Origin of the sequence: Paenisporosarcina sp. FSL H8-0542 (genome assembly GCF_038632915.1) — a bacterium.
Classification (GTDB): Bacteria; Bacillota; Bacilli; order Bacillales_A; family Planococcaceae; genus Paenisporosarcina.
Map to the genome: position 1 here is coordinate 660,172 of NZ_CP152050.1, position 57,671 is coordinate 717,842.

Sequence of the window (57,671 nt, forward strand, 5' to 3'; positions counted from 1 at the left end):
GGAGCAGCATAATCTTGAACTACCTAAGAGTTATTCTGCTCGCAAAAAGTAATGGAAATGAAAAATTTTTTATAGTTGAAAAAGGAACCTGGACTATAGACAGAGAATACTTACATTATAGAAACCCCTTTTATCAAGGTGGAAGAATGTCCATTTGCCTTTGGTGAAAGACAATGTATGTAATCAATTAATAGGAGGTAATTATGGGGAGATTAGTTCATTTCGAAATTCATGTGAATGACATGGAACAGGCAAAGAAATTTTATGGAGAGGTATTTGGATGGTCATTTCAAGATTATAGTGAATATGCAGGAATGCCTTACTTTGGAGCAGTGACTGGTGATGAAAAGGAACCTGGAATCAATGGTGCTTTAATGCAACGTCAAAGTGCTCCGCCGGAAACGAACCAAGCTTTAAATGGATTTGCTTGTACAATGGGAGTGGAAAATTACGATTTAACGGAAGCAAAAATTATTGAGAATGGCGGCAAGGTCGCAATGCCCAAATATGCCCTGCCTGGAATGGCATGGCAAGGATACTATATCGATACCGAAGGCAATATATTCGGAATTCATCAGCCCGATGTGAATGCAAAATAAAATCTTTAACCCTTATGATTTACATGAAAAGACAGCTTCTCCGGATTAAAGGAGAAGCTGTCTTTTTTGTACTAATGATAGGGATGATGATGATCGTATTCTAATACAGAAGAGATGCCGCAGAATGTGATAACTTCTTGTTCCACTTCACACTTCGAAAACTAGGATCGTCACGAAACCTTTAAATATTAGAATGAATACTAGAAGATAAACTCGACTCTAGCAGTTCGTTCTAATCCGATGCTACTAAAGAGACTCCTTGATTACCTTCTTGGAATACAGAATTGACAATAGTCCAAAGATCGAATATAAAGCTGTGTAAATCCCCATGACGATAAACATCGGAGCCCATAGCTCGGTCCCGAACAGGAACCAGCCCGATTGGACCGCAAAGTAGCTGTGTGCGAGTCCGACGATTAAAGGAATGCCGAAATTGAACAGCTGTTTATAGCGGATTCCTTTCAGCAAATCGCTTTGTGTAAAACCAAGCTTTCGCAGAATGGTGTAATTCGGTTTTTCTTCATCACTCTCGCCCATCTGCTTGAAGTACAGGATACAGCCGGAAGTGATTAGGAAAGTGAGCCCGAGGAATCCAACAATGAACATGGCTAGGCCCATCGTATTTTTCTGCTTCTTGCTTATATCCAGGCGGGAATCGTTGGCATAGTTGCCATTCAATCCGTTTTCTGCAAACAGTTCATTCGCACGAACGATTTCCTTTTCATCGGCTATGTCGATGCCGATATAAACCATGGATTCTTTTTGAATAGCGGGATCCACATCATTTTTCAATCGCTTGAACACAGTTTTGTCGACGACAGCGATTGGAAGTCCGCCATCCGTGAAGTACCAGGAGACGACGAAGTCCTTCTCCATCCCTATGAACTTCTGTGGGATACGTTCTGTTTTGCCAATCAGCTCAATGTTTCCTGAGTCTTTAATTTTGATGATTTTCTGGAGCAAATTGCTGGTCCCAGTGAAGACCGTTTCATCCGCCTTGACATCAATGCTTTTGACACTGCTGTCGCTGACGACAGGAAGCGACATGGCAGCTGCATCCTTCGCAAGCTCCGGCATTTCTGTTTCCATAATGTCAGAGGCATTGATTTTCACAGTGAGGACGTCGATCAAAGTTTCACGGTACTTGATGCCCTCCGTCTCCAGTGAATGCTTGAATTTATCAGCGGCAGCTGTATCCGTTAGTGAAAAGTGAGCAGGGGAATAATCCGTTGCCGTCTTTTCTGCTGAATAATAAGAGATATAGCTTAAGCACAGCAAGCCAATTGCCAGTGCCGATACTGCCGTGATAATCGTCAGCAGCAGTGCGTTTGATTTCAGCCTAAACTGGATGGAGGACAGTGACAGCACTTCATGGACGGTTAAATGACCATCTTTTTTCTTTCGGATCAAATTGGCAAGGAAACTGACCGACCCTTTATAGAACAAGTATGTCCCGATAATGACTGAAGCTAGTGTGTACGCCATGGCAATGAAAAGCCCAGTCATCCCCGAGAAATCGCCTTCGAACAATCTGGATGATACGAAGTATCCTGAACCGATTAAAAACAATCCTGCAATGCCAATGGCGATTTCCCATTTGGATGTTTTCTTCACATGGCTTTCCGTGGAGGACGTCAAAGTGAATAAGGATAATATGCTTTGCTTTCGGATGAACAAATAATTCATCACCAAAATCAATAAAAAGATCCCGATGAAAACAGCCAATGTCTGGATGAACGCCTGTGTTGAAAACTGGAGGGTGGCCGCAGTATCCACTGCCGTCAGTTTAAATAGAATCATCAAAGCCAATTTAGAAAATGAAAACCCGATAAAAATCCCCAATACGATTGAGCTGAAATAAAGGATGAGATTCTCGATGCTCAGGATACGGAATATTTTCGCTTTGGTCATGCCGATTAGTTGGAACAAGCCGATTTCTCGGCTGCGCCGTTTAATGAAAATCGTGTTGGCATACAGCACGAATATCGTGACAATCGCCACAAGCAGGATGGAGGCTGCACGAATGGAAGCCCCGCCTTTGATTGTGCCTTTCGTTGCATCCATCGCCGGATCGTATTGCAGGGTGACGAATGAGAAATACAGTGCGACACTGAATACGAGTGCAAATACATATAGATAATAATTTTTGAGATTCTTTTTCAGGTTGCGGAAGATGATGATGTTAATGTTCATTCTGAACTCCTCCAAGCACACCTTGCGTTTTGATGATATCTTCGAAGAACGTCTTTCTGGATTGATTCCCTTTATGCAGTTGCGTATACACTTGGCCGTCCTTGATGAAAATCACCCGGCTGCAGAAGCTGGCAGCGGTAGGGTCATGTGTCACCATTGCGATAGTTGACTGTCTCTGCCTGTTCAATTCGCTCAGTTTGTTCAGCAAGTCTGAAGCGGATTTTGAGTCAAGAGCGCCGGTCGGCTCATCCGCGAAAATAATGCTTGGTTCATGGATGAATGCCCGTGCTGCAGAAGTCCGCTGCTTTTGGCCGCCTGATATTTCGTTCGGATATTTATGCGCAATCTCCAGAATGCCGAGCCCACTAGCCAATGCCGTAAACTTGTCTTCGGCTTCCTTTTTCGGCAATTTGGTGATTGATAACGGCAGCAGGATATTTTCCTTTACCGTCAGGGTGTCAAGCAGGTTGTATTCCTGGAAGATGAAACCGAGATGGTTTTTGCGGAATTCGGCCAGCTGTTTCTCCTTCATTCGGTTCATTTCACTGCCATTGATCTGGATGGTACCTTCGCTTATATGGTCGATAGTGGAAAGAACATTCAGCAAAGTCGTCTTACCGGATCCGGATGCGCCCATGATGCTGACGAATTCACCTTTCTGGATACTGATGTCTATGCCTTTTAGTACTTCCTGTCTATTTAACTTGCTACCGTAGCTCTTACGGATTTTTCTTGCTTCCAATATGTTCATATGTCCATACTCCTTTTGTTTTGTTGGGATGAGTTAATTATAAAAAGGAATGACATGTTAATCCTGCGATTGGCCGAACAAAAAACAAAAGCATGTGACACTTTTGTCACATGCCCTGTAAGTTCAGAAATTCATTTCGTTTAGGAAATGATAAAGTGACAGTCGTCCCTTGACCAATCTGAGACTCCACATCAATTTTGATGAGAAGGGGGGCTGCCGCTTTTTTCGCCAAATAGAGGCCGATTCCGGTCGAGGCCTGCTCCCGGTGATTGGTCGTTGAAGTGAACCCTTTGTCAAAGATTCTTGGAAGGTCTTTCGGATCGATTCCTCTTCCTTGGTCCACTATATCCAGGAAGGTCTGGCCGTCTTGACTGTAGCTTCGAATCTGGATGTCGCTTGCGTCACTATATTTGATAGCATTGGTCAACAGCTGACGGATGATGAAGGACAGCCACTTAGCATCACTCAGTACATCCGTTATGTCGAGCTGTATGTCAAAGCCAATGCCTTTTTGTATGCACCATGATTGCACGGTTTTGATTTCAGTGAAAACAATCGATTCAAGATTGATTTGTTCGATATAAAGGTCGTTCTCGATGACCGTCAGACGTTTTTGGTGGAGTTGCTGGTCCAAAAGTAAGTGAATCCGAAGCCATTCTTGGTTCAGATGGGCTTTCAGCGATTCATTTTCGACGCGTCCAATCATCAATTGCATGGCGGTCAAAGGAGTTTTGACTTCATGAATCCAGGATAGAAGATCGTCTTTCTCCTGCTCCAAATGGATGCGGTTTTCTGACAGCTCTGCTTTCAGCAGCGCAGTTTGCTCCGTGATGCTGCGCTCGACAATTGTTTCAAAAGGGCTAACGGGTTCTGCAACTTCCGAAAGGTCGAGGCTGCTTTCCCAATCTTCCAGGCTTCGGTAAAATCTCGTTTCTTTAAAATAACGGAAGCATAAAAAGACGATAAAAAGTAAGAAGGACAAGAAAGAAATATAGAGTATGGGGCCGAATGGGATCGCCGCGTCAATATATGCAATGAACAGGCCGAAAACTTGCAATGCAGCGAACAGGAGAATCCAGCTGACTCGTTCAGTCAGGAAGTTACGAATCATAATTCTTTGCCTCTTCAAGCGCCATATATCCCTGTCCGACTTTCGTTAGTATGTATTGTCCGAGTCCTAGCTCATCAAGGCGCTTGCGCAGCCGGTTGACATTGACCGTCAGCGTATTGTCGCTGATGAAGCGCTTGTCGTCCCAAAGGCTGTTCATCAACTGGTCTCTGGTGACGATTTTATTCTTCTGCTCTATGAGGAGCTGAAGGATGAAGCTTTCATTCTTGGTCAGTTCAATTGAACCCAAATCATTCGAAACCGTACTCTTTTCAAAATCAACCGCGGCACCGCACCACGTCCGCAGGCTTACCGGATCGGAACTATAGTTGTAAGCTCGGCGAAGAATCGCCTGGATCTTCGCAATAAGAACCTCAAAATGGAAAGGCTTCTGGATAAAGTCATCAGCTCCAAGCTGCATCGACATGACCATGTCTGTGGGATGGTCACGGGAGGACAGGAAGATGATCGGCACATTCGAATGCGACCGAATCATCCGGCACCAATGAAAGCCATCAAATTTGGGCAGCTGGATATCAATAATGACCAGATCAGGCTTAACGGAAATAAACTCATCCATGACATTGTTGAAATCATTGATTCCGTAAACTTCGTAAGACCACTGCGAGAGCCTGTCCTGTATTTCATCAAACAAGGAAGCATCATCTTCAATTAACAACAATTTGAACAAAAAAATCACCACACAGCCGTTTAGTATTACTTAAATTGTATAGCAATTTCTGTCAGTTTGCTAATTGAAATTAACAGCAAGTAAACGAAAAACACTGCCCGGGGGCAGTGCTAATATACGTTCATTAATTTATTGATCTTGTTTTTGAAGCCCTCCGTCATCAAGGAATCTAATACGCCCGATTTTGCCTTCTTCAGGACAAATGGCATCTCCAGTAATTTTAAATTCCATGGATTTCTCACCTTTTTTGGTGTACTCAACCAGCACGGTAAAATCGTAAGTTAGAGGTGTATTCGGGTTATTGCTTTTTACCACCTGAATGTCGAGGACCTTTATTTCATAAGAATAATCTTCCCCCATGTGGTGAGGATGCAACGCAAGGGATCTAATGTAGAAATCATACTCGCTATCCGTGAAATATGGTCCATACGCCTTTTTAAAGAAATCCATATAAGCCTCCCGTTCAGGAGTGCCTTCCGTTGGGTCCGAAGTATAGACCGTTCCTTCTGCATCATTTTCGTAAATCTCATCGTATTTTTTGGTAAGGTTTTCCCATAATTTTATATATTCCTCATTCGGAACCGTATAATCATGTTCAAGCACAGCCGTGATCGCAGCTATGTTTTTTTCATCGTCCAACACAACGTCATCCTTGCCTTGATTTTCAACTTTTTCATCGGTCGACACAACTGTAGTTTCACCTTGAACTTCCGTTTTTTCCTTCGTACAGCCAGTCATCAGCAAGCAAGCAATTAGCATGAAGCCACTTATGCACCTTATCTTATGCAACGTTCCATCCTCCTCCATTTAATACACCTTTCTTTGGTATACGATTCAGCAGTTGAAAAGTTCCAATATTCTTATAAATATCCTGTTAATGGAAAGGGTGGACTTAGCCACTTTAGCACGCAACAAAAGAAGGAGTGGTAAACAAAAGCTAATGGAATTCGTGCTTTACAAATTTCTGACTATCTAGTTTACACGGAACATTCACAGACTTGAACGTTGAGCAAAATAATATTATGAACACAAAAAACTGGAGCACCAAAAGGCTCCAGTTTTTTCGATTCAAATATTCTTAAACGAAGATGGCATCGTTTTCCTTACCACTGTTCTATGACTTTTATTTATTGGCTGTACTATCAACTCACTTTGCAGTCCTTTCAGCAAGGAGTAGCACATGAAGATCATAATGATCGCAAATGGAAATGCCGCTGCAATAGATGCAGTTTGCAATACTTCTAATCCACCCGATATGAGCAGGACCGCTGCCACTGCGGATTGAATGATGCCCCATGTCATTTTGATTTTATTGGAAGGATTTAATGTTCCACCTTCACTCAGCATACCTAATACAAATGTAGATGTATCTGCAACGGTTACGTAATAAATGGCAACTAGAGCAAATCCCATGATGCTTAATACGGAACTTAACGGAAGATGATCAAAGAATGTGAAAATTGCCAGAGACACATTGTCCTTTATATAAGTGGCCAGTTCATGGTTTCCTGAGTCGACTACCATATCAAGAGCGGAACCGCCAAAGATGGACATCCAAATACATGTACCTAGAGTCGGAACGATTAACACGCCAATGACAAATTCTTTAACTGTTCTCCCCCTAGAAATACGGGCGATGAACATCCCGACAAATGGTGCCCATGCAATCCACCAAGCCCAATAAAATAATGTCCAGGATGCAATCCATTCGCCTTCACCAAATGGTCTCATCCTTAAACTCATTTGGACAAAATCATTGATATAGAGCCCAGAAGTATTAAAGAATACTTTAATGATGGTCAGGGTTGGACCGACAATGAGAATTAATAATAAAATGGCAAACGAGATAATCATTGCCGCGTTGGATAAGTATTGAATGCCCTTCTCCAAGCCAGTGTTGATTGAAATAAGGAAAATAACTGTAGCTACTACAATGACAATCAGCTGAACAGGTAACGTATTCGGAGCACCGAATATGGAATGCATCCCTGCAGTAACTTGCAAGGCTCCAAGGCCAAGAGATGTTGCAATGCCAAAGACAGTTGCAAATACCGAGAGAATATCAATTGTTTTCCCAATGGGTCCATAGATTTTATCTTTCAGAATCGGATAGAAAACAGAACTAATGGCTGCAGGCAGTTTTTTGTTGTATTGGCAAAGAGCAAGAGCCAGTCCAATAACCGTGTAAATCGCCCATGGATGCAGACCCCAATGGAAAAAGGTATATTTCATGGCAGTATTGGCTGCATCAATAGTATAGCCTTCTCCGTATGGAGGGGTCGTATAATGGGTGACCGGCTCGGCTACACTCCAGTAAACAATCCCTATTCCCATCCCAGCTCCAAACAACATAGCTAGCCAGGATGCGGTATTGAAATCAGGCCGGTCTGTCGACTTCCCTAACCGAATATGGCCATATTTAGAAAACAACAAATAGATGGAAAAAATCACAAAGAAAAGGGTAGCGCCGATATAAACCCATCCAAGATAATCAATCGATGCATTATAAATGGTATCGGTCACTTTGGTAAGAAGATCTGTGAAAAAGATCCCCCAGACAATAAAGATTAGTGTCAGTAACAGTGAGATGATAAATACACTGTTTTCTTTTAGCTTGTTAACGTTCATGGAAACCTCCAACAGAAATAAAGTGTGAAACTAATAAGGAAGATAAGTCCGAATGTGAAAATGAAATAAGGAAATCATTGATCAAGAAGGTTATATAGAAATTCCCATTTTTCAATGTTCATCAACTCTTCAAGTGCTAACTCTAAATTGCCACCGAGAAATACAGAATTGCCTTGGATGGCAATAACCATCGCTTCGATTGATTCATCTTTATCATTGCTTCTATACACATCGCCAATAGACGGCAGCATATCAGCATTAAAGTTTGACAGGTCATTCAGGCTGCTGTCATCAATATTTTGAATGTCTCGGTATTCAATCGGGTTGCTGTGTTCATGGCGGCCCGGAACCATCAAAAGATACTCATTATGCTTAACCCCGTTAGACTTGCTTGTAACAACCCCTTTAGATTCAGCGGATGCCACTACCTCAATTTCATTTAAAGAATAATGATCCAAGTAATCAGGATTGGGATGTGTAATTAAGATGTAATCTCCTTCTTCAGCTTTTCGATCCTTGCTGAGGGTATAGATGTTTTTATTGAAAATAAAGCTATCCAGCTCCTTTGGCTGGTACTTATCGATTTCCGCCGCACTGCTTAAATGCTGTGATAAATCCCTCAATTTCATAAGATGGACAGATTTTCTATACATAGGTTTTACCGAATAAACCTTGTGCAATTCATTTTGAAAATATACAATTTGTCCTTTTCTAACCTGATACAGTTTCACAGAAACCTCACCCTCCAAATAATTACGCATTTTATTTCTAGTTTTTTTTATAGACCCTATGATTATTTAAGGATACTAAATGTCCATATTAAGTATCCCCTAACCAATTCAAATTAAACAAAATCATCTTTTTACAGAAAAATTTGACTTTTAACCCGACAGGCTTGCTATAACGTTTTGCTTGGACAATAATGCATTTTCCGGATTTTTTCAGTATTAAATCTGCCCGGAAATCTCCTAATGTTTTCGTTGGCAATACTCTATATCCCCTTAATTGAAATCTGGAGTAGCGAAATAGATATCGATTTTCATCATCTACAACATGTGGATAATGGCGCTCTATTTTATAGTCAGCTAGCGTTCGAACGTCTTCAATTGACCAAAAGTTTGCAGCGTATAAAAAAGTACTTACGCGCAGATGGAGATTCATAAAAAAGAAAATATTGGAAGGTTATTCAGTTTAATTGTCGAAATTAAGAAGGTACTGACTAGATTAATGAAGACATGAATCGTGTGCAATCATTTAGCAATAAGGGGAATGATTTTCTTGGAGAACAACAATGTGGTGGAAGTGAGTGTGACGATATTAGCGTGGTGTGTCATCGTATGGATTGCCTATCGTCTATATAACAGGCAATCAGATAAACCGAAAATATGGAAAGTGCTAGTGGTCATGCTAGTCGGGTTGTTTTCGTTCGCATTCAATACTGAGATTTTCGGTACGGTGATGAGAGTATCGATTTTGCCTCTGGGTGTATGGGTTTTATATGCATATTTCAGAAAAAATACCGAGGAGTGGCAGACGTACCGGCCTTTTGCCTGGTTTGGTTTTGCTGCCAACTTTATCTTTCTCATCTTCTCGCTACTTGCGGTTCCTATTTTTCAGGTCATTTATCCAGGAAGTGAACCGTCAACTTATATTTCGAACATTGACGACGCTTCCATTATTCCCATTCACCCTGGGGTAAAGCATCAGGAGCTGGATAAAGAAAACGCTTTGGTAACCATCCTTGATTTCAGTGAAGAACCGATACATAGCTCAGACTGGTATTACGGAGCGAATTTGGGAGAGGATTCGACAAACACACAAGAAAAGTTTCCTTACCAACTTATCGGTGCTATCCCAAAACGGGGAAGTGGACTGATTTCCGTAGTTTATATCGAAGAGGATGGAAAAGGACTTTTGATATCCACTCCAAAAGAACAGCGTTATTTTCGCTTTAAACACTCTCTGATTGAGGGGGTAAATTAAGATGTCAAAGAAAAAACTACTGGTCATAATAAGTGTACTAGCCATATTACTGGTCATCAGTTTGATTTATTGGATTACTTCTACCAATCCGGGTTCCTTTCCACATAAGCAAGAATTGATTAAGGAAATCAATCACATTTTTCCGCAAGCAAATGTAAAAGAGATTCAGGACACCATCGCCCTTGATGAAAAACATGTATTTGTCCCGTTTATATCGGAAGAGAACAAATATGGAGTCAGTCATTGGGTATGGAAAAAAAGAGAATGGGAGCTAGCGTCAGTTAATACAGGTGGTGAACCACATTCATGGCGTATTGAAGATGGAGATTACTCCACTACCCACTTGGTGTGGAACATTGCTCCTGAAACACCGATTGAAAAGCTGAAGTTCTATCTGATAAAAGATCGGTCATTCCACATTACGGAAGGCATCGATTACTATGATCCAGGTGTTCAGCTCGAGGAAATAGTTGAACTCTCGGAAACATCATACGGTGTTATTCCATTGCCAGATAGATGGTCATCTATTTTAGCTTCATATACAAAGTTGGAGACAGCAAGACAGCCAGATGTGTTCAGCAATTCCTTTAATATAGAATACTATATGTATTTTGGCTGGATGGCCTATGATCATTTCGGCAAAGTGCTACCCCCAGTTAATTCGCTGTATGGAAGTGGCTTTGGTGGGGATGAACACATTGAGCATATTAGGTTACTGGATGAGTTAGAGATTGAAACAGTCGAGTAGCGATTCGAGTAATTATTAATGCCTGTCATCGAATGACGTATTCGATGACAGGCATTTTATTTTGTATTTATTACTAATTGATTTTTAATCAAGTACCACAAAAAGTCCGATAAGACCCTGATGAATCCCCAGGCACCATACAATAATCAGCTTTTTCGCTAGCGTGTTCAAAAGGACTAGAAAGTACTTCAAGTAATTTCTCCATCACGCCATAATCTCCACGTTCAACTGCAGCTTCAAGTGCTTCTTCAACCAGGTGGTTACGAGGAATAATCGCAGGATTTGAATCCCTCATCAACTGTTGAGAAGATTCTTTAGATTCTTCTTGTCTTCCCAATCTCGTATGCCAACGCTTATTCCACTCCACAAATTCATCACTGTTGAACAGGTCCGTATCTTCAAGCTTATCGAAAGTCAGTGCACGGAATGTATTGGTATAGTCCGCACGATACTTCTGCATCATATTAAGAAGGTCTTCAATCAAGGTTTCATCTTCTTTCTCTTCATTGAAAATTCCCAGTTTTGCTCTCATTCCTGCATACCAGTTCTCGTGATACAACTTATTAAATTCTGCAATCGCGTCTTGGGCGATTTTGATTGCTTGCTCCTGATCATCATGGAACAACGGCAATAAAGTTTCTGCAAGGCGCGCTAGATTCCAACCTGCCATGTATGGCTGATTGCCGTATGCATAACGACCTTGGTGGTCAATGGAACTGAATACCGTTGCTGGATCATATTCATCCATAAATGCGCAAGGACCATAGTCGATGGTTTCTCCGCTGATGGTCATGTTGTCGGTGTTCATGACCCCGTGGATAAAGACAACGAGTTGCCATTTTGCGATCAAGTCAGCCTGACGTTTGATGACTTCTAGGAGTAACGATAGATATCGATTTTCATTACCTGCAACATATGGATAATGACGCTCTATTGTATAGTCAGCAAGCGTCCGGACGTCTTCAATTGTGCCGAAATTTGCAGCGTATTGAAACGTACCAACGCGTAGATGACTGGCTGCGATACGGGTTAGAATGGCACCAGGCAGTTCGGTTTCGCGGATGATTGACTCACCAGTTGCCACTACTGCGAGGCTTCTGGTTGTAGGTATACCAAGAGCATGCATGGCTTCACTGATGATGTATTCACGTAGCATCGGACCAAGTGCCGCTCGACCATCACCCCGGCGGGAATAAGGTGTTGGTCCTGAACCCTTGAGTTGAATATCAAATCGTTCACCTGAAGGCGTGATTTGTTCGCCAATCAGCAGTGCACGGCCGTCTCCTAACATGTTAAAATTCCCGAATTGATGCCCGGCATAAGCTTGCGCTAGCGGAATTGATCCATCAGGAATGCTATTGCCTGCAAGCTCCGCTACGCCGTCTTTACTTTTTAACTCATCAATATTCAATCCAAGTGATGTTGCCAAGGAATCATTAAATTTTATCAACTCAGGCGAATGCACAGCATTTGGGGTGATCTTGGTAAAAAATGATTTAGGGAGTCGGGTATAACTGTTATCTAAGTTCCATCCGTTTTCAATTGCAGCTTTTTCTTTAGTCATTGTATCGCCTCCATATTTCTTATGATAAATAATCATTTAGTTATTTCTATGATATTGAGTACTATGCTTTATTCACTGAACAAGGACATTCTATTTTAGTGTTTTCTACTGTACTTTTATTATACCCATGGTACTTCTAGATATCGCTCTTGAAACACTTTTACGTATGTACCGAACTTTGAGTGGTTGAAATGTTCTATTTAAATGAAGAACCGGTTGTACTGAATGGTGAAAAGCTGATAGGAAAAGTCCCAACTACTTCATATGAAGAAGGCTTGAAACAAACCATTGCATATATGAAACAGAACCAATAGAAAACCATTTCACGTTCGTTGTCAGCTTGGCGCTTCATTTCTTTTATCACAAGGTTTTCATGATACGATAGGGGTAGATAAAACAATGAAGTGGGGGGAGAATCAATGTTCCTGGAAAAGATAAAAAATGGATTAAATCAAAATCAACCTCTGTTTATTGGCGAGGAGACCGCGATGCGTTCGGCAGTTCTGATTCCGCTTGTTCAAGTGGAAGGAGAATGGCATGTTCTGTTTGAAGTGCGTTCACTGACGATGAGAAAGCAACCGGGAGATATTAGTTTTCCAGGTGGACGAATCGATCCGACAGATGCATCCCCAATGGGCGCAGCTATTCGAGAAACACATGAAGAGTTGGGAATTGATCCATCAGCCATTCACGTCCTGGGGCAGATGAGCGTATTTATTCCAACATCGTCATTGGTGGTCTATCCATTCATTGCAACCATTGACCACCATCAAACCTATTCGTTCAATCCAGATGAAGTGAAAGAGACATTTACAATCCCTGTCAAGTGGTTGTTGGACCATAAACCGTACGTGCACATGGTACCCGTTCAACCGATGCCGATGGAGGATTTTCCTTATGATAAGATCGTGAACGGCAGTGAGTACAAATGGAGAGCACGGATGATGGAAGAATGGTTTTATGACTACGAGCAGTATACGATTTGGGGTTTGACTGCGCGGATTTTAAAGCATTTTATTGAAACGATTAAATAGAAAAGACTTTTGTTAGGAGAATTTTATCATGGGGAAACAAGATATTTTCCAATTGGATTTTGCCTATTTAGAAACTTTTTCAAAACGTACTGAGACCACTTGGGGATCGTTATTTTGTAATGAAAATCAACCATCTTATTATGATGCCAACCATGCACATGTTAGCGATGCTTACGATAATCCACAAGCGATCATTGATGAAGTCGTTGCCTTTTATGAGTCACGTCAACTGATTCCTAGATTCTATCTGTATAATCTGGACTCGCTTCAGAATCTAATTGCTTCATTAAAAGAAAATCAATTCGGCTACGAAGAATTAATTAGTCCAGTACAGCTATGGGACAAAAAGACAATAGAAAAAGATCAAAATGAAAATGTCACGATCGAAATTGTCACCGAAGAGAATTATGAGGATACCTTGCTTATTGAATGCAGCATTAAAGAATTTGGTGGCAAAGAAGTGAGGGAGAAAGCATTTGAAGAAGAATTTAATCACCCAAGCTTTGTTCACTATTTACTCCGCTACAAGGGGGTAGCTTGTGCCACTGCCTGTCTATTTATTAATGAGATGCAAGCACGGTTGGAAAGTGTCGCGACATTAGAAGAATACAGAGGAAAAGGATTGATTGGAGAACTTATTCGATACATCCAAAAAGAAGCAGTCAAACAAGAAGTCGACAACCTTTGGGTGTTCCCAATCGACGAAAAAATAGAAAACGTCTATCGTAAATATGGATTTCAGTCAGTTGAAAAACGGACAACAGGACACGCATTTTTAGGTGGGAAAAGTATTACGGAAATTCGAGGGTAGATTAAAACGATTATAAAAGAACGAAAGTGTAAAGAGCGTCGCTTCTAGCGGGGCTTTTTTTGTTTTTCTTTGTTTATTAGGGGAAGGGGGTTAATAAAGTATTCCTTATTCAACTAACCTGTCCCGTTAGTCAAAAAGGGTTCAATAAAAGTAGGCAGCGTAAACAGCCCGGTGATTTCTATCTAAAGCACCCAGTAGAAAAAGTGCACTACGAATCCCTTTATTATTCTCCTTCACTTTTGCTCAATGTAATGCGAGGATGGTCAAATTTAAATTCATTAGCATTAAATAAAAGTGTGACTTTAAAAACGATTACCTAAGGAGGCCAAATCAGTGAAAGAAGTCATTCCTGACCAAGGAAAACAGAATTCTATATCGCCAGAAATTTATGCAGCAAAACTCTGATTGCAGGAGTAATTTCAATACTTGGAGATGCATGTGTGCTTCAAAGGGAAATTTTGATACGAGAACGTTCTCTTTTGTTACTTCACAAAAAATTCATTGCAAGCATTAAATATACCTAGGTCAAGAAGTCTGTTCATTACAAATCTTTTTAGGAGGAAAAGAATTGAATCGTAGTGTGAATGGGAAAATGGTTCAAGATCCCTTTTCTGTTGGAATTCTCCCTGAGAAGCTTGATCTAATAGGCTCAGTGCTTTCTACACTTGGTGATGCATTTTCAACTGTAGCAGCAGCACTTGCCTTAGAAGAAGCTATAAAGAGTGATATTCAAGACCAACAAAGTCAAAGTGATCTAGAAAAACAAGTGGCAGAATTGCAGAAACAAGTTGAATATTTAACCACTCAGATGAAGAAAAATAATTCTTGAATTACAGAAAACGATTTGAGGAATTGTTTGTAATTACTTTACTATTCAATTTACCACCTAATACAATTCACTAAGTTACTGGCACAAGCATAAACTGAATAAAATATTAAGGACGTGCCTAATGGATAATTTCAACACTATATGTCAACAGTTTGGCCAAATTCTTAACGGAAAACCAGATATCGAAAATGGTATTTGCTCCGTAGAACTCAATCGTGATATTCCAGTCACAATTCAAGGACGTCCAGTTCGAGGAAACATTGAGACTGAAATCATGTTTGAAAATTTAGATCAAAACGGGTACGCTCTAAATCGCGGAGTAACAGTTATTCTTGAAAAAGAAGTTCCTTATTTTGTTCACACACTTGTGAAAAATGGAATAATTATCAGCGCATTGCATAGCAATTGGCTATATACGAAACCGAACATCCTTTATATTAATTTTCAATCTGTAGAACCACCATTAACTTTTGCTCATAAAGTTGCAGAAGCACTAAGTACTCTAAGGGTAAGTAGATAAAATACTTTTTTTAACGCACCACGGTTTCCTGTGTTTTTACTTCGTATAATAGGTCTTATATGACATAACAACCCTGTTTTTCTTATTAAACTAACCTGCCCTCGTTAGTTCAATAAGAAAAAGAGCTACATAATCAGCCAGCTGATCTTCAACTAAAGCACCCGTTAGTTAAATAAGAAAATCCACTTGCTTCTGTAACCGAGCCTGGCGGATGTATTCGTCCGACAAATTGCCAATCCCTCGTGCCAGTGATTGTATACCACATGGCACATGCACAACAGATTTACATAATCCCCGGATTAGGAAGTATTCGAATTCATCACTCAATAAGAAAAGCTGCCATGTAAAAAGGCAGCTTTTTAAAAAAAATTAACGATTTTAACTAAAATTTTGATTATAGTTTGCAAACCAATCTTACATCCAAGGGGGATAAGGTAACCTGGAAATGATGGGTGTTGTTGTTGTTGTTGTTAATGGAACGTCAAAAATCTCAAAGGGACGCATCATTTCGTGATCTTCATGCTCCAGCATATGACAATGCCACACATATCGCCCGGTGAATGGTCCAAATCGAGCTATTATGGATGTGACGTAACCAAAGGGGGTCTGAACTGTATCTTTTAACCCCATTTCATAGGGATTAGGAGGAGTGGGAGGTCCCGTAAAAATAAGGGTTCCGTTTTTTTGAAATTGAGAAACATCAAAAGGCTGGCGATTAAGAATTTGAAAATCAACCAAATGGAGATGGATGGGATGAGGATCATCATCGATTATATTAATGATGCGCCAAATTTCAACGGTATTTACTTCAATTCTTTCGGATATCCGATCTATCCACATTTTCCCATCTAATAAGTTCAAGGATCGACCATATTGATCCTTGGTTCTGACGAGTGTTAAATCTCTTGTTCTCTTTGCCATACTTATTGAAAGTCGTTCGATTTTCCCTAAATAAAAAGGAAGGGAACTGGTATCTATACTTCTTAACGGAACAGTTACCCTAAATTGCATGACATCTGTTGTCTCGACGGATGCACTCTTGGTGACATTTTTGAGAATAATGGTTTGACCGTAGTATTGAGAAAAATCAATGATCACATCTACACGCTCGGCACTCATAATAATAAATTCATTTAATACTACTGTTGTCTCAAGAAAGCCACCATCCGTGCCAATTTGATAAAAAGGCTGATTGGATTCCATTTTTAATGTAAGGATTCGACTATTGGATGCGTTTAAAATTCGAAATCGGTATTTTCTTGGTTCAACGTCCAGATATGGATAAACCGTCCCGTTTACAAGAATCGTATCTGCATCAAAAGGAGGGACAAGAGAAGGATAAGGAAGACCTTTATCGTTTTGATCCGGTGTGCTGGGGTAGTAAAGTGATCCGTCTGGGTTGAAAGAGCGGTCAACAATTAAAAGAGGGATTTCATATTTTCCTTTCGGAAGATTAAGGAATTGTTCATGATTGTCGCGAATGAGATAGAATCCCGCGAGTCCCGCGTAGATGTTCAATCTTGTAATACCTACCGTGTGGTCGTGATACCACAACGTTGTCGCTCGCTCAATGTTTGGATACGAATAAACCTCTCGTTCAAATAAAGGTCCCGTTTCTTGAAAATTTCTCGTAAACCACGCTTCGGGGTAACCATCGCTATGGGCAGGCGTTCTTCCTCCGTGTAAATGGACAACACTTCTACCCTCTGGAAGAGTTATTTCAGAACCATGAATCGTTGTATCAACAGGAAGAAAATGCTTATTAGGCAGATCATTAATCCATTTAACAAACACTGTTTCATTCTTCCTTACTTCGAACGTAGGACCCGGAAAAGTTCCATCATAACCCCATAAACGAGTTGGTCCAAGGTCTCTGTGTAGCTTCTGAGAAAACTCCTTCATGGTCACTTCGTAATATGAACTGTAATTACTTCGCATCTTAGGAGATAAGGTGTTTGGAATAGGCAGTTTATCAACGAATTTTTGTAGCTTTATCTTTTCACGCATAATTATGGAAAACTTCCTCCCTGTTAATATCTACTGAGTAAGTTTATGAACGTGAACTTGTCCATTATGTCTATACGTATCCCTTCTTCAAATAAAGGTTGCGTTGAGTATCCAGACATCTTGTCTCCCTCCATTGCGGAAGCTTAACCATACAATAGCTCACTATATAGAAAAATCCTTAGAATCTAATTAATTCTAAGGAGTTAGTTGAATAAGAAAAAAGCTGCCTAAGTAAATCGATTAGGACCATTACAAATAGTATCCTTTCTTGATACCTTGTCTGCTTTTTCATTAGCCTAGAACTAAACAAATTTTACTACCTATCTTGTTATTCCCCTTTACCTCCACTGTCAGTTCTTCCAATCCAAAGTACTGATAGGACAGACAATTTCTATGTGATGAATTAGATTTTTGTTACATAGAAATATATAGAAGTATCTAAAGGAATAAGGAGGAGATTTTGTGCACGAGCATGAAATTTTAGGCATAAGATGGAACGACAACAATTTACATGTTCACCAATATTCCACGGAAACGACGATAAATGATGGTCATTCACATTTAGTTCAGGGAACGACTGCCCCAGCAAATTTCACGATGGACCATGTTCATTATTATGAGGGAACTACCACTTTTGTAGGGCATGTTCATCAATTTTCAGGTAATACGGGACGTCCTATCTACTTGAACGATGGAACACATTACCATGAATTTTCAGGAACCACAACATTTAATGACGGACATGTCCATTATTACTCAGGTTTTACAGGAAGAAATATGTCCTAGCATCCTTACTGAAAAAACAAAGACATACTGATTTATCAATATAGCTGCAAAACTTCATATTAACTTTCCACTATATTTTTCTACACAAACTCCTAAAATGTCTGGAAGACTTTCACCCTTTGTTCCACTGTCAGCTCTTGCAATTCAAAGTAATTTTCAGCCAGGGCTGATGATTTCCATTCTCGCAAAGATGTTTATAAGAACGAGGTTTCACGATAATAATGATGGAACTTGGAAAAATATCATCAATAAGAAATGAGCGGTGACTTAGTCACTGCTCATTTTTAATTCTAGAATAGGCAAACAGGTGATTAACAATAATAACAGGACAATTCATGTACTTTGTAGAATCTACTAATAACACTAAAAGATAGGGAGTGTGGGAGTATGTTTCATGCAAAAGATGTTTTAGCAGATCAGTTGTTAGCAAATGCGAATGACCCTAGCTGGTACGTTCCATTTTCAGAATCAGTGAAAAACTTGTCTGAGGAAGAAGCATTTTGGAAGCCAAACGAAAATAGTAACAGTATAGCTGAAATAGTTCAGCATCTCTTATATTGGAATCAAACATGGCAAACAAGGTACCAAAAATCTCACGTCAATGCTGTGCCTTCTATAGGAAATAATGATAAAAGCTTTATCATTCCTGAACATCAAACATTTACTGACTTAAAAAAACAACTGTTAGAAGTGCTATTACAATGGAAAGGTTTATTAACTGAAGAAAAAGTTGAAAGTGAAGTGAATGGTTTCCCTGAACATGTTGAGTGGTGGGAAGTACTCGGTAATGTCTCAACTCATAACGCCTATCACATTGGCCAAATCATTTATATTAGGAAGTTACAAAATAGCTGGAAAATAGAAGAGGAATAATAAAGTTTTTTGGTTTTAAGATTATCTTCTTTTCTTAAAGGGGTGTATGAAATGAATCAAACTGAATATGAATGGGTTAAACAGACTCGAGAAATCGTTTTCGATTTTTGTAGTGAACTAGAACCAGATGATTTTACTCGCCAAGTGGATGGATTCGGTTTTCAAAGTATAAGAGACTCACTAGTACATATATCTGACTGTTATTATGCTTGGTTAGGTTCCTATATTTTATTAAAAACGAAGAAGCCACTTACGGTAAAGGAAGATTTATCCGAAAAAGGTTTGGATGAAATAAAAGTTCGTTTTAATCAAGTAGATGCGTTTGTAAATGAGGTATTTGAAGTATTCTCGAATCAAATGGATGTGCCAATTGAAAGAGAGATTCCCTGGAGAGTAGGAGGAGAGATCATATCTATGACGCCTGCTAAACTGCTTATGCATGTTATCACTCATGAATTTCATCACAAGGGTCAGATCGTAGCTATGGCGCGTCAAATGGGGTATGAACCCCCAAACACAGATGTGCTAGGAACTAGAGGTTAGTGAGATCTAGCTTCTCTAAGATCTAATTAGGTTTAAAGATGTCCCTTTAATTTTTCAACTTAGGATTCAATTTGCCAGTTGATAAAATCACTTGATATAACTTAAAGCCTTTCTCCGGAAGTCTACTGTTGTCATCATCCAAAAGCCGTAGCATTCTTTCATCCTTATGTACATATGGTTCGGGTAAGTGATTTTGTACAATACATTTGAGGTGTTGAGAATGAAGATTCTAAAAATCGTATTTGAAACCGTGAACATTCACGAAATGAAAAAGTTTTATACGGAAACTTTGGAGATGTCAATTGTAAGAGAAAATCAAAGCTTCTTTACCGTAAGAGCCGGAAATACACTTATTACATTTCAGCAATCGCCCAATGTAGAGGCTCCTCTGTACCACTTTGCATTAAGAACCAGTTTACCTTTCTATGAATACATGTTTAAGAAATTGAAAAAATGTAACGTCAAGATTTTGCCTAATTCTGAAGGGGAATTGAGCGGGTATTGGAAGGGGAAACAAGTTTACTTTACCGATCCTGACGGGAATATAGTGGAGATCCTTGAGCGCAAAATTCTTGAAAGTGAAGGTTGGTACGATGTTTGTGAAGTCGGGCTTCCTTGTGCAGATGTGAAGGACATGAGTGATTTCTTGTCACCGATTAAAAATGTAAATCAATCTGAATCAGCTAACTTTAGATTTTATGGTGATGATATTGGGAGTTTTGTGGTGGTGAAAGAAGGCCGGCATTGGTATCCGACAAACCGACCAGCTACGATTCATCCAATAATAGTGGAAGTTGAAGGCGATCATTATCAAATTTTGAAGCATGCGATTTTGCCTATTACTGTTAAGGTGAAAAAGCCCTGGTCCAGTGCACTTCCTGTGGTGCAGATGAGAATCGCCAGACCAACGGATCAACTTGAAAGAATAGTAGAGTTTTATGAAACAGGGTTGGGTCTCCAAAGAGTAGGAGAGTTCTGGGACCATGACGGATATGACGGGGTGATGTTCGGGCTTCCCGACAAAAACTATCACTTGGAGTTTACGAGTCATGTATCAGGGACACCATGCCCAGCACCAACTAAAGACAATTTACTTGTTTTTTATTTACCGAATTGGGATGTAATTACTGATGTTGCAAAGAAATTAGATGACATGGGATACCCCGAGGTTGAAGCGGAAAATCCATATTGGCAAGACGATAGCATTACAATTGAAGATCCAGATGGGTGGCGGGTTGTCTTGTTTTGCTCAACTGGGTTGTAGTAACAGAAGCACCTTTAAAGGTATGTCACAAGCTTGTATAGCAGACAAAGCAGTTAGGAGATATCTTCCTAACTGCTTTGTCTTTTTCACTAATGGATACTCGTCGGAAAAAATTACAATTGGTCATTCAGATGCTTTGACTTTTTTGGCTGGATTATGTGAGGTTGCAATCAAAAAAATATGCAAATACATATTAAATATAATAGTGATCTATATCAACGTCTGTTATAAAAATAAAATACTAAAAATTATTCAGTAATATTTTGTAAATTGAAAAAAATAAGAGGTTACTATAGGATATTAGAGAGATTGTAACAGATGCAATACAAATTTCATGAGGTAAATACGCTACAAGAAAGCTGGTGAAAAAGATGAATGCCAATCTTTCCGAAAAAATTTACCAATGTATGCAAGAAATGAAATTAAGCAGAACGGATTTGGCAAAACAATCCGGCATCCATTTAAGTGAAATAAGCCGTATTTTGAATCATAAACAGTCACTTTCCGTGTGTAATTTGGATGTAATCACTCTTTCACTAGGGCTAACGGAAGGCGCTTTATATTCTTATTTTGCTGAGGAATGTTTTAATGTTAGCCGGTATTTGGATAAGCGGAAAAGTGAGCAATTTTTATATAAATGTGCAGTGATGGGATTTAAAGAGCAGCTCCACTCCATTTTGGATGCAGTATTAGAAGAAAGGTCTAAAACTATTCGAAACAAAAATTTCGTTCACATTTTTGCTGTGGCTGAGCAGCTTTTTGAAGAAGGAAAAGAAGAGAAGGCATTGTCACTGTATGAATTCATCATAGAGAACATGCCCGATCACTTCTCGCAAGAAGTAGCGATTAGTTATGTCAGAAGGTTTTATATAGTTCGATTGACAGAAGAAGGACAATACGCCCTTGGGCATGTGCTGGAACATATAGCTTATATGCCAGAAGAATTTCAAGAATTATCTTATATGTTGATAACGGCTACATTTTTTATACGAGAGGAATGGAAAAAAACACTCTATTATGCTCGGAAACTAGAGAAAATAGCTAAAGAAGGGGAACATTATGGAAGAGCCCTTGTGTACCAGAGTCTTGCATTACAACGCCTAGGGAACTCTTTAGAAGAAGTATTAGCCCTTATAGATCGTTATGAGCAAGTCAATGATTATTATGCAGGTGCAGCTGTTGGGAATCGATTTTGTGTTTTTTTAGATTTCGGTCAGTTCGAATATGTGGATGAATACTTAAATTGGTTAGAAAGCAGGGACGATATGTTTGCCGGTTTACCGCGAGTGTTGGAGGCGTATGTCCATCTGCATCGATTAGAAGATGTTGAGCGATTGATATATAGATTTCAAGATGTTATCCAAGACTGGGCTGCGAGTATTCATCCGTATCAGCAACAATTGTACTTGCGTTTCCGTTATGCTTATGCTTTGTACCATTTTGCAAGCAAGCGGTTTTCAGAAGGGCTTTATGAAGTGTTGGATGTAGCATATGCGGCAAATCAAATCGGAAATAGAGAGAGATTTAAACAATGCATTCTTATTTATTGGGAATATAGAGAATACGTCACAGTCGAACATGAAGCAATGTATGTGAAGTTATTCCAAACAGAAAATATGATCAAGCAACATTTAAAATAAGAAGCGGTTTAGTCTCCTATAATTTGTTGGTTATTCAATTCACCTAGAAGAAAGCAAGCGGAATTTTTCATTATTAAAAATTAACATGCGCATGAATAAGTAATAAAAAAGAGGTCTCAAAATGGAGACTTCTTTTTTATTATCTTTTTAAAAAAATTGATAAATGCGGCAAATCAAATAGGGAATATGAAAAGATTGAAACAATACCTTCAAGTTTACTGGGAATATAGATCTTATGCGACTGCTGAACCTGAAGAAAAATATATACAATTATTAAGATTAGAAGAATTTAACTGTCCAAATATGCTGGCTAAGTAACAGTTTGTTTTGATTCACATTAAACGAATATGTTCATCAGATATATGGTAGAAAGAGAAAGCACTATTTTAAGATTTCTGATTTTTATTAAAAAAATGAACTTGATAGAATTTTTCAAAAACTAATATTCTATCAACCTTATATACAATAAAGATGTAACCAACGTAGTAAGAAGGGGAGAGGAATATGATAAAGAATTTTGTAAAGAATACCGCAATCATTGCGCTCAGCACCGGAGTTATGCTTAGCACCTTGCCAAACATCAGCAATAATGCCGCTGTTAGCGCAAAATCACAAACATCATTCGAACAAGTATTATCAAATCTTACGCCAGCTCAGAGACAAGCTATTAGACAGCTGAAAACGAGTGACCAAGGAGGACTTCAATTATCTCCTGAAGTAGATTTAAAAAGTGATGCTCCGGTTTCAATCATTGTTGAATTTAAGGACAAGCCAGTAAAAACCGCAGTTTTAGTAGCACAAGCGGAAGGCAAATCTCTTGATTCTGCTGAGGCAAAACAAAAAGTAGAGGCTGCACATGAAACGTTTCAAACCGATTTGAAAGTGATTTTCAAAAATGAGCTAAAAGAAAAGAAAAATTCTTACACAGTTAAGCGGACATATAAACATGCGTTTAACGGGGTTGCCATGACACTTCCTGCCAACAAGGCCAAAGCTTTGCTTCAATCAAAGGCAGTAAAGACAGTCTGGAGCGATATGCAGGTACAGGCGGAGTTACCTGTAGAAGAACAAGCATCGAAACAGCAAATTGATACACATACAATGGTAACCTTTCCAGGCATCGAAAAGCTTCATCAAGAAGGCTTTACGGGAAAAGGTGTGAAGGTTGGGATTCTCGATACAGGAATTGACTACAATCACCCGGACTTAAAAGCTGCCTATAAAGGCGGATATGATTTCGTGGACAACGATAACGATCCAATGGAAACAACGTATGATGATTGGGTGAAAGCAGGACAACCGTCAGGTAAAAAATATTATACCGAACATGGAACGCATGTGGCTGGAATCATTGCTGGACAAGGAGAAAATAGCACGGACTTAGCAGTTACAGGTGTGGCGCCAGACGCTGACATTTATGCGTATCGTGTGTTAGGTCCGTACGGTTCTGGTAGTACCACAGCAATATTAGCAGGGATTGATCAAGCGGTAGCGGATGGCATGGACGTCATAAACATGTCCCTCGGCGCGAATATTAATGACCCGTTGTTTGTGACAAGCATTGCGGTTAACAATGCCGTAATGGCAGGCGTAACTGCAGTGGTGTCAGCAGGAAATTCCGGAAATAAAATGTATACGCTTGGCGCACCTGGAGGTTCTCCATTGGCGCTTACTGTTGGGGCTAGCGACACATCTGTAACTATTCCAACATATAAAGGAACGCTTCATGCGAGTACGATTGTATCAGCTGATTTGAAGCTGGTTACAAGAGGATTTAGTGATAAAATCGAGGAGTTCCAAGGTCAAAACATGCCAGTCGTGGATGTAGGGGCAGGTGGTGCTTCCTCATATAAAAACAAGGATGTGAATGGAAAACTTGTTCTCGCGGCTCGTGGAACATTTGATCTGAATAATATTATGGCTACGGCGAAAGCAAATGGAGCCATGGCGGTTCTATTGTACAATACAAATCCGCCGTTACAAGATGTGTATTTAAGAGAAGGATTTAATTCTATTCCAGTATTCTCTCTAAATAATGAACAAGGAACAGCAATAAAGGAAAAATTAACTTCCGGCAATCCAACGTTCTCCTTTGATGATATGAGTCAAGTAGTAACAGAAGGGAGCGTATTAGCTGACTTCAGCTCTCGTGGACCATCCCGTGTATTGTATGATATTAAACCCGAAGTAACCGCGCCTGGGGTATCTGTATTATCGACTGTGCCGTCTTATGTGCACGGACCCGATCAAATAGGAAATTATCAATATGCTTACGAACGCTTATCCGGCACATCTATGGCAGCTCCTAACGTTTCAGGCGTGGCGGCATTGTTATTGCAAGCCAATCCGAAGGCCACACCATCCGAAGTGAAGGAAAAATTGATGAACACAGCTGATCCGTTAAACGGGGACTATAGCGTATTTGAAGTTGGGGCAGGACAAGTCGATCCGTACGAAGCGGTTCATTCTCAAACACGAATCGAGGTAGTCGATAAAACGGAAGGGAAATATGATAAAAAAGGAAATCTGAAAAACATAAAGGATGACACAGGAGCAATCAGCTTTGGTACATTTGCGCCAAATGGAAAAAATGTGCAGGATAGCCGTTCTCTAGTTATCTACAACAACAGTAAACAAGCAAAAGAGTTCGATGTGAAGGTACAGTTCCAGCCGGACCGAAGAGGTTCAAAGGATGCGGCTGCAAATGGTGTTCAAATCGTAACTGATAAGACAATGACAGTAAAGGGCAATTCGAAAAAGAATTCAAACGTCTTAATTAACGTACCAAAGGCAGCAGCATTAGGAACGTATGAAGGATATATCACGTACACAAACAAAAATAACCTGGAAGAAACATACCAAGTTCCGTTTGCAATTCGTACAGTGGAAGAAGGAATCGATCATATCGCGGTAGATCCACCTGCCTTTACGACAGCGGTTGAGGCAGGGTATAACGGAATAAGATGGTCAGTCGGCCTTTTATTCCAATTAAAATCTCATATGCGCACAATGGATCTATTCCTTGTAGATCCGAAAACGAACCAAGAAATTGGCTTCCTTGGCACATTGGAAGGCCTCGGTGCGGGTGAGAATATTGAATATTATCTAAGAGGCGTAATGAACGAAGGGTATTATTATCCGTTAACGGGAAATCCGGATCACCCGATTGCGTATGATTATGAACAAACCGAACCGGGAATGTACAAAATCAGGCTTGTAGGGACAAATGACCAGGGTAAAACCTTTAGCTCAGATGCTCCGGTTTACTATAGTGTTGCGCAGCCAACTCTCAATCTCAGCGCGGACTCTGGTGTATATGAATATAGCCCAGATCAACAAACCGCATCGTTAACAGGCTCAGTATATGATAAAGATGTCGAAGAGATGAAAGCTGGCGGCATGAATGTCTCTCAAGCAGATAATAAAGTAGTCTATACAATGCCGGGTAGTGGGGGAGGACTGGGAGGAGGGACTAAGAGCGTATCGGTACCGGTTGACGCCAACGGAAAGTTTATCACACAAATCCCAATGAATCCCAATGTACAACCATTACGAGTGCAAATGTATGCAGAAAACAAGGCGACAGTACGGAACTATTCTAGTTATAAATCTCTATACTATGTGAAACAAGGCACGCCGTATGGGACAGCCATTCCTGATAAACAGAAAGTAAAAGCGGGCGATACAGTGACGGTTACTCTTTCCATGAACAATATGACAAACATGAAGCAAGCAGTGTATACATTTATTGATAGTGCTGCATCGAAGAATGTCGATGTGGTGAGTATTAAACCACATGAGACATTGGATGGGAAATTAGATCTAAAGACAGAGAATATAGATGTAAATGGAAACGGAACTACAATAAAAACGAACATCACTGCTACATTAACTGGTGATGCAGCACAAACAGGAATTTCTGGAAAAGTTCCGTTGGTAGATATCACATACAAAGTGAAAGATGATTCTAACAGTGTAAGCCGGGAGTTAACACAATTCAATGCATCGTATACAAATACAGATGGCACGACGAATTCCGCATTTGGTATTAGTCTTCCTTATCAGGTTGAACGAACTTACTCCTACATGAAATCGTTTGTCTATGGAGAAGCGTTTATGATTCCTCATCTTGATGAGCCATCATCGGCATTGGATTATGTAAAGGCAGGTACAAAAGTCAAAGTGACAGATGAAGCAGGAAAGGAATATTCAAATAAGATAGGAAGTATTGCGTTTCCTTGGTCGTTATCATCTAATTTACCGCTAACGGATAAACCATTTACACTAGAGGTAGATATGCCGGGACATTTCACTGTTAAGAAAACCTTTACGATCGGGTTGAAAGAAAATGGTGAAGTTAAACCTTATTCGAAAGCACTCTATTATAGCAATGCACCTGCAGGAGATGTGAATAAAGATCATGTTATCGATATTCATGATGCGCTTAACATTCAATCCAATTGGAAAACAAACAAACGCGAAGCCGACATCAACTATGATGGTGTGGTAGATGAGAAAGATATGCAGTATGTGGTGAATAACTACTTAATTCAAAACCCATGGATGTTGGACAAGGCTCCAAAACCAGAGAAGAAATACAAAAAGAAAACAGTAGATGATGTTCTTCTCGAGGTGGGAATGTAGTAATGGATAAGAGCACTATATGTTAGACTAGATTCAATTGTAATAACCTAAACTTAAAAATCGGTGACGATCGTTTAGTAAGAAAAAACAAAAAAAGTCGATTCCCTAGTGTAAGGGAATCGGCTTTTTTATATCAAAATATAATTTCACTAAATAATGATAATAAATAATTTGTTCAATCTAGATTGTTGATTATATTGAGAAAGGCCTCTTCCATAAAGACAGAGACCCCTTATAACTCAGTCAGCTTCAATTCGAATAGCAATAATCTCTTGACAGTCTATGATAAGTGTTGACCCAGGTTCTGTTGTTGGATCAGTAAAGAATGCACAGCAATTCTCTTGGTCTATGGTTATAAAAACAACTTCTTCTATCATAACTACATTCTTTCGTATAAGAATTTTATTTTTCTTAAAATAAATTCGTAAAAAAGAAGTCCATTATCACTTAAAACCGATAAGGGATTAGAATTTCTAAACTAAATTCAACATGGGCATCGCTGGTTGGGGAATGGAAGGAAGGCTCAGATTGAAATTGATTAGGACAATCAAGAGCGGACGAAATAGTATCTTCGGCCGCTTGGTCTCGTGCTATGGGTGTCCATTCATTCATTAGCTGCAATAAAATTTCAAATCAATTTGGAATGATAACTGTATTTAATAGATAACCATTATCGCTTTCTTCTCTTCGACACATTTTCATTGACCATTTCATACATGGATTCAACACCTATTTCAGAAGCTACAAAGTTAAATGCGTTCTCTGCTTGGATACCCATACTACCGGCTTCCTTTTCCGCATCCATGTTTGCACCGATGAAAATGAACTCCCATGAATATTGATCTTCCTGTTGTTTAATGAGTTTTTTCACTTTATCATGCGTAAATTCACAACTAGCATTTTCCATTCCGTCAGTCGTAATGACAAATATGACTTTGCCTGGTTTTAGTTCTTCTGCTGTTTTCGAAAGTCGATGACCGACATCCACAATTGTCTTTCCTACTGCATCCAGCATGGCAGTAGTGCCTCTTACATAATAATCATCATGCGTTATCTTTGCTCCAGCCGCATTGATGCCGTCCCATAGTATTTCGTATTGATCGTCAAACAGGACTGTCGTGAGTGATACTTTCCCATCAAGTTGGCATTGCTTTTCAATAAACGCATTAAAACCACCGATAGTATCACTTTCAAGTCCAGACATAGATCCACTTCGATCAAGCAAGAAAATAATTTCTGTACGATTGTTATTCAAAGTCATCATCCTCTTTCGTTTGTTGGTAAGATAATCATAACCAGTTTTTAAAATGATTTGGTCGCCTGCAAAGCGACATTTTAGGAGGCGGATGTTTTTGCTCAATCAGCACATTTTGAATGACATAGAAGTTTACATACAGAATCACTTACATAACGAGATAATGACCATGACATTAGAGTCTCAAGTGGATTTGGAGTACTGCCGACAATCGGAAAATATCACGATTGATTTGGAGGACTATATAAAAAATCGTCGCAAGCCTACATTGAATCAAGTGTTATTTCGCTTCATTGATCATGCCGGAGTGAGTGATGTCGATATTTACAAAAAAGCGGGAATCGATCGCAAACTGTTTTCGAAGATTCGCTCCAATCCTGACTATCGTCCAAGTAAAAATACAACCATTTCGCTTGCTTTGGCATTGCAGCTCGATAGCGATGACACTGAAGAGCTTTTGAGTGCTGCAGGATACTCATTATCAGATAGCAATGTCTTTGATCTAGTCATCCAGTACTGTCTGGAAAATAACATTCACGACATGTATTCGGTCAATGTAGCGTTAGATCATTTCAATCAGAAAACGTTATAGGGGATTGATACTGCTTAAGAAGCAAGACAGAAAATAGAGGTGTTTCATTAAAGATGATAAGAGAAAAGAAAGTGCGTGGAAAAACAAGGAAGTTCCGTAATTTTAGAAACAATATTGAGGAATGGTCACAAACGCTACCAGTCCCACCAGACTTAAGCCCTTCGTATCTTGGATGTAGATCCTATAGTTTTGATGATATATACGAAGATTTTGGGGATTACAGTAAGTTTTCTAAATCCCAAAAAAGAGAGTTCTTACAAATGATTATTAACTTTGTTAAAGCATTGCATGATTTGAAAACAGAAAAAGAAAAGGAATATAGAATCATCTGTTTTCTACCGATACCAGATTTATATCGAGTCTTGGTTATGGTCGGTTACACTCAAGCAGGATTAGAAAGTTTTTATGCAGGATTAAATCATAACGGCGAATTCAATAAAGAATTCTCACCCTCTACTAATGTCCAGTATCTTCAAAATGAATGGGGTCTGCATATACCTGATGGATTAGAAGTTAAAGGATTCGAGGGAAATGATGAATCTTTTGAAAGGGACTCCATTTGGTTTATTGGAAACGTAAACTGATGAAATATCAAAGACCAATGAACGTATTTGGCAGTATCAACATCTGCTGAAATTGCAGAACAGAAATCAGAATCTTTAACTACACATCATAAAAATCGGAGGTGTCCATATGTATGATCCAACCGTTTTCGAGAACTTAAAAGTCGCATTTGAAAATCAGGTGTACGACCTGGATACGATCGACCGAAAAATTGACATTACAAACCGGGTCGATCAAATGGATTTCTCCGTTATGGGCAGATATTTTGCTATCCAATTTACAATGGCAGGTCAACCAGAAGTGACAGCGGAAATTGTTTTGGAAGCTTCTTTGGAAGAGTTAGCTGCGGAGATTTTGGAGAAGCCTGATACAAGCCCAGGGTGTTCCCTCGTATTAAGATTTCATAAACGTGTTCAACAAGTATCCGAGCAGTGCATGAAGATCGAGCAAGCTTTGCATGGTATATGGGAACCGGACCAGAAGGTAAAACAAACATTGAGTTTTGAGTATGGACAGGAAGAGTCAAGTTACTTGAACAAAATTGAAGTGGCATTTAATCATAAAATCAATGAAGAGCACATGGGGGAGCTGGAGGATTTTCTTGAACATGTGTTGGAAACGTTGGTCGTGTTGACGGATATTTAGCATGTACTGCACATTATAGATATTCAAAGTATTCACGAGCTCACTTCCTTGTTTTAAAGTACGGATAACCTAATTTTGTACAACCTGGAAAGCAATTCTGTCTACCTGGAAAGCAAAACTGTCTACCTGGTTTCGAAATTGATTGCGTGCCATCATAAATCACACCGTATTTACTGTGGTTTTGAAATTAACCACAAAAAAGCAGTTAGGAGATACTTTCCTAACTGCTTTTCCTTATGCTTCTCCGTTTTTAGCTTTCATCCAAACCCATCTTGAATTGAATGTTGTACGTAGACTCAAATCTTCTATAAATCCTGCGCCTGTGTAGCATTTTTTTGCACGGCTATTTTCAGGCTCGATTCTTAAAAAAACCCATGGGTAATCATAGGCTAGACATTCCTTCTGAAGCATTCGCACAAGTTGTTTTCCGATTCCTTTGTTGCGATAGGAAGGGTGGACAATCAAGTGAGCCAGTTCCAAGTCCTGCTCTTCAACGTCTACCCAAATTTCTCCATAAGCTACAGCATGGTTTTCCTTCATAAAAATGTAGCCAAATTGGTCAGGAGCTTCATGCCAGCTACGATACATATCCGCAGAATAGACGTCTTCACCTGTTGCATAAAAACAATCTGTATCATTTTGTAACCAATCAGCGATTGTAGGTTCATCCGATAATTTAGCATTTCTTATTTCCATTATAACTAGCTCCTTACCAACAGGTACTTGATGCATTAAATTATATACGAAAACTAGATGGAGCCATCTATTTAGCTGCTGTTGGGAATAATGAATTTCTTTTCTGAAATCTAGAGCATATAATTATTTTGATAAACAATACAAGATTCAGTAACTTCATAGAGATGTATCTTAAGAAAAGAGGACAAACCCATGTCGCCAAAACCTGATGATTCAGGAGTCAACAACAATCAATCTGATTGGATAAAGAGTTATGTAGATTCTCCGGAAAAACAACAACAGCTATATCGAAGGACTTTATGGATTGTAGTCATTTCGCAAATATTCGGAGGGGCAGGTCTAGCTGCAGGAATAACAGTAGGAGCACTCCTTGCACAGGATATGCTAGGAACAGATAGTTTTGCAGGAGTTCCTGTCGCATTGTTTACACTAGGTTCTGCTGGGGCTGCACTGGTGGTAGGGAGACTTTCTCAACGCTACGGGCGCAGTTTTGGACTCGCGACTGGATTCCTTGCAGGTGGTATTGGGGCAATTGGTGTGGTGATTGCAGCATTAACTAATAACATCTATCTGCTTTTTGCTTCCTTGCTGATCTACGGTTTCGGCACTGCTACAAATCTACAGGCACGTTATGCGGGTACTGACCTGGCAACTTCCAAACAGAGGGGAACTGCAATCAGCATTGCCATGGTTTCCACAACACTCGGTGCAGTTGCGGGTCCGAACTTGGTCGGTGTCATGGGCAAGTTTGCTACGTCACTTGGTGTCCCTGCACTGTCGGGTCCGTTCATTTTAGCAGCCGCAACTTATATTGTTGCAGGTCTGGTACTTTTAGTTTACCTTCGTCCTGATCCGCTCGTCGTAGCAAATGCTATTGCAGATGCGCAGATAAAGAACGAGAGTAATCTAGTTGATACGACTTCCCACACATTAACAAACAACAATCGAGGAATCGTTCTTGGAGCAACAGTCATGGTCATAACCCAAATGGTTATGGTTTCCATTATGACCATGACTACCGTACATATGAGGCATCATGGACATGGATTGGATGAAGTCGGAATGGTCATAGGCCTTCATGTTGCGGCCATGTATCTGCCTTCCTTGGTGACCGGAGTTCTCGTTGACAAGTTTGGAAGAATGGTCATGACCATCGCTGCTGGTGCCACATTACTGGCTGCAGCAATTGTAGCGGCTGTTGCACCCGCCGATTCCATGCTAGTACTTATCATTGCACTAGTTCTCCTAGGTCTTGGTTGGAACTTTGGATTGATTTGTGGCACAGCGTTAATCGTGGATTCAACTCACCCAACCGCACGCGCAAAGACTCAAGGGAAAGTGGATGTTTTGGTAGCATTAGCAGGGGCAACCGGAGGAGGCTTTTCCGGAATGTTTGTGGCTCTAACTAGTTACTCCACTCTGTCACTTGTTGGAGGCTTCCTCTCATTACTGCTCATTCCAGTTGTGATCTGGTCACGTAAACACACAAAATAAGAAAAAGGGAGTTCAATTCGCAAATGAATTGAACTCCCTTTGTTTATTGAAAATCAACCAATTTTTCTGTAAAATTATGTTAAAATAAATAAAGTGAAAATTTGATCTTTTGGGAGTGGGGAGATATGCCAATGGAACAGGAAACAATGGGTATGTTAGTCGCTGGGTTTTCAATCGTAATGGGTATTGCGTTTATTGTGGTATTGAGATTGTTATTCTCAAAAGAACGAAAACCATTCAGAGCGGCGTATGCATTGGTACTTGGTTTTTTTATATTTTTTAGTTCGGCCGTAAGCCAAGCATTAAAGGCGATTACTTTTGATATAAATCATCCAATGGCATCCGAAGAAATCTCTCTGCTTCTAGGAATTGCGGGAGTTTTATGGGCAGTAAGTATGTTGTTTTTATTGTTGGGGTTAATCAAGCTTTCATCTGTCAAAAAAACAACAGTGGTAATCAATAATTAAATTATGGATCGCCTTTTAAATCTAAAAGGTTTTGAAAAAGGAGAACTACATGGAAATTAAGTTTAATGATTTTTTTAAAGAAGAATTAACAATCAATGAGATACAGGTCGCTTTAGAAAACGGTGAAATAACCTCAAAAGAGATGGTTATGTATTAACTTCAAAGAATAGCCAAGTATGACCAGGACGGTCCAAAAATAAATTCTGTCCTTGAAATAAATCCGGATGCAATATTTATTGCAGAAGCAATGGACTATGAAAGAAAAACAAAAGGAACGAGGGGGCCTTTACATGGTATCCCAGTTTTTCTTAAAGACAATATTGAAACAAGTGATTCCATGCATACCAGTGCAGGAACACTTTCACTAGAAAATAATATTGCAATGGAAGACGCGTTCCTTGTTCAAAAACTCCGTGAAGCAGGTGCAGTCATCCTAGGTAAGGCAAATATGACAGAACTGGCTAATGGAATGTCGAATGAAATGTGGGCAGGCTATAGCTCCAGAGGCGGACAAGTATTAAATCCATATGGAGATGAGAACCTTTTTGTCGGTGGATCAAGTTCAGGATCAGCCGTTGCCGTTGCTGCAAATTTCACCGTATTGTCTGTAGGCACTGAAACAGATGGTTCCATTCTGAGTCCTGCAATTCAAAACTCTGTTGTTGGAATTAAACCAACAGTAGGTTTAATCAGTCGCACAGGGATTATTCCATTTACATATTCACAGGATACAGCCGGACCTTTTGCAAGAACGGTTACTGACGCTGCTATCTTATTAGGTTCCTTAACAGGTTTCGATAAAGGCGATCCAGCTACATATAAAAGTGAAGGTATTTCACTCCAGGATTATACGATCTATTTGGATTCCAATGGATTAAGAGGTGCCAGAATCGGCGTATTCAATAATGCTTCTGACGATTACCTTCAATCAGGAGAATATGATAAAACTCTGTTTATCAATGTACTTCAAACCTTACGTGGCGAAGGCGCAGAAGTCATCGAGGATATCGAAATTCCTTCCTACCATCGGGAATGGAGTTGGGAAGTATCTATCTATGAACTAAAACATAGTTTAGGAAATTATTTATCTCAGTTACCATCCTATGTTCCAGTTCATTCTTTCACAGAACTAATTCAATTCAATAAACAGCATGAACAGAGGGCATTAAAATATGGTCAGGGTAAGTTGGAATATCGAGAGACCTTGCCCAACACGTTAAGAAATCCTGAATATTTGAATGCGAAATTGGAAGATCTGTATTTTTCGCAGGACATGGGTATTGATTTTACTTTGAAAAAATATAATCTTGATGCGATCATTTTCCCTTCTTATATTGGTTCCACAATATGTGCAAAAGCTGGGTATCCGTCTATTGCTATTCCTGCTGGATACATGGAAAGTGGTAAGCCATTTGGTATTACTTTTGCTGGTGCTGCTTTTAGTGAAGGGATACTAATCAAACTCGCTTATGCTTTTGAACAAGCTACTAAACATCGGAAACCACCGAAGTTAATTTGAAATTAAATATGGAGGTGTTACATTGAATAGTCCTATTCTAAATCAAATCGGAACGGTCTTTATTCCAGTAAGTAACATAGAACAAGCTCGAGATTGGTATTGTGACATATTAGGTGTACCAGCAGATGGAGAAATTCAGTTCGGTCATATTTATGTAATACCTATGAATGGTACGGGGATTGTATTAGATAGCAAAATTTTCTCTGAAGAAAATATTTTTAAAAACCCTGTATTTCATCTCAATACAGAAAATATAGAAGAAGCTTTTCAATACATGAAGAAAAATCAAGTTGAGTTAACAAGTGATATCGAACATAATCACTATTTCAATTTTAAAGATCCTGATGGAAATCATTTAATGATTTGTAAGTGTTAGAGAATCATTTTACGATAATGAGTCCTAATAAATTGAAGGGAGTAATAAATAATGAGTTTTCAAATCACAAGAGAATTAAATAATGACGACAAAAATCACATTAATAATGAGCTATATAAATATAACTTGGCTCATTTTCCAGAGGATTTAAGAGGGCGGTACGAACAAATCAATTTATTTCTTAAGGATGAAAATGGTCTTGTTCGTGGTGGTTTATTAGGTGAAGTGTGCTGGAATTGGTTAGAAATCCACACTTTAATAGTTGATGAAGAAACTCGGAAATTCGGGTATGGCTCCAAGCTATTGATGGAAGTCGAGCAAATCGCATTAGAGAAAAAATGCGATTTCATCAAGGTAGATACATTAAGTTTTCAGGCGTTAGATTTCTATAAAAAAAACGGTTATCAAGTATTCGGAAGTATTGATAATGTGGGCAGAGAATTCACTCATTATTATTTAAAAAAGGATTTGAATATTTAATAATAGGCGATATGAAAAGTTACAAAAAGTAAAATATTTCGAAGTCATCGGAGGTACATAATGGAGTTTTATCAATTTAATAAAGAAAGTGGTAAGCAGATTTCAAAATTCAACTCAGATTTTATTATGTCTCGTATTATTCAAACTGATAAGACAACTAACATTGGTTGTATGCATTTAGACAAGAATGGTATTGTAGGCTATCACCAAGCGGTAGTTCCTCAACTCTTGTTAATCTTATCCGGAGAAGGTACTGTTCGTAACGATAAAGAAGAATACTTTAAAGTCCAATCTGGAGATGCTGTATTTTGGGAGAAAGATGAGTGGCACGAAACGAAATCAAATGATGGATTAACTGCTATTGTAATTGAAAGTACAGAATTAAATCCTTCTTTATATATGCCATTAAAGAAATAGTTATAGTTTTGCTAACGGGTGTTTTACATCAAAATCGTTGAACGATAATGGAGGTAGACATAAATGAGAATTCAAAAAGCAACATTAAACGAGCTTGAGTCGCTAACAGAACTATTTGATTTATACAGATTGTTCTATGAACAAACGTCTAATCTGGAAGGTGCAAGAAAGTTTTTGAGAGAAAGGTTGATTAACGAAGAGTCAGTAGTTTTTATAGCATTTGATGAGAATAATCCTGTTGGTTTTGTTCAGCTATATCCAACATTTTCATCAGTTAGTATGCAGCGGTCATGGGTGTTAAATGATTTATATGTGAAAGAAAATGCTCGTAAAAAGGGATTTGCTGAGAATTTAATAAAGAAGGCCATACATTTTGCAGAGGAAACAGGTGCAAAAGGAGTTTCGCTTGAGACAGGTAAGGAAAACATAACAGCACAAAGTCTTTACGAAAAAATTGGTTTTATAAAAGAGTCAAATTGTTTTTATTATTTTTCAGTTTAATAGTAATCAAACCAACGAGTGCGGCAAATTAAATTATTTGAAAATAGTTTGGAAGGCAAAACAATTTGGATTGAGAAAATATCTAAAAGAAGGATAGTTCAAGAAAGGATTGTTAATTTATGATGAAAAATGAAGAAAACTTGAAGATAGAAAAGGTCATAGAGTGCGAAATTGATAACGAAATAACTGAGAAGATTCAAGAGTTATTGACTGAGAGTTTTGAGGGTATTTATCCAAACAATAGAATTTATTTTAAACAAGTGCCTCATTTTAGATTCTTAGCCTTTAACGAGGATAAACACCTACTTGCACAGGTTGGGTTAGATTACCGAGTTATGAACCTTAATGGAAAACTTATAAAAGTGCTTGGGATAATTGATTTATGTGTTTCACAGGAATCCCGTGCAAAAGGAATAGCTTCACTTTTACTATTAGAAATCGATAAGTACTGTGTAGGGAAGGAGATTGATTTTATAATTTTATTTGCCGACAATCAAACATTGTATTTAAAGAACGGCTACAAATCTGTTAAGAACAAATGTAAATGGTTGAAAATCGATGATAGAAATCAAACTATGCTGGGAATAGGCTATGAAGAAATTAGTGAATTGATGATTAAGAAAATTGGTATGAATGAATGGACTGAAGGCGATATAGATTTTCTAGGTTATCTCTATTAAGATGGGGAATTAAATTAAGAATTTAATTGAGTCCTGGTGGGTGATGAAGTATCATTTTTCGTCAACTACGGCGCAATGCTTTCCGTCATGTCCTCCACAACCGTTTTAAAGAAATATATCCATACCATATAAAAGAGAACTAATGTCTATAACTTTAAAAATCTCCTGGAAGTTTTATATCCTCGAATGTCCCTCCTTTATCTCCTCTTTTTACTTTCTATCTATAAAAATCCTTTTATTTACATAGCTTTTACTTCTGCTTCATAATACGCATACAATTCTCCCGTAAACTGATGATGGAATATATTTACTTGGGAGGAATTTTGCTAGATGAACAAGAAATTTTTGGTGCCAATTGCGTTGATGAGTAGTTTAACATTTTCCACGGTAATTCCTTCACCAACCGAGTTATTGCAGAAAAGCCAAACACATGTCGAGGCAGCAGCATTCTCTCCAATCCTCATTACGGAACTGTTGCCTAACAGCAATAATGTAGCTGATACGTCAACGGATGCGTTTGAGTTTATCGAACTATATAACAATAGCACCCAATCAATTGATTTAAAGAATTACAAGTTAGTCTACGGATATCCAGATGGGAAAATGGTAGATTGGACATTTAATGAAGACAAAGCGATTGCCCCAGGCGAGACACTCGTCGTGTGGGTCAAAAATAAAGCAAATACGAATCTGACTCTTGCAGATTTCAATACTGAATTCAATACGCAGTTATCGGAAAGTCAGTTTACCTACATCGAGTCGGATGGAATGGCAAACTCTGATGAGCGAACGATATCGGTTGCGGATACGTCCAATAATATTTTCACTTCAGCAAAATATGTGAAAGCTGATGTCGGCCTGAATAAAGGCATTCAATACAAAGCCGGGGAAGACGGAAAAACGATGGACATTCTTACGTCTTCAGAAGCACCGACACCAGGTAGATTGATCACGGGACAAGCCCCTGCAGACCCAATAGTCGAGGATAAAGCAGCACCTGTCATTGCACATCAAGCGATCGACAAAGTGGCGGTTGGTGAACCAGTTAACATCAAAGCAGTGGTTACGGATGAAACAAAACTCGAAAACGTAAAACTATTTTACAAACTGACGGATAATGGCAGTTGGCTTCATAAGGATATGGTCGGTTCATCTGAAGAAAATACGTTTGAAACCCAAATCGACCAATCGGAAATATTGACGAACAAAGTAACCTACCGCATTGAAGCATTTGATGGGCAAAATACATCCAGGACAGAAGATTATCAAGTGTTGATTGAAGGTATGGACGTTAACCCACAAAATGTTCCTGCACTTCTTGTGACAGAGCTCGTTCCAGACTCGACGAATGTCGGATCACTGGATGGCTATGAGTTTATCGAAGTGTATAACAATTCGGCAGAAGCCATTAACTTGAAAGATTACAAGATTCGCTATCGTTATCCAGCGGAAGGTCCGGAAGCGGACTTAATATGGAAAGCGGATAAAGAGGATATTATCCTGCCTAGTGGCAAAACCATCGTCTACTGGATTAAAAATGCGAGCAATCAAGAAAAGACTGTGGCAGATTTCAACCAAATTTACAATGTGAACTTGATTGAAAATGTAGACATCGCGGAAATCCAATCTGGAGGAATGGCCAACTCGAGTCATCGCGGTTTAGCCATCGCAACAAATACAGGCATTGATATTTCATCTGCCTATTATTACGACCAGCCGGATGTAGATGACGTGGCTGCGAACAAAGGCATTTTATACACGTATCCTTCAGATGGCAAATCCACTGTCATGAAAAAATACAGCCACAGCTTGGAAAATGCGACACCAGGGAGCCTATCACCAATCCAGATACCAAAAGCCAGGGTTACTTTTACTGAGGACAAAACAGCGCCTTCAATCAGCGATTTGACTGAAGCTATCCCGACGTCGGGACACGAAAATCTTGAACTTTCATTCGATGTAACGGATGAGTCCATGGTCAAAACGGTGCGTCTTTTCTATAGAACAAATGAAACCGACGAATATCGTATGGTCGATTTAACCAAAACCTACGATTCTACTGTTTATTCTCATACGGTTGCTTCACCAGAGTTACTTGGGAAGGAGAACTTAAGTTATTACGTTCAGGTATCAGATGGCACAAATGAGGTGGCTTCGGATGTTAAGAAAATCGAAATATTAAACGACGATTCGATTGTAACAGGATTGAACGTGGAAGATGGCTCTTATTTAAGTAAAACGGTTTTGCTGAAAACGTATGGCAAGGATTCAAAACTATTAATTAATCAAAAGGATGTCACGGGCGAAACCAAACCTGCGCTACCAACACAGGCTTACTTCGCCTTTGATGCGAAAAATGTCAATCTATACTTTAAAAACGGGGTCACGATTGGTGATGAAACGCTCCACATTTTCGATGACACAATTAACACTTATACAACCTTGACCATACCGGTGGATCCTGATCACTTTACGCAAGGACTCGATACCAAAATATCGATACGTGCAGGTACAAAAGTGTCTCCTTTCGATACAAATTCAGAAGAAAATCGCGATGACTTCTATGTCAAAAATGTACGATTAGTTTTAGCGGATGGTACCACTCTTTACGATCCTCAATACAAAGATATCGAAAAAGAGCTATCGGTCGGAGACGGTGCGAGTGCCAAGCCGGTAATCGATTTCAGCTTCCATCTGCCGGATGAGAAATTTAGTGCAAAGGCCTACGCTTGGGACACAACTGGAGAAACTGAAGGAACGCATACGGTCGAAGCGCAGGATGCAGAAAATACAAAAGCTGAAGTTATTATCGATAACAGTGCACCAATCATTACCCCTTCGATAGAAGAAGGAAAGGAATACAAAGGTGCCTTTACGATTCAGGCGGAGGTTGAGGATAAGTACTCTGCAGTTGAAAGCGTGACTGCGTTGCTGGATGGGGAAGAAATCACAATGCCTTTTGAGACGTCATCCGCAAAATTGTCACAAGGCGAACATACAGTTTCATTCACGGCAAAAGATGTTGCCATGAATGAAGTACAAAAAGATATTCACTTTACCGTATTGGAAGAAAAACCATACATGCCGGAAATCATTTCTCCGATAGACGGTACGGAAAACGTCAACCCGAACGAGACGAAACTGCAAGTGAAAGTGACGGACCCTACAAAGGATGAGCTGAATGTTTCATTCTATAAGGGACACAAGTTTGAAGCGGATGCAGAGGAAATCAAAGTATTTGAAAACAGTGCAGACCGGGAACCGCCTAAAGAGCTGATTCCAGCAGGTGAATCCGTTGTCACGGCAAAAGATAAAATGGCCAAAGTGGACGGAGAGTACATTGAAACTACTTCACTGGATAAATTCCCGTATCACCGATTTGAAGTTACTGTAGGGGAAGAGCTTGATAAAAATGACGAAATCGTCCTGAACTGGGAAGGGAAATCACTGATCGGCCGTAAAGTATCAATGTACGTTTGGAATCATGTAAATGCTTTATGGGAACTGCAGGAATGGAAAGTTGCAAAAGACGACAAGAACTTCACTTTACATGGATCCGTCAACGTGAAAGAGTTTGTCAAGGACGGAAAAGTACAAGTGATGGTACAGGATGAAATTGCGTCCACAACGGATTTCGATTATTCGTTCATCTGGATGTCGGATACACAATATTATTCCGAAAGTTACCCACATATCTTCGAAAGAATGACGAAATGGATGGCTGAAGCGAAACAAAACCTGAACTTAAAATACGTTTTCCATACAGGCGATTTGGTCGATGAAGCTGACCAGCCAATTCAGTGGGAGCGTGCGGATACATTCATGGGCACGCTTGACAATGCAGACATTCCTTACGGTGTATTGGCAGGAAATCATGATGTCGGTCACAAAACAGGGGACTATAATGAATACAGTAAATACTTCGGGGAACAAAGATTTATGGACAAGGATTATTATGGGGAATCCTATAAAGACAATCGTGGCCATTACGATCTGATCAGTTCTAATGGCAATGATTTCATCATGATGTACATGGGCTGGGGAGTGAATGAAGAGGACATTGCATGGATGAATGAAGTCCTAGCCAAGTATCCTGAAAAGAAAGCCATTCTTTCCTTCCATGAATATTTATTGGTATCCGGCAACAGAAGCCCAATCGGTGAAAAAATATTCAACGATGTCGTCAAGACGAACGAAAACGTAATTGCGGTATTGTCAGGCCATTACCATGACGCTGAAACACTGGTTGACGAACTCGATGATGATAAGGACGGTACAGCCGATCGGAAAGTGTATCAAATGTTAGCCGATTATCAGGGAGGACCTGAAGGCGGACAAGGCTTCCTGCGTCTTATGAAAGTAAATCCGGTTGAAAACACCATCCAGATGCAGACATACTCGCCTTATTTGGATCAGTATAACTACTACAATCCAGTAGATTATCCTGGAAAAGATGAATTCACGATTGAAACGGACTTGACGCCGAAAGAAAAAGTTGTTGCTACAGATATGTTCAAGGCAGAAGTATTCACGACTGAACGAATTGGTGAAGTTAAAAACATCACGGATGGTTCGATTGCGGAAGTAAATTGGAATAATCTCGAACGTTCGACTAAACATGGCTGGTATGTTCAAGTGAAGGATTCATTTGGCGGAGAAATGCGCTCTGATGTTTCCGTGTTCACAACAGGTAACCAAGAAAGTAACAACGGTGGAAACGAAATTCCACCTGCGCCTATACCACCAGTTACAGGTGAACAAATCTTTAACGTAAACGAAGGTCAACTAACAAAAACGAATGATTCTTGGACTTTTGACCAAATGCCAACTTCCGATAGCGCGAAATGGGTCATTCCAAAACAAGTAATATCCAATGCAATCATTGCGGACAAACCCCTACGTTTCTTGACGAAGAACGGTCATGAAGTTGTGTTGCCAGTTAAAGCTGCGAAACAATTGCAGCAGAATCAAGACAGCATCTCGATTATTTCAACTGTTAAGGCTGAAAAAGAAGCCGGTCTTCCAACTGGCAAGCGTTACACTGATATTGTGGACATCGCTTTAATGGCAGGAGATAAAGAGATTGACTCACTTGAGTATCCAGTCGAACTGAAACTGAAGTTAGCTCAAATTATTAATAAACATCGAACGACAGCAGTCTATTACGACAATGGAGCGAACGCGTGGGTTTATGCTGGCGGAAAAGAGAAGAATGGCTATTGGACCGTTTCAACCAAGAATCCATCCATGTTCACGGTCATGTCTGCAAATGTCGCATTCAAAGATACTGCCAAGCACTGGGCTAATAAAGAAATTGACTCCATAGCTTCACGCTTTATAACAGAAGGAAAAACAGCTGAATTATTTGCACCGGAACAAAAATTGACACGTGCTGAATTCGCTGTCCTTCTTGTAAGAGCACTGCAAGTGCCTTTGGAAGACTATAAGGGAACATTCAAAGATGTCCCAGCTTCAAAAAAATGGGCAGCCCAACAAATTGAAGCGGCTCATCGCATGGGTATCGTAAACGGTAAGGACGACGGCTCATTCGATCCAGACGCAGATATCACACGTGAGCAAATGGCGGCCATGATGATGCGTGCTATTGACTATTCAAATCCAGAACTGACGACGAATTTGCCTCAAAAAGACAAATTCAAGGATGACTCGAAAATCAGTATGTATGCGAAAGAGGCAGTAAGCAATGCAAGTAAACTGGGTTTAATCAATGGTCGATCAAACGGAGCGTTCGATCCTAAAAAGCAAACGACAAGAGCGGAAACAGCTGTAGTTTTATATCGCATGCTCGACAAACTTGAATCTGTTGAAAAATAATAAATAAAAATCAAAAGGCTTCCGCACCACTTTGGCTCATGTATCGTCAGCAAGTAAAAGGGCACGGTTGGGATTCCATTCGTCCTCTTTTTCGCAGAGAAGAGGTTCTTTGCACCTTTCGCTGGTGGGCTAGGAGCAAACAGGCCAAGTCGGTAGCGATTTCGTCGCCATTATCAAGAAATAAAAAGCGTCAATAAAATTGCAAAAAGGAAAGACACCGCCAATTTGGCGGTGTCTTTCCTTTTTGCATGGATTCTAATTTCTTAGACTAATACTGGTTTGACGTAGAAACAGCTTTCACTTTTCATTTTGCATATTTTTTTTAATCGAGTAGCCTCCGAGACAATATCTTCAACACAGGTAAATTCTTCATGCTCGTTTGTAACGACGGCAATCGATATAGAAACTAACGGAATCTTTTCCATTTGATACTCACGATTTGTGGTATAGATAAAATTTTCTTTTAGATGCTCATTGGTATAAAACTTTTTGATTTGCTCATCAAATGCATTGATTACTCTGTCACAGTAATCTTCATAGTAGTAATGGTTAAAGAGAACAATAAAATCGTCGCCTCCGATATGACCTAAAAAACTTTCTTCATTATCAAGTGAGTTAGTTAATAGATCTGCAGTTATCTGAAGAATTTCGTCTCCTTTTTTAAAGCCATAATAATCGTTATAAGCTTTGAAACGGTCTAAATCTATATATAAGAGACTAAACTCTTTTTTATGCTCCAAAACTTTGTTTAGATTTTGATTAATAATAATGTTTCCTGGCAGCCTAGTCAGGGGATTTAAATAACTAGCAAACTCAACTTGTATGTCAGAAACTTTCATTAAAAGGCTTTTAATACTCACTACACCGACGATTATATCGTCTAATTGTATAATTACGTCATCATATATTTCTTCTTCGGATCTATCCATCGCTAACTTACTGACATCAACAATGGAAGTGAAAAAGTTCACAATCAATGGATTATTATTGGCTAATATTTCAATAGGCTTCTTAATGTAAAGGTTATAACCATATTGTGTACCCATTTTTTGATAAAAATTAGTTCTAGTAATTAAGGCTGTAGCTGAATTTTGCTCAGTGATAACAATGCCTTGCAGACTTAAATCGTTATGAAAAATTTGGTCCACCTGGTGACAAGGCGTTCCAAAAGGTACCTTAGGTATTTCTTTAGCAATATCTCCGATATAAGCAATCATATAAACCCCCATGATTAGTAATTTTGTCGTAATTTCTTATTCACTTGAACATTGTGGTAAGAGTTGTACTTAAACTAAAGAAGATAATTAATACTTTTAAGTTCAATTGGTAAAAACGTGAAACATATTATCTATACTATAATAGTTCTTTTAGTTTATATAAAGGAATATATTAGGTTAATTTTTGTATAAAAACAACCCTTCACAAAATCTAATTAAAAATGATGTGAGGGGTGTTTATGTTGAATTCAAAAAAGGAAATACATGCGCATGTTTCTTCTAATCTGTACTTATTTAGAATTTCATTTAGCTCGATATAAATTTGCAGGTGTGACAATCGGTGATTGAGTTAAGGGTACTATTCCATTTTTTAATAGAGGATTCGGTTTTCCTAATGCATAACCTTGTCCAAAATGAACGCCAAGTTTTTGAATAAACTCCAATTCTGACAATGTTTCAATGCCTTCTGCAATAACGTCGGTTTTGGATTGCAGTGCAAACTCGACCAGAAGTTCGACTAACTGTTGTTGAGCTGGTTGAATGTTAATATTACGGATCAGCGATTTATCAATCTTGATGAATTCAGGTTTTAAATATGCAAGCGTTTTGAGACTATTATAACCGGTTCCAGCATCATCCACGGCAACTCTAAATCCCTGTAGACGATAATTCTCTATTATTTTTTCAAATCGATTATAATCAATCACAGCTTCTTTTTCCGTCATTTCTAATACAACTTGGCTAGGAGAAAGATTAAATTTATCTAATAGCTCCAACGTTTTTCCACTTCGATACGCCGAATCTGTTAGTACTTGTGGTTGAATATTAAGAAAAACCAACCGATTTTTATACTCTTGCGAATGCTCTAACTGCTCCGAATATCTCTCAAGTGATAGATTGCGCAAAAAGGCTTCGACCATAAAGACGTTATCACTTTGACCCACATAATCATAAAATTTTTCTGTTGATGGAAACAAGGATGTGATCTCAGGACGATTCAGTATTTCATATCCAATGGTTTCATTTTCCACAAGAGATAAAATCGGCTGAAATACAGTTGTTATCTTTTGCTTACTAATAAGTCCCTTAAACTCTTCACTTTTTTTAAATTCTTGAATAACAAAATTATGGTTACTATGTAAATATCGTAAATATTTAAACATCGTACTTATCTGGTTAATCTTCATTTAATCTCCCTTAACATTGCGTTCTATTTGTGTACTTTTATATAGTATAGCGATGCAATATTTCTTGAGTATTAAGGAATTGTAAAAAGTTTCTAGCTATTTAGGATTTATAGCACGTCTGTATAAGAGCGATGAATAAAATTAGTTTAAAAAGGAAAACAGGTAGTTTAAGAGAATTGATATAGTAAGACTTACATAATCGAGGTGAAAAGCGTGTCCAAAATAGCTCTCTTGACAGTTACTCACGATCCAAATGGAAGAAATATTAAGCAATTTAATGAGTTACAAAAAGAATTTGAAGGTATTTATTCTGAGCTTTTTATTACGATTAGTGATGAATCGTCGATTGAATTAATTAAAGAAATGGAAAGAAGCAAGTTTAATGTGAAAATTATACCCAAAGAAGGTGCAGCCAAGGCACGTAGAGAAGCATTAAAGTTTGGGCTATTGGGTCAAAGTGAATATTACCATTACTGTGACTTTGACCGAATATTAACTTGGGGAAAGAACCATTTAGATGAATTAAAAAACATAGTATTAGACATTCCAAATCACGATTATTTAATTTTAGGTCGTACTGAAAGAGCAATGAAAACACACCCTGTAGAATGGATTGAAACAGAGAAGATTACAAACAAAATCTGTTCTTTAGAGTTAGGGATAGAAGTTGATATAACTGCTGGTTCTTGTTCTTTTACCCAGGAAAGTGCTGAATATATTAACAGAAATTCGAAAGAAAAGATGACAGATGCAGAATGGGCAATGATCGCACTTCGAATCGCAAAATTAGATGTAGACTATCGTTCTGTGGAAGGCTTAGAATATCACGAAGAAACGAATGGAATCTCTAGGATTATTAGTGATACCGAAAAATGGTTAGACCGATTGCAACTTAGTTTAATTATCAGTGAAACTGCATTCAAAACAGGCAAATAATTCTTTGTTGAACCAACGAGGAAGGTTTGTGAAATATGGATTAACCTAAATTGAAAACTTGAATTAGGGGGGACTAGCATGGAAGATTACATACTTACTCTATTAAATGAAATTCCACCCGTTGAAAAAGGTAAAAGAGTCGTTCTTGGAATAGACGGTTTAAGCCGTTCTGGGAAAACAACCTTTGTAAAAAAAGTTCAACACTATCTTCAAGAAAAAAATATCCCAGTCTGCATTTTCCATATAGATGACTACATTGTGGAGAAAAAAAGGCGTTACGATACCGATTATGAAGAGTGGTATGAGTACTACCATTTACAATGGGATACCGAGTGGTTAAAAGAGAATTTGTTCAACAAACTAAAAACGTCTGAAGAACTAAACTTGCTAACCTATGATAATCAATCTGATACACACAATATACAAGTAGTTAGATTACCTGAAACTTGTCTAATTATCGTTGAAGGAGTATTTCTACAACGAAATGAGTGGCGAAGTTTCTACGATTATTTAGTTTATTTGGATTGTCCGAGAGAAATAAGATATAACCGTGAAAGTGATGTGACACAAAGTAATATCGAGAAATTTAGAAATAGATACTGGAAAGCAGAAGAGTATTATTTGGATACAGAATCTCCAAAGAAGCAAGCAGACCTAGTATTTCAAAATTAAATGGGAATCTAGTTTTTAAAGGGAATACACTTTTCACACTAAAGACCTTGAGGTAAATATTGAGCTCAAAAGAGAGCTCTTTTAATTTAATGGATGTAGAAATAGGGAGGATAATTTTGAGAGACAGAGCTTCGGTTATTCTTGTAGAAAATAATAAGGTTGGTCTGATTAAACGAATTAGGAACGGTTCAATTTACTATGTTTTTCCTGGAGGCGGAATTGAAGAAGGTGAACATCCTGAAACAGCTGCAAAAAGAGTGGCCTTTGAGGAGTTAGGTGTAATAGTAAACGTTAGTAAGTGCATTGCAAAGGTGGACTGTAACGGTACACAATACTTTTTCTTAGCTGAAATACTCGATGGGATTTTTGGTACTGGACAAGGAGAAGAATACACTGATAATAATCGAGATAGAGGTACATATTTGCCAGTATGGGTTGAAATAGAAAAATTATCATACATTGACGTTAAGCCTAAAGAAGTTGCTATCACAGTACAATCAATTTTCAACTAAACGACATTTTGGTAGGACATTCCTTTGGTGGCGTCAACATGAAAATAGTGCTCATTATATCCAAAACGATGAACCCCAGATTGTTGTCGAGGCAATAAAAAGACTAATAACTTATAGTTAATTTGCATTTAGTTCAAGATCATTGAAAGAGGGAGTGATATTATTGCAATATTTTATTGGGATTGTACCTTCAGATGAATACAAAATGAAACTAATAGATTTTCAGCATAAGTGGAAAAATAATCTGATTACAAATTTTGTGGAACCACATATAACTCTAAAAGCACAAGGTGGATTAACCCCAGATGAAGAGTGGCTAAGTAGAGTTAGAAAAGTATGTAATAACTTTCAACCCTTTCAAATTACACTTGATAAACCAATGTTCTTTGGTGAAGACATTCTTTATTTAAGTGCAAATTCCCATGAATTATATAAACTACATAAAACTATAGTTCGAGAAATTTCTCCTTCCAACGAATTAATTAAACAGTATTTTGAGCTGGACGATTTTGTACCACATATGACTTTGGGGAAAACAAATTATGGTTTAACAAAAATAGAACTTATAGATATGAAAGACTTAGCAGAACAAGAACTTAGTCCTTATCCAACTTTTGATGTTAAATTTGTAAGGGTTTATCAAGAGGTTGAAACAAATAAATATATAAAGTATATAGATATCCCATTAAATGGATTGAACTAAAATTCTGTTTTTGTGGTAAAATTTAGTAATTATTGATTAATTATGGGGGGACTTTAAATGCAGACTATTGTTATATCAATTGCCTTTTTTTTGGTTGGCGTAGTTATTTTTATGAACGTTATTGAAATAGCAGTAAGAAACGGAATAAACAGATCAGTAATTGGTCAATTTCTTGAAAAAGAGAATGGAATAAAAGAAAATGAAAAATCTTTTCTTGATAGTGATTTAGATAACGATAAATAAAACTCTTAACATTAACTGATTCTTACATCATAGATCTGGATTACATTAGGAGATGCATTCTATTTTGAATATATATGTTCTATTAATAATTTCATTCATTTTAGTATTATTGGTTGGAAATGCTTTTTATGTTGCTTTTAAGAGATACGAAGAGGATGACGATTTTACCGGAGGCATTAACACATTTTCATTTGTTGAAATGTTACTAGGAGGCCTACTGTTCATTTCAGAGAAATTTTTCCCTGAAAGATACCATATTGCTATTTTTAAATTTATCTCTTTTATATTTGGGGTAATCAACTTAGGCTTACTAATTTTATTGTGGCTATATTGTTCACCTTTTGAATAATTAATATGGAAAGTATTTCTAAGTCGAGCTAATCAGTGAGTATAGATAAATAAGATAAAAAATGATTTTTTTAAATAAGGAATAACAACACTCGGGGGTGTGTCAAAATGAACAAATTTGTTATTGGGTGGAGAATCTTATTTTTAGTAATTCTAACATCACTACTATTACTCGGAGGGATTAGTAGAAATATATTTTTCGCTGTGATACTAGGCATAATTATTTTTTCAATCATCCCTGAAGTTTATTCAAAAAAGTTAGTCGATAAGTAAATGTTAATTCTAAAAATAGTATTAGAGGGGATGTTAACAACACCGGGCTAATGAGCGGATCTGTACGAGCAAATTAAAAACAGGTATCGGAAGTATTATCCCAGATACCTGTTAGTGAAGTTAAAGCTCTTTATATTCAGTCATCGAGTCCATATGGCTCGCAATCATAGCAATCATTGTGCTGGCCTCTTCTTTAGAAAACGTAAAGATGCTTTCGTCTTTATGGAGCTCGTCATCCAGCCAATAACGGTTGACTCTTTTGAGGACGCCGTGACCCGTGTCCCCAACCAGTCCAAACTGATAGGTGATTTCTACTTCATCTTCTATATGAAATGCGGTGACTTCAGGAGATTCCCAATCAACGCCGACCTCTTCAGGATCATAATCATCATGTACAATTTCATCTACATAATACTCTTCACCGTCTTCATCTTCATCTGTTACATAAGTTTCTTCCAATACATAATCATCTTCATCATCTATTTCATCCACGTAAAACGCTTCACTATCTCCGTTCATAAAAGAATGGAAGCTTTCGTGGACGGCGTCAATAACATCTTCAATATCTGGCAAAATAATCCGAGCTTGCATTTCATATTCGAAATCAAATGTTTCAATGTAAAATTCTTCGTTATGTGGATCAAAGAGGAGGGTACAGAAAAACTCCCTGTCATCATCTTCAGTCTCGACGAAAAATTCAATTCTCGGATGTTTGGCACTTTGATCAATCGTCATTTGACCGACTTTATCGTATTCATCGCAAAGCGAATTCAGATGATCTTGCAGCTCTGCAGTTACTCGGTTAAACCATTCCATGGCCATGTTATACCCGCCCCTTAAAATATATTCTCCATTCAATTTTTTATCTTTTCCCATTTCATGAATTTGTTGCATGCCATTTATATCCTTTTTTCAATTAAATGATTTTTTAAGAATAAAGGTTGGAAAACAGGGGAATTTAGAATGATAGATATAGTAAGTTAATGAGCAATAATAGATAACAGAAGAGAAGACGTAAACTCAACTGAAAAAGGAGTGTTTCAATGAATTCCCTAGAGCAATCCATTAAAAAATATGCTATTCCTTTTGAAACACAAGATGATCTTACACCTATTATAGAAGCAATCGGCGAAGCGAAAATCGTTCTATTGGGAGAAGCAAGCCATGGTACTTCAGAGTTTTATTCGATTCGTGCTGAACTGTCAAAAAGGTTGATTGAGGAAAAAGGATTCACGGTTATTGCTGTTGAAGGTGATTGGCCATCTAGCCAACAAGTTAATCGTTATATTAAAGGGTATTTAGAAGAAAAAGAAGATGTAAAAGATGTGTTAAAGGCGTTCAACCGTTGGCCAACATGGATGTGGGCTAATGAGGAAATTGCTGACTTTATCACATGGCTCAAGAGACACAATACCAAAAGTGGAGGTGGCCAAAACGTAGGTTTTTACGGAATTGATGTCTACAGTTTGTGGGAATCATTGGACGAAGTAATCACTTATTTAAGCAAGACGGATCCGGAAAGTGAGGATCTGGAGCTGGCAAGGAAAGCGTTCGCGTGCTTTGAACCTTTTAATCGACATCCTGAAACGTATGCCATGTCTTCGGTAAATATATCGGAAGCATGTATCGATGAAGTGACTAAGCTACTAAAGTCTATACGCGTTCATGAAGATAACTATAATGATGTACAGGAAGCCGATTTGAACTTGAAAATCAATGCAATGGTTGCACAAAACGCTGAAGAATATTACCGGGCTATGGTTCGTAGTGATGACATCTCCTGGAATGTCCGTGATGAGCATATGGTTGAAGTGATAAACGAAGTCATGGATTATCATGGAAATAATGCAAAAATCATCATTTGGGAACACAACACTCATATCGGGGATGCTTCCGCAACGGATATGGAAGCGGCTGGCATGGTGAACGTGGGACAGATTCTCCGTCTACAGAACAGAAAAGAAAATGTCTTCGCTGTCGGGTTTGGCACATACAAGGGAACAGTGATCGCAGCTGACCAGTGGGCAAACCCATATGAAATGATGGTCGTGCCACCAGCTATGAAAAAATCATGGGAATACGCTATGCATGCAGCTGGTGAATTTAATAAGTTATTGATTTTTGATGATGACAATCGCCACCTGTTTGATGAATGGATTGGTCATCGGGCAATTGGCGTGGTTTATAATCCTGAGTTCGAAGCTTACGGGAATTATGTACCTTCAAAAATGGGAAGTCGCTACGACGCTTTCATTTATCTGGACGAAACCAAAGCCCTTACTCCAATTGAGCATGACAACCCATAATCACTCACTAATTGCACCGCATTTGCGGTGTTTTTTTGTTTTCGTTATTTAATTCAACAATGAAAGAATGGTAAAATGTAACAATAATTAATTATGTACGACTAAAATTCCAAGGGGTGAGCTGTTGAAAATAAGTGTGCAATTTATTCCTGTGATATTAACAGTTGATACCTACTTGTCGAATACAATCAACAACTTAAGAAATATTTAATGCTTGTAGAAGGATGAAACTAAAGGAAAAGGACTGGTGGACGAATGATTATCATGATAAATGGAGCATTTGGAGTGGGGAAGACCACTGTTTCCAATGAACTACAGAAAGAAATCGAAAATAGTATGATTTTTGATCCGGAACAAATAGGTACTTTGTTAGTCAAAATTCTCCCAGTAGATGTTATGGCTCTTGAAGCAAAAACAGGAGATTTTCAGGATTTGGAGCTTTGGAAAAAATTAACCGTTACCGTTGCTGAGCACTTAATCGCACAGTATAAAGTGAACTTAATTGTTCCAATGACTATTCGGAAAGTAGAATATTTTAATTACATATTTGATGGATTTAAGAAGATTGATGAACAAACAACCCATTTTTGTTTAACAGCAAATCAGGAAACTATTTTCAATAGACTTAGGGAACGTGGGGAGGAAGAAGGAAATTGGTGTTTCCAACAAACATCGAAATGCCTGAAAGCATATAAAGAACATGATTTTGGGGATTACATCAACACGGAGAACGTCCCAGTACATACGATTGTTCAAATCATAAAGGAAAAACTAAAAACAGGAGAAGCTGTTAAATAGATGAAGACTTTTGAGTTACATGGGACATGTGACGGAAACTAATTTTGACGGAGGAATGACGATGGATGATTCAACCTATAAAATCTTAGAACTAACCAAACCAGAACAATTCGAACGTGCATTTCCACTAATGAAACAGTTAAGATTGGATTTGACGATAGAGTCTTTTCATGATTTGCTCGGACAAATGACACAAGACGGATATCGACTTTTTGCCTTATTTGCTCAAAATCAAATCGTAGCTTTGGCAGGCGTGAGCTTGAGAACAAATTTTTATAGCGGCCGTCACGTTTATATTTATGATTTAGTTACGGACGACTCTAAACGTTCGCTTGGATATGGAGAAACATTGTTGGAGTTCATACATGAGTGGGCAAAAGAAAATGGTGCCGAATATGTAGCGCTGGAATCGGGAATCCAAAGAACCGATGCTCATAGGTTCTATGAAGACAGAATGGATTATGATAAATGGTGTTTTTCGTTCAGAAAAAAATTGTAAACGATGATGAAATGAGTTCTTTGAAGGAGTTGAAGGGTTTTTTCATTCATGATGGAAACTGAAATTACTCACCACGATTCTTGAGATTTCCTGATAGTGTGCTAGTATGTAAGTAATTAAAATAGTTGCGGGGGGACGCATTGGCGTTGAGAAGGTTAAAACCTGACCCTTTGAACCTGTTCGTTAAGACGAACGTAGGGAGCAAAGTACATAGCGGTTTAACGCTTTTGTTTTGTACTGTAGCTCTCCATTATGGAGGGCTTTTTTGTTTCTAATTCAATATTTTAATTGCGGGGGGACTTTTTAGTTGAGAAGGTTAAAACCTGACCCTTGGAACCTGACAGTTAACACTGACGTAGGGAGCAATGTTTCATCAGAAACGCTCTTTTGTCATACGCAAAAGGGCGTTTTTTGCACTTGCGTCCATCCAAAGAAGGAGGACTAGTAATGACATTTTGTGAAGAAGTACGAAAAGAAACGGATCTTTATTGGCAAGGCAGTTTTGATCATCCCTTTGTAATGGGACTGGTGGACGGGACATTGCCACTTGAGAAATTTGCGTATTACATGATGCAGGACGCCTATTATTTAAAGCACTACACAAAAGTGCTGGCGATTGCCGCCACGAAGGCTGAAACGAATGAAGACATAGCATTCTTTTTAGAATCTGCTCGCTACATCAATGAAGCCGAGCTTGAGTTGCACCGAACTGTTTTCAAAGAGCTCGGTATTACGGAGGAAATGGAAGCACACTTTGAACCTGCTCCGGCTGCCTACAACTACGTATCGCATATGTACAATGCAGCTCATAACGGGGATGTGGCAGAAGCGTTTGCCGCCATGTTCCCTTGTCCATGGCTCTATCAGGAAATCGGGGAGAAGTATAAAGACGCTAAACCAGGTGTCAAAGCTTATGAAGATTGGATTGCCATATATAGTGCACCAGGTTACAAAGAAAAAATCGAGCAGCAAATGCAAATGATGAATCGATATGCAGAGGCAAATCCGAATAAGAGAAATGTGCTGAAAGGTCATTTTGCTAAGAGCTGCTATTACGAGTGGAAATTCTGGGAAATGCCTTGGACACTTGAGAACTGGGAAAACGAGGTGAAAGTCTATGCCTATTAAACAAATACGTCAAAAAAAGCCTCTCGTTCACTGCATGACAAACTATGTCGTGGCGAACTTTACCGCGAATGGGTTGCTAGCAATCGGTGCGTCACCGGTCATGGCGGATGAAATATCAGAAGTAGAAGAAATGGTTGCCATTTCCTCGGCCCTATTAATTAATATCGGCACAATCAATACACGAACGAAAGAAGCGATGCTTCTGGCTGGTAAAAAAGCGAATGAACTTGGTACACCAGTTGTTTTGGATCCAGTAGGCGTAGGAGCTACATCATTTCGCAAACAGGCAGTGAGGGATTTGCTGGAACAAGTTCGGTTTAATTTAATCAGATGTAATGCAGGTGAACTGGCTGCAATCGCAGGTGTTTCGTGGCAGTCAAAAGGAGTAGACAGTGGAGAAGGTGACATGGACATCGCGGACGTTGCCAAGCAAGTAGCAAAGGATTGGAATTGTATCGTAGCTGTGACTGGTGCTTCGGATTATATTACCGATGGAAACAAAGAATTTTGGATAACTGGCGGGCATGAACGAATGACAGCGGTAACCGGTACTGGGTGTTTGTTGAGTGCAATTTGCACGGCGGCTTTAAGTTTGGATGGAGAGGTCCTCCTAAACTTACGCAATCTCCTTCAAGCTTATAAACAAATATCCGAGCAAGCATCGTCTCAGGCACAACTTCTTGGTTCTTTCCAGACTGAAGTACTAAATGCTTTGCATCTCTTTTCCAAAGGTGAAGGAAAATGAACATTGTCATGACGATAGCAGGCTCGGATAGTGGGGGCGGAGCCGGTATACAAGCCGATTTGAAAACATTTCAGGAACTTGGCGTATTTGGTACGTCTGCGATTACAGCGCTGACTGCTCAAAACACACTGGGTGTAGAAGGGATCTTTCCAGCATCACCCGATTTCGTGGCACAACAAATAGATGTTGTCTTTAAGGATATGCCCATCCAAGCAGTCAAAACAGGCATGCTCTTTTCAACAGAAATCATTGAAGAAGTAGCAAATAATTTGCGAGAAAAAAATGTACAGCTTGTCGTCGATCCCGTGATGATTGCCAAAGGAGGCGCAAATCTTTTACAGAATCAAGCCGTGGAAGCTTTACAGACTAACCTTTTGCCACTTGCAACAGTATTGACCCCAAATATTCCAGAAGCCGAGGTACTGGCTGGTTTGGCAATCCAATCGGAGTCGGATATGCAAAGAGCAGCTAAAGTGATTTTGGGAATGGGTGTCAATTGCGTGGTCATGAAGGGCGGTCATCTAGAAGAACGAGATACGGCAACAGATACAGTATTTATGGCCGATGGGACTAGCTTCAAAATGGTTACCCCTCGTATCAACACCAAGCATACACATGGAACGGGCTGTACGTTTTCTGCCGCATTGACTGCATTTTTGGGACAAGGAATTCCTTTGAAGGAAGCTTTGATCGAAGCGAAAAAATTTGTCCAGCTGGCTCTCGAGAATCCTCTTGGTATCGGCCATGGACATGGACCGACCAACCATTTCGCTTATAAGCAATTAAAAGCAATTTGTGAGGTGACCATCATTGAACCGTAAAGATTTGGCAGTATACCTCATAATGGGTACACCCAATTGTGTGGAAGATCCCTTGGTTGTTTTAAAGGATGCGTTGGAGGCTGGAGTAACGATGTTTCAGTTGAGGGAAAAAGGTGATGGGGCGTTGAAAGGGGATGAACTGGAAGGGTTTGCTCGGCAATGTCAGGAAATATGCAAATCTTACAAGGTACCATTCATTATCAATGACGATGTGGAATTAGCGATAAAATTGCATGCAGATGGGGTGCATGTAGGGCAGGATGACATCGCCCTTACGGAAATAAGAGAAAAGTTCACGGGACGAATCGTGGGAGTTTCCGTACATACCCAACAAGAGCTAGAAGGTGCCATCAAAGGTGATGCGGATTATGTTGGGATTGGTCCGATATATGAAACAAGGTCGAAATCTGATGCAAAGGCTCCAGCAGGTCTAACATTCTTGCGACAAGCCCGAGGGTTACTTCCCGATTTCCCAATCGTTGCTATTGGAGGAATCACACCTGAAAATGCACACGAACCGCTGCAGGCTGGTGCCGACGGTGTGGCGATCATTTCAGCGATTTGTCAATGTCAGGACCGTCATGCAACAGTTTCCTTGATATTAAGCAAAGATGGAATTAGGAGATAATTGGTTAGTTGCCCCAATAACGGGGAAAGTTGCCCCTATAACATGAAGAGTTGCCCCTATAGCTCGAAAAGTTGCCCCAATACATCAAATGAAGACATGAATGAAGCCTTCCCAACTTTTGCAGGGAAGGCTTTTCACTTCTTTTAATACGATTTGCTCAACAAAGTCATTGTCGAATTAAGTTCTAATTTGCGTTCTTTCTTATTACAGTGTAAGACAACGACTTGAAAAAAGGAGCGTAAACATGTTAATAGATGGGGTGTTTTCTGGAGGAGGCTTGAAAAATTTTGCATTAGTTGGTGCATATCAAGTAATGGAGGAAAAGGGATATCGCTTTCAACGAGTAGCGGGAACAAGTGCAGGGGCTATTCTTGCCTGCTTTATTGCTGCTGGATACACTGGTAAGGAAATAGAAGAGATGCTGGATGATTTAGATTTCAAAACCCTACTCGATACACGAAAATCAATCGTTCCATTACCAATTATGAAATGGATTTTCCTGTATTGGCACATGGGGCTGTACCAAGGCAATGCACTGGAAAACTGGTTCATGGAAAAATTGGCGGCAAAAGGGGTATATTCTTTTGGTGATTTACCGGAAGGTACATTGAAGCTCGTGGCTTCAGATTTGACGAATGGCAAAATAATTGTTTTTCCAGATGACTTGGCAAGTTATGGGCTATCAGCAGATACCTTCCCCATTGCCCGTGCTTTACGTATGAGTTGTGGCATCCCTTTTTTCTTTGAACCAGCCACTTTGAAAGTCAAGAATGGGGAGACAATTTTTGTTGATGGGGGAGTGTTGAGTAACTTTCCTTTGTGGTTATTCGATGATAAAGATGGAAATAGGGAACGACCCGTTCTTGGTTTGAAAATCAGTCGTGGCCACCACGAATCGAAAGGAAATAAAATCAACAATGGACTCAATTTATTCGAAGCGCTTTTTTCAACGATGCAAAATGCACATGATGAAAGGTACATCTCCAGGAAACATGAGAAAGATATTATCTTCATACCAGTAGATGATGTTAACACTACAGATTTTGATCTTAGTAAAGAAAAGAGGGAGGCTCTGATTGAAAGAGGACGGAGTCGAACCGAGCAATTTCTGAAATCTTGGACACCGCCAATTCATGGAAGAAGCTTTCAAACTTCAAATCGTTAGTATTAATATCTGTGAGTTTCGATTAACAACCTGCTTTCAAAATAGTTGAAAACCTTCCTTTTATTCTTTGAATGAATGGGGGTTTTTCTTGCTTATAACCTTAAAAATCACTGGATATAATTGCAGTTTTCAAGAAGAAGAGTTATTAAACGATTCAATTAGTTGATTTTAATAATGCATCGTATTATAGTAGTTGATGGGTCAATTGTTGACCCGTCAAACATTGAAGGGGTGGTTTTATGTCCAACTCATGTTCAGATGAAGGAAAAATTGTCTATCGATTATATGAGATAAATAAGCAAACAAGCCCGAAGTTTGAGCGCTGTACAGGCATCAGTCAATCCCGATTGGATTTGTTGAACAAGTTGTTTGAAGTGGATGAAATCAGTCAGACGGAGCTTCAAAAAGAAGTGAATATAGATCATGCAGCTGTAACGAGGCACTTAAAGCAATTGGAAGAAAAGGGAATGGTCACACGACGTAAGAATCCCGCAGATAATCGATTTACGTTTGTTCGTCTGACGGATGAAGGTCGTGAAAGAATTGTTGCTTACCAAGAAGAGAAACAGCAATTCATTTCGAAGGTTTTAACTGGATTCAATGCAGAGGAACGCTCTTTACTTTTGGACATGCTGACACGGATACAAGACAACGTCAAAAACATTAATCCAAATGAGTAGTCGCAATACGACAAACTAGTATAAATATAAAGGAGAATGAAAAATGAACCATACACTTATTAATGACTTTAAT

The 57,671-nt window shown here is 38.9% G+C and carries 56 protein-coding genes, 3 pseudogenes and 2 riboswitches (2 of these 61 only partly in view); of the genes and pseudogenes, 44 read left to right on the forward strand and 15 right to left on the reverse strand.

The window, feature by feature from the left end; genetic code table 11:
• Together MHH33_RS03495 and MHH33_RS03500 are read left to right on the forward strand one after the other, a co-directional pair.
• Nucleotides 1-52, forward strand: the 3' portion of a protein-coding gene (locus MHH33_RS03495) for a glycerophosphodiester phosphodiesterase family protein (protein WP_342542957.1). Its footprint begins 1,049 nt before the window's first position; 52 of the gene's 1,101 nt are visible here — the last part of the coding sequence; the start codon falls outside the window, past its left edge; it ends in the stop codon at nt 50-52.
• 151 nt (nt 53-203) lie between these two features.
• A complete protein-coding gene (locus MHH33_RS03500) occupies nt 204-599 on the forward strand; it encodes a VOC family protein (RefSeq protein WP_016429380.1) in 396 nt (131 codons plus the stop codon).
• Nucleotides 600-845: 246 nt separating this feature from the next.
• On the opposite strand, the gene MHH33_RS03505 is transcribed toward MHH33_RS03500, so the two are convergent.
• The 8 genes from MHH33_RS03505 to MHH33_RS03540 all read right to left on the reverse strand — a co-directional run bounded on the left by MHH33_RS03505 (nt 846) and on the right by MHH33_RS03540 (nt 9,131).
• A complete protein-coding gene (locus tag MHH33_RS03505; RefSeq protein WP_342542958.1) occupies nt 846-2,792 on the reverse strand; it encodes an ABC transporter permease in 1,947 nt (648 codons plus the stop codon).
• Nucleotides 2,782-3,543: an ABC transporter ATP-binding protein gene (locus MHH33_RS03510; RefSeq protein ID WP_342542959.1), complete on the reverse strand. Its 762-nt coding sequence runs from the start codon at nt 3,541-3,543 to the stop codon at nt 2,782-2,784. The genes MHH33_RS03505 and MHH33_RS03510 overlap by 11 nt, the downstream gene beginning before the upstream one ends.
• 106 nt (nt 3,544-3,649) lie before the next feature.
• Nucleotides 3,650-4,654, reverse strand: coding sequence for a sensor histidine kinase (locus tag MHH33_RS03515; RefSeq protein WP_342542960.1), 1,005 nt, complete (start codon nt 4,652-4,654; stop codon nt 3,650-3,652).
• Nucleotides 4,644-5,342 (reverse strand): response regulator transcription factor, encoded by a 699-nt coding sequence (locus MHH33_RS03520; protein WP_342543725.1) that lies wholly within the window; start codon nt 5,340-5,342, stop codon nt 4,644-4,646. The genes MHH33_RS03515 and MHH33_RS03520 overlap by 11 nt, the downstream gene beginning before the upstream one ends.
• A gap of 129 nt (nt 5,343-5,471) precedes the next feature.
• Nucleotides 5,472-6,131 carry a hypothetical protein gene (locus MHH33_RS03525; protein WP_342542961.1) on the reverse strand — a complete coding sequence of 220 codons (660 nt, stop codon included), beginning with the start codon at nt 6,129-6,131 and terminating at the stop codon, nt 5,472-5,474.
• A gap of 279 nt (nt 6,132-6,410) precedes the next feature.
• On the reverse strand, nt 6,411-7,970 hold the full coding sequence (locus MHH33_RS03530; RefSeq protein ID WP_342542962.1) for a BCCT family transporter: 1,560 nt from the start codon (nt 7,968-7,970) through the stop codon (nt 6,411-6,413).
• Between the two features lie 74 nt (nt 7,971-8,044).
• On the reverse strand, nt 8,045-8,701 hold the full coding sequence (locus MHH33_RS03535) for a hypothetical protein (protein WP_342542963.1): 657 nt from the start codon (nt 8,699-8,701) through the stop codon (nt 8,045-8,047).
• 88 nt (nt 8,702-8,789) lie between these two features.
• Nucleotides 8,790-9,131 (reverse strand): restriction endonuclease, encoded by a 342-nt coding sequence (locus tag MHH33_RS03540; protein WP_342542964.1) that lies wholly within the window; start codon nt 9,129-9,131, stop codon nt 8,790-8,792.
• Between the two features lie 117 nt (nt 9,132-9,248).
• Here MHH33_RS03540 and MHH33_RS03545 point away from each other — a divergent pair, with 117 nt between their 5' ends.
• Entirely contained in the window at nt 9,249-9,953 is a 705-nt protein-coding gene (locus tag MHH33_RS03545) for a hypothetical protein (protein WP_342542965.1), read from the forward strand.
• A gap of 1 nt (nt 9,954) precedes the next feature.
• Nucleotides 9,955-10,701: a hypothetical protein gene (locus MHH33_RS03550; protein WP_342542966.1), complete on the forward strand. Its 747-nt coding sequence runs from the start codon at nt 9,955-9,957 to the stop codon at nt 10,699-10,701.
• A gap of 88 nt (nt 10,702-10,789) precedes the next feature.
• Here the strand turns inward: MHH33_RS03550 and MHH33_RS03555 are convergent, their stop codons facing one another.
• A complete protein-coding gene (locus MHH33_RS03555; protein WP_342542967.1) occupies nt 10,790-12,265 on the reverse strand; it encodes a YdiU family protein in 1,476 nt (491 codons plus the stop codon).
• 185 nt (nt 12,266-12,450) lie between these two features.
• On the opposite strand from MHH33_RS03555, the pseudogene MHH33_RS03560 reads away from it, so the two are divergent.
• The 5 genes and pseudogenes from MHH33_RS03560 to MHH33_RS03580 form a co-directional block, all read left to right on the forward strand.
• A pseudogene (locus tag MHH33_RS03560) lies at nt 12,451-12,579 on the forward strand (short chain dehydrogenase); the annotation flags it as partial.
• 105 nt (nt 12,580-12,684) lie between these two features.
• Nucleotides 12,685-13,299 carry a CoA pyrophosphatase gene (locus MHH33_RS03565; protein WP_342542968.1) on the forward strand — a complete coding sequence of 205 codons (615 nt, stop codon included), beginning with the start codon at nt 12,685-12,687 and terminating at the stop codon, nt 13,297-13,299.
• Between the two features lie 25 nt (nt 13,300-13,324).
• The gene (locus tag MHH33_RS03570; protein WP_342543726.1) at nt 13,325-14,110 is read left to right on the forward strand and encodes a GNAT family N-acetyltransferase; all 786 of its coding nucleotides are present in this window, start codon (nt 13,325-13,327) and stop codon (nt 14,108-14,110) included.
• A gap of 568 nt (nt 14,111-14,678) precedes the next feature.
• Nucleotides 14,679-14,939 carry a hypothetical protein gene (locus tag MHH33_RS03575; protein ID WP_016429362.1) on the forward strand — a complete coding sequence of 87 codons (261 nt, stop codon included), beginning with the start codon at nt 14,679-14,681 and terminating at the stop codon, nt 14,937-14,939.
• Between the two features lie 121 nt (nt 14,940-15,060).
• On the forward strand, nt 15,061-15,459 hold the full coding sequence (locus MHH33_RS03580; protein ID WP_342542969.1) for a DUF1259 domain-containing protein: 399 nt from the start codon (nt 15,061-15,063) through the stop codon (nt 15,457-15,459).
• Between the two features lie 414 nt (nt 15,460-15,873).
• On the opposite strand, the gene MHH33_RS03585 is transcribed toward MHH33_RS03580, so the two are convergent.
• The gene (locus MHH33_RS03585) at nt 15,874-17,466 is read right to left on the reverse strand and encodes a multicopper oxidase (RefSeq protein ID WP_342542970.1); all 1,593 of its coding nucleotides are present in this window, start codon (nt 17,464-17,466) and stop codon (nt 15,874-15,876) included.
• Between the two features lie 462 nt (nt 17,467-17,928).
• Between MHH33_RS03585 and MHH33_RS03590 the strand changes: the two genes are divergently transcribed.
• The 8 genes and pseudogenes from MHH33_RS03590 to MHH33_RS03625 all read left to right on the forward strand — a co-directional run bounded on the left by MHH33_RS03590 (nt 17,929) and on the right by MHH33_RS03625 (nt 27,216).
• Entirely contained in the window at nt 17,929-18,252 is a 324-nt protein-coding gene (locus MHH33_RS03590; protein ID WP_016429359.1) for a YmaF family protein, read from the forward strand.
• 387 nt (nt 18,253-18,639) lie between these two features.
• On the forward strand, nt 18,640-19,125 hold the full coding sequence (locus tag MHH33_RS03595) for a DinB family protein (RefSeq protein WP_342542971.1): 486 nt from the start codon (nt 18,640-18,642) through the stop codon (nt 19,123-19,125).
• A gap of 51 nt (nt 19,126-19,176) precedes the next feature.
• Nucleotides 19,177-19,668: a DinB family protein gene (locus MHH33_RS03600; RefSeq protein ID WP_342542972.1), complete on the forward strand. Its 492-nt coding sequence runs from the start codon at nt 19,177-19,179 to the stop codon at nt 19,666-19,668.
• A gap of 220 nt (nt 19,669-19,888) precedes the next feature.
• Nucleotides 19,889-20,212: pseudogene (locus MHH33_RS03605) on the forward strand (VOC family protein); the annotation flags it as partial.
• 345 nt (nt 20,213-20,557) lie between these two features.
• The gene (locus MHH33_RS03610; RefSeq protein ID WP_342543727.1) at nt 20,558-20,932 is read left to right on the forward strand and encodes a VOC family protein; all 375 of its coding nucleotides are present in this window, start codon (nt 20,558-20,560) and stop codon (nt 20,930-20,932) included.
• 407 nt (nt 20,933-21,339) lie between these two features.
• Nucleotides 21,340-22,572: a helix-turn-helix transcriptional regulator gene (locus MHH33_RS03615; RefSeq protein ID WP_342542973.1), complete on the forward strand. Its 1,233-nt coding sequence runs from the start codon at nt 21,340-21,342 to the stop codon at nt 22,570-22,572.
• A 186-nt stretch (nt 22,573-22,758) separates the two neighbouring features.
• The gene (locus MHH33_RS03620; protein ID WP_342542974.1) at nt 22,759-22,890 is read left to right on the forward strand and encodes a hypothetical protein; all 132 of its coding nucleotides are present in this window, start codon (nt 22,759-22,761) and stop codon (nt 22,888-22,890) included.
• Nucleotides 22,891-23,076: 186 nt separating this feature from the next.
• Nucleotides 23,077-27,216, forward strand: a complete 4,140-nt coding sequence (locus tag MHH33_RS03625) for a S8 family serine peptidase (protein ID WP_342542975.1) — start codon at nt 23,077-23,079, stop codon at nt 27,214-27,216.
• Between the two features lie 670 nt (nt 27,217-27,886).
• Here the strand turns inward: MHH33_RS03625 and MHH33_RS03630 are convergent.
• Nucleotides 27,887-28,477: a vWA domain-containing protein gene (locus MHH33_RS03630; RefSeq protein WP_342543728.1), complete on the reverse strand. Its 591-nt coding sequence runs from the start codon at nt 28,475-28,477 to the stop codon at nt 27,887-27,889.
• Between the two features lie 85 nt (nt 28,478-28,562).
• Here MHH33_RS03630 and MHH33_RS03635 point away from each other — a divergent pair, with 85 nt between their 5' ends.
• The 3 genes from MHH33_RS03635 (at nt 28,563) to MHH33_RS03645 (ending at nt 30,272) form a co-directional block, all read left to right on the forward strand.
• On the forward strand, nt 28,563-29,063 hold the full coding sequence (locus MHH33_RS03635; RefSeq protein WP_342542976.1) for a hypothetical protein: 501 nt from the start codon (nt 28,563-28,565) through the stop codon (nt 29,061-29,063).
• Nucleotides 29,064-29,116: 53 nt separating this feature from the next.
• Nucleotides 29,117-29,647: a DUF3916 domain-containing protein gene (locus tag MHH33_RS03640; protein ID WP_342542977.1), complete on the forward strand. Its 531-nt coding sequence runs from the start codon at nt 29,117-29,119 to the stop codon at nt 29,645-29,647.
• Nucleotides 29,648-29,756: 109 nt separating this feature from the next.
• Nucleotides 29,757-30,272: a hypothetical protein gene (locus MHH33_RS03645; RefSeq protein WP_342542978.1), complete on the forward strand. Its 516-nt coding sequence runs from the start codon at nt 29,757-29,759 to the stop codon at nt 30,270-30,272.
• 234 nt (nt 30,273-30,506) lie between these two features.
• Here the strand turns inward: MHH33_RS03645 and MHH33_RS03650 are convergent, their stop codons facing one another.
• Nucleotides 30,507-30,968 carry a GNAT family N-acetyltransferase gene (locus MHH33_RS03650; RefSeq protein WP_342542979.1) on the reverse strand — a complete coding sequence of 154 codons (462 nt, stop codon included), beginning with the start codon at nt 30,966-30,968 and terminating at the stop codon, nt 30,507-30,509.
• 192 nt (nt 30,969-31,160) lie between these two features.
• Here MHH33_RS03650 and MHH33_RS03655 point away from each other — a divergent pair, with 192 nt between their 5' ends.
• The 9 genes and pseudogenes from MHH33_RS03655 to MHH33_RS03695 all read left to right on the forward strand — a co-directional run bounded on the left by MHH33_RS03655 (nt 31,161) and on the right by MHH33_RS03695 (nt 42,737).
• Nucleotides 31,161-32,462, forward strand: a complete 1,302-nt coding sequence (locus MHH33_RS03655; protein ID WP_342542980.1) for an MFS transporter — start codon at nt 31,161-31,163, stop codon at nt 32,460-32,462.
• A gap of 131 nt (nt 32,463-32,593) precedes the next feature.
• A complete protein-coding gene (locus MHH33_RS03660; RefSeq protein ID WP_342542981.1) occupies nt 32,594-32,929 on the forward strand; it encodes a hypothetical protein in 336 nt (111 codons plus the stop codon).
• A 49-nt stretch (nt 32,930-32,978) separates the two neighbouring features.
• Nucleotides 32,979-34,448 (forward strand): annotated as a pseudogene (locus MHH33_RS03665) (amidase family protein).
• A gap of 22 nt (nt 34,449-34,470) precedes the next feature.
• Nucleotides 34,471-34,824: a VOC family protein gene (locus MHH33_RS03670; protein WP_342542982.1), complete on the forward strand. Its 354-nt coding sequence runs from the start codon at nt 34,471-34,473 to the stop codon at nt 34,822-34,824.
• A gap of 51 nt (nt 34,825-34,875) precedes the next feature.
• Nucleotides 34,876-35,304 carry a GNAT family N-acetyltransferase gene (locus MHH33_RS03675; RefSeq protein WP_342542983.1) on the forward strand — a complete coding sequence of 143 codons (429 nt, stop codon included), beginning with the start codon at nt 34,876-34,878 and terminating at the stop codon, nt 35,302-35,304.
• 60 nt (nt 35,305-35,364) lie between these two features.
• Nucleotides 35,365-35,721: a cupin domain-containing protein gene (locus MHH33_RS03680; RefSeq protein ID WP_342542984.1), complete on the forward strand. Its 357-nt coding sequence runs from the start codon at nt 35,365-35,367 to the stop codon at nt 35,719-35,721.
• Nucleotides 35,722-35,784: 63 nt separating this feature from the next.
• The gene (locus MHH33_RS03685; RefSeq protein ID WP_342542985.1) at nt 35,785-36,222 is read left to right on the forward strand and encodes a GNAT family N-acetyltransferase; all 438 of its coding nucleotides are present in this window, start codon (nt 35,785-35,787) and stop codon (nt 36,220-36,222) included.
• A 119-nt stretch (nt 36,223-36,341) separates the two neighbouring features.
• On the forward strand, nt 36,342-36,902 hold the full coding sequence (locus MHH33_RS03690; protein ID WP_342542986.1) for a GNAT family N-acetyltransferase: 561 nt from the start codon (nt 36,342-36,344) through the stop codon (nt 36,900-36,902).
• A gap of 330 nt (nt 36,903-37,232) precedes the next feature.
• Nucleotides 37,233-42,737, forward strand: coding sequence for an S-layer homology domain-containing protein (locus MHH33_RS03695; protein WP_342542987.1), 5,505 nt, complete (start codon nt 37,233-37,235; stop codon nt 42,735-42,737).
• A 263-nt stretch (nt 42,738-43,000) separates the two neighbouring features.
• On the opposite strand, the gene MHH33_RS03700 is transcribed toward MHH33_RS03695, so the two are convergent.
• Nucleotides 43,001-43,954, reverse strand: coding sequence for a GGDEF domain-containing protein (locus MHH33_RS03700; protein ID WP_342542988.1), 954 nt, complete (start codon nt 43,952-43,954; stop codon nt 43,001-43,003).
• Between the two features lie 302 nt (nt 43,955-44,256).
• Nucleotides 44,257-45,117 carry an EAL domain-containing protein gene (locus MHH33_RS03705; protein ID WP_342542989.1) on the reverse strand — a complete coding sequence of 287 codons (861 nt, stop codon included), beginning with the start codon at nt 45,115-45,117 and terminating at the stop codon, nt 44,257-44,259.
• 237 nt (nt 45,118-45,354) lie between these two features.
• Here MHH33_RS03705 and MHH33_RS03710 point away from each other — a divergent pair, with 237 nt between their 5' ends.
• The 5 genes from MHH33_RS03710 to MHH33_RS03730 all read left to right on the forward strand — a co-directional run bounded on the left by MHH33_RS03710 (nt 45,355) and on the right by MHH33_RS03730 (nt 48,207).
• Nucleotides 45,355-46,077: a hypothetical protein gene (locus tag MHH33_RS03710; protein WP_342542990.1), complete on the forward strand. Its 723-nt coding sequence runs from the start codon at nt 45,355-45,357 to the stop codon at nt 46,075-46,077.
• A gap of 78 nt (nt 46,078-46,155) precedes the next feature.
• On the forward strand, nt 46,156-46,749 hold the full coding sequence (locus MHH33_RS03715; protein WP_342542991.1) for a kinase: 594 nt from the start codon (nt 46,156-46,158) through the stop codon (nt 46,747-46,749).
• A gap of 89 nt (nt 46,750-46,838) precedes the next feature.
• Entirely contained in the window at nt 46,839-47,261 is a 423-nt protein-coding gene (locus tag MHH33_RS03720; RefSeq protein WP_342542992.1) for an NUDIX domain-containing protein, read from the forward strand.
• A gap of 163 nt (nt 47,262-47,424) precedes the next feature.
• Complete coding sequence (locus MHH33_RS03725; protein WP_016429333.1) at nt 47,425-47,964, forward strand: 2'-5' RNA ligase family protein; 540 nt, start codon at nt 47,425-47,427, stop codon at nt 47,962-47,964.
• Between the two features lie 57 nt (nt 47,965-48,021).
• Nucleotides 48,022-48,207, forward strand: a complete 186-nt coding sequence (locus MHH33_RS03730; protein WP_342542993.1) for a hypothetical protein — start codon at nt 48,022-48,024, stop codon at nt 48,205-48,207.
• Nucleotides 48,208-48,948: 741 nt separating this feature from the next.
• Here the strand turns inward: MHH33_RS03730 and MHH33_RS03735 are convergent.
• Complete coding sequence (locus MHH33_RS03735; protein WP_342543729.1) at nt 48,949-49,650, reverse strand: hypothetical protein; 702 nt, start codon at nt 49,648-49,650, stop codon at nt 48,949-48,951.
• 221 nt (nt 49,651-49,871) lie between these two features.
• On the opposite strand from MHH33_RS03735, the gene MHH33_RS03740 reads away from it, so the two are divergent.
• From MHH33_RS03740 to MHH33_RS03785, 10 genes are all read left to right on the forward strand, one after another.
• Nucleotides 49,872-51,134: an erythromycin esterase family protein gene (locus MHH33_RS03740; RefSeq protein WP_342542994.1), complete on the forward strand. Its 1,263-nt coding sequence runs from the start codon at nt 49,872-49,874 to the stop codon at nt 51,132-51,134.
• Between the two features lie 255 nt (nt 51,135-51,389).
• Entirely contained in the window at nt 51,390-51,932 is a 543-nt protein-coding gene (locus tag MHH33_RS03745) for an AAA family ATPase (RefSeq protein ID WP_342542995.1), read from the forward strand.
• Between the two features lie 19 nt (nt 51,933-51,951).
• On the forward strand, nt 51,952-52,431 hold the full coding sequence (locus tag MHH33_RS03750) for a GNAT family N-acetyltransferase (protein ID WP_342543730.1): 480 nt from the start codon (nt 51,952-51,954) through the stop codon (nt 52,429-52,431).
• 119 nt (nt 52,432-52,550) lie between these two features.
• Nucleotides 52,551-52,649: riboswitch (TPP riboswitch) on the forward strand.
• A gap of 64 nt (nt 52,650-52,713) precedes the next feature.
• Nucleotides 52,714-52,810: riboswitch (TPP riboswitch) on the forward strand.
• Nucleotides 52,811-52,878: 68 nt separating this feature from the next.
• Nucleotides 52,879-53,559 (forward strand): thiaminase II, encoded by a 681-nt coding sequence (tenA, locus tag MHH33_RS03755; RefSeq protein ID WP_342542996.1) that lies wholly within the window; start codon nt 52,879-52,881, stop codon nt 53,557-53,559.
• Nucleotides 53,549-54,304: a hydroxyethylthiazole kinase gene (gene thiM / locus MHH33_RS03760; protein WP_342542997.1), complete on the forward strand. Its 756-nt coding sequence runs from the start codon at nt 53,549-53,551 to the stop codon at nt 54,302-54,304. Before tenA ends, thiM begins: the two co-directional genes overlap by 11 nt.
• On the forward strand, nt 54,301-55,125 hold the full coding sequence (thiD, locus tag MHH33_RS03765) for a bifunctional hydroxymethylpyrimidine kinase/phosphomethylpyrimidine kinase (RefSeq protein ID WP_342542998.1): 825 nt from the start codon (nt 54,301-54,303) through the stop codon (nt 55,123-55,125). The genes thiM and thiD overlap by 4 nt, the downstream gene beginning before the upstream one ends.
• A complete protein-coding gene (gene thiE / locus MHH33_RS03770) occupies nt 55,115-55,753 on the forward strand; it encodes a thiamine phosphate synthase (RefSeq protein WP_342542999.1) in 639 nt (212 codons plus the stop codon). The genes thiD and thiE overlap by 11 nt, the downstream gene beginning before the upstream one ends.
• Before the next feature lie 244 nt (nt 55,754-55,997).
• Nucleotides 55,998-56,918 carry a patatin-like phospholipase family protein gene (locus MHH33_RS03775; protein WP_342543000.1) on the forward strand — a complete coding sequence of 307 codons (921 nt, stop codon included), beginning with the start codon at nt 55,998-56,000 and terminating at the stop codon, nt 56,916-56,918.
• 239 nt (nt 56,919-57,157) lie between these two features.
• Nucleotides 57,158-57,598: a MarR family transcriptional regulator gene (locus MHH33_RS03780; RefSeq protein WP_342543001.1), complete on the forward strand. Its 441-nt coding sequence runs from the start codon at nt 57,158-57,160 to the stop codon at nt 57,596-57,598.
• A gap of 43 nt (nt 57,599-57,641) precedes the next feature.
• Nucleotides 57,642-57,671, forward strand: the 5' portion of a protein-coding gene (locus tag MHH33_RS03785) for a nitroreductase family protein (RefSeq protein ID WP_342543002.1). Its footprint extends 606 nt past the window's final position; 30 of the gene's 636 nt are visible here — the first part of the coding sequence; its start codon is at nt 57,642-57,644; the stop codon falls past the right edge of the window.

Coding starts and splice junctions, on each gene's coding strand:
- MHH33_RS03625 (WP_342542975.1), top strand. CDS start 23,077: ATGATAAAGAATTTTGTAAAGAATACCGCAATCATTGCGCTCAGCACC.
- MHH33_RS03775 (WP_342543000.1), top strand. CDS start 55,998: ATGTTAATAGATGGGGTGTTTTCTGGAGGAGGCTTGAAAAATTTTGCA.
- MHH33_RS03635 (WP_342542976.1), top strand. CDS start 28,563: ATGTTTTTGCTCAATCAGCACATTTTGAATGACATAGAAGTTTACATA.
- MHH33_RS03730 (WP_342542993.1), top strand. CDS start 48,022: ATGCAGACTATTGTTATATCAATTGCCTTTTTTTTGGTTGGCGTAGTT.
- MHH33_RS03540 (WP_342542964.1), bottom strand. CDS start 9,131: ATGAATCTCCATCTGCGCGTAAGTACTTTTTTATACGCTGCAAACTTT.
- MHH33_RS03675 (WP_342542983.1), top strand. CDS start 34,876: ATGAGTTTTCAAATCACAAGAGAATTAAATAATGACGACAAAAATCAC.
- MHH33_RS03695 (WP_342542987.1), top strand. CDS start 37,233: ATGAACAAGAAATTTTTGGTGCCAATTGCGTTGATGAGTAGTTTAACA.
- MHH33_RS03780 (WP_342543001.1), top strand. CDS start 57,158: ATGTCCAACTCATGTTCAGATGAAGGAAAAATTGTCTATCGATTATAT.
- tenA (WP_342542996.1), top strand. CDS start 52,879: ATGACATTTTGTGAAGAAGTACGAAAAGAAACGGATCTTTATTGGCAA.
- MHH33_RS03640 (WP_342542977.1), top strand. CDS start 29,117: ATGATAAGAGAAAAGAAAGTGCGTGGAAAAACAAGGAAGTTCCGTAAT.
- MHH33_RS03720 (WP_342542992.1), top strand. CDS start 46,839: ATGGATGTAGAAATAGGGAGGATAATTTTGAGAGACAGAGCTTCGGTT.
- MHH33_RS03555 (WP_342542967.1), bottom strand. CDS start 12,265: ATGACTAAAGAAAAAGCTGCAATTGAAAACGGATGGAACTTAGATAAC.
- MHH33_RS03655 (WP_342542980.1), top strand. CDS start 31,161: ATGTCGCCAAAACCTGATGATTCAGGAGTCAACAACAATCAATCTGAT.
- MHH33_RS03550 (WP_342542966.1), top strand. CDS start 9,955: ATGTCAAAGAAAAAACTACTGGTCATAATAAGTGTACTAGCCATATTA.
- MHH33_RS03610 (WP_342543727.1), top strand. CDS start 20,558: ATGAGAATCGCCAGACCAACGGATCAACTTGAAAGAATAGTAGAGTTT.
- MHH33_RS03700 (WP_342542988.1), bottom strand. CDS start 43,954: ATGATTGCTTATATCGGAGATATTGCTAAAGAAATACCTAAGGTACCT.
- MHH33_RS03680 (WP_342542984.1), top strand. CDS start 35,365: ATGGAGTTTTATCAATTTAATAAAGAAAGTGGTAAGCAGATTTCAAAA.
- MHH33_RS03510 (WP_342542959.1), bottom strand. CDS start 3,543: ATGAACATATTGGAAGCAAGAAAAATCCGTAAGAGCTACGGTAGCAAG.
- MHH33_RS03580 (WP_342542969.1), top strand. CDS start 15,061: ATGGATAATTTCAACACTATATGTCAACAGTTTGGCCAAATTCTTAAC.
- MHH33_RS03650 (WP_342542979.1), bottom strand. CDS start 30,968: ATGGAAATAAGAAATGCTAAATTATCGGATGAACCTACAATCGCTGAT.
- MHH33_RS03750 (WP_342543730.1), top strand. CDS start 51,952: ATGGGACATGTGACGGAAACTAATTTTGACGGAGGAATGACGATGGAT.
- MHH33_RS03735 (WP_342543729.1), bottom strand. CDS start 49,650: ATGGCCATGGAATGGTTTAACCGAGTAACTGCAGAGCTGCAAGATCAT.
- MHH33_RS03645 (WP_342542978.1), top strand. CDS start 29,757: ATGTATGATCCAACCGTTTTCGAGAACTTAAAAGTCGCATTTGAAAAT.
- MHH33_RS03630 (WP_342543728.1), bottom strand. CDS start 28,477: ATGACTTTGAATAACAATCGTACAGAAATTATTTTCTTGCTTGATCGA.
- MHH33_RS03585 (WP_342542970.1), bottom strand. CDS start 17,466: ATGCGTGAAAAGATAAAGCTACAAAAATTCGTTGATAAACTGCCTATT.
- thiD (WP_342542998.1), top strand. CDS start 54,301: ATGAACATTGTCATGACGATAGCAGGCTCGGATAGTGGGGGCGGAGCC.
- MHH33_RS03685 (WP_342542985.1), top strand. CDS start 35,785: ATGAGAATTCAAAAAGCAACATTAAACGAGCTTGAGTCGCTAACAGAA.
- MHH33_RS03565 (WP_342542968.1), top strand. CDS start 12,685: ATGTTCCTGGAAAAGATAAAAAATGGATTAAATCAAAATCAACCTCTG.
- MHH33_RS03690 (WP_342542986.1), top strand. CDS start 36,342: ATGATGAAAAATGAAGAAAACTTGAAGATAGAAAAGGTCATAGAGTGC.
- MHH33_RS03595 (WP_342542971.1), top strand. CDS start 18,640: ATGTTTCATGCAAAAGATGTTTTAGCAGATCAGTTGTTAGCAAATGCG.
- MHH33_RS03530 (WP_342542962.1), bottom strand. CDS start 7,970: ATGAACGTTAACAAGCTAAAAGAAAACAGTGTATTTATCATCTCACTG.
- MHH33_RS03515 (WP_342542960.1), bottom strand. CDS start 4,654: ATGATTCGTAACTTCCTGACTGAACGAGTCAGCTGGATTCTCCTGTTC.
- MHH33_RS03660 (WP_342542981.1), top strand. CDS start 32,594: ATGGAACAGGAAACAATGGGTATGTTAGTCGCTGGGTTTTCAATCGTA.
- MHH33_RS03615 (WP_342542973.1), top strand. CDS start 21,340: ATGCAAGAAATGAAATTAAGCAGAACGGATTTGGCAAAACAATCCGGC.
- MHH33_RS03715 (WP_342542991.1), top strand. CDS start 46,156: ATGGAAGATTACATACTTACTCTATTAAATGAAATTCCACCCGTTGAA.
- MHH33_RS03600 (WP_342542972.1), top strand. CDS start 19,177: ATGAATCAAACTGAATATGAATGGGTTAAACAGACTCGAGAAATCGTT.
- MHH33_RS03740 (WP_342542994.1), top strand. CDS start 49,872: ATGAATTCCCTAGAGCAATCCATTAAAAAATATGCTATTCCTTTTGAA.
- MHH33_RS03620 (WP_342542974.1), top strand. CDS start 22,759: ATGAAAAGATTGAAACAATACCTTCAAGTTTACTGGGAATATAGATCT.
- MHH33_RS03505 (WP_342542958.1), bottom strand. CDS start 2,792: ATGAACATTAACATCATCATCTTCCGCAACCTGAAAAAGAATCTCAAA.
- MHH33_RS03705 (WP_342542989.1), bottom strand. CDS start 45,117: ATGTTTAAATATTTACGATATTTACATAGTAACCATAATTTTGTTATT.
- MHH33_RS03500 (WP_016429380.1), top strand. CDS start 204: ATGGGGAGATTAGTTCATTTCGAAATTCATGTGAATGACATGGAACAG.
- thiM (WP_342542997.1), top strand. CDS start 53,549: ATGCCTATTAAACAAATACGTCAAAAAAAGCCTCTCGTTCACTGCATG.
- MHH33_RS03745 (WP_342542995.1), top strand. CDS start 51,390: ATGATTATCATGATAAATGGAGCATTTGGAGTGGGGAAGACCACTGTT.